This is a genomic window from Acinetobacter sp. YH12241, assembly GCF_013417535.1.
Classification (GTDB): domain Bacteria; phylum Pseudomonadota; class Gammaproteobacteria; order Pseudomonadales; family Moraxellaceae; genus Acinetobacter.
Genome location: NZ_VPDQ01000011.1, coordinates 1 through 57,671, shown reverse-complemented (window position 1 = coordinate 57,671; position 57,671 = coordinate 1). Strand labels below are relative to the sequence as shown.

Annotated in this window: 56 protein-coding genes, 4 tRNA genes and 2 pseudogenes (1 of these 62 running past the window's edge); 23 read left to right on the top strand and 39 right to left on the bottom strand. The window is 43.6% G+C overall.

What is annotated here, in order from left to right:
- The 10 genes from FTV18_RS08470 to FTV18_RS08425 form a co-directional block, all read right to left on the bottom strand.
- Window positions 1–86, bottom strand: partial view of a type II secretion system protein N gene (locus FTV18_RS08470; protein WP_180017496.1) — the 5' portion only. Its footprint begins 772 nt before the window's first position; 86 of the gene's 858 nt are visible here — the first part of the coding sequence; its start codon is at window positions 84–86; its stop codon lies off the left edge, out of view.
- Entirely contained in the window at window positions 86–829 is a 744-nt protein-coding gene (gspN, locus tag FTV18_RS08465) for a type II secretion system protein N (protein ID WP_004781653.1), read from the bottom strand. Before gspN ends, FTV18_RS08470 begins: the two co-directional genes overlap by 1 nt.
- A gap of 187 nt (window positions 830–1,016) precedes the next feature.
- A complete protein-coding gene (locus tag FTV18_RS08460) occupies window positions 1,017–1,343 on the bottom strand; it encodes an H-NS family nucleoid-associated regulatory protein (RefSeq protein WP_079281036.1) in 327 nt (108 codons plus the stop codon).
- A 154-nt stretch (window positions 1,344–1,497) separates the two neighbouring features.
- Window positions 1,498–1,923, bottom strand: a complete 426-nt coding sequence (locus tag FTV18_RS08455; RefSeq protein ID WP_004781650.1) for a thioesterase family protein — start codon at window positions 1,921–1,923, stop codon at window positions 1,498–1,500.
- A 7-nt stretch (window positions 1,924–1,930) separates the two neighbouring features.
- Complete coding sequence (locus tag FTV18_RS08450; protein WP_180017498.1) at window positions 1,931–3,124, bottom strand: heme biosynthesis protein HemY; 1,194 nt, start codon at window positions 3,122–3,124, stop codon at window positions 1,931–1,933.
- A 6-nt stretch (window positions 3,125–3,130) separates the two neighbouring features.
- Entirely contained in the window at window positions 3,131–3,970 is an 840-nt protein-coding gene (locus FTV18_RS08445) for a hypothetical protein (protein ID WP_180017499.1), read from the bottom strand.
- 7 nt (window positions 3,971–3,977) lie between these two features.
- A complete protein-coding gene (locus tag FTV18_RS08440) occupies window positions 3,978–4,745 on the bottom strand; it encodes a uroporphyrinogen-III synthase (protein ID WP_180017501.1) in 768 nt (255 codons plus the stop codon).
- On the bottom strand, window positions 4,745–5,668 hold the full coding sequence (hemC, locus tag FTV18_RS08435) for a hydroxymethylbilane synthase (RefSeq protein WP_159123732.1): 924 nt from the start codon (window positions 5,666–5,668) through the stop codon (window positions 4,745–4,747). The genes FTV18_RS08440 and hemC overlap by 1 nt, the downstream gene beginning before the upstream one ends.
- Window positions 5,669–5,782: 114 nt before the next feature.
- Window positions 5,783–6,523, bottom strand: a complete 741-nt coding sequence (locus tag FTV18_RS08430; RefSeq protein WP_005232557.1) for a LytTR family DNA-binding domain-containing protein — start codon at window positions 6,521–6,523, stop codon at window positions 5,783–5,785.
- Window positions 6,524–6,592: 69 nt separating this feature from the next.
- A complete protein-coding gene (locus FTV18_RS08425; RefSeq protein ID WP_180017504.1) occupies window positions 6,593–7,747 on the bottom strand; it encodes a sensor histidine kinase in 1,155 nt (384 codons plus the stop codon).
- On the opposite strand from FTV18_RS08425, the gene argH reads away from it, so the two are divergent.
- Both argH and FTV18_RS08415 read left to right on the top strand, forming a co-directional pair.
- Window positions 7,738–9,168, top strand: a complete 1,431-nt coding sequence (gene argH, locus FTV18_RS08420) for an argininosuccinate lyase (RefSeq protein WP_051065353.1) — start codon at window positions 7,738–7,740, stop codon at window positions 9,166–9,168. The two genes, FTV18_RS08425 and argH, sit on opposite strands and share 10 nt — an antisense overlap.
- 29 nt (window positions 9,169–9,197) lie before the next feature.
- Entirely contained in the window at window positions 9,198–9,473 is a 276-nt protein-coding gene (locus FTV18_RS08415; RefSeq protein WP_004781637.1) for an oxidative damage protection protein, read from the top strand.
- 946 nt (window positions 9,474–10,419) lie between these two features.
- Here FTV18_RS08415 and pgsA read toward each other — a convergent pair.
- The 3 genes from pgsA to uvrC form a co-directional block, all read right to left on the bottom strand.
- Window positions 10,420–11,007: a CDP-diacylglycerol--glycerol-3-phosphate 3-phosphatidyltransferase gene (gene pgsA / locus FTV18_RS08410; protein WP_004781631.1), complete on the bottom strand. Its 588-nt coding sequence runs from the start codon at window positions 11,005–11,007 to the stop codon at window positions 10,420–10,422.
- 107 nt (window positions 11,008–11,114) lie between these two features.
- On the bottom strand, window positions 11,115–11,909 hold the full coding sequence (locus FTV18_RS08405; protein ID WP_180017506.1) for a thioesterase family protein: 795 nt from the start codon (window positions 11,907–11,909) through the stop codon (window positions 11,115–11,117).
- 118 nt (window positions 11,910–12,027) lie between these two features.
- Entirely contained in the window at window positions 12,028–13,827 is a 1,800-nt protein-coding gene (gene uvrC / locus FTV18_RS08400; RefSeq protein ID WP_180017508.1) for an excinuclease ABC subunit UvrC, read from the bottom strand.
- Window positions 13,828–14,051: 224 nt separating this feature from the next.
- On the opposite strand from uvrC, the gene FTV18_RS08395 reads away from it, so the two are divergent.
- Window positions 14,052–15,116 carry an AAA family ATPase gene (locus FTV18_RS08395; protein ID WP_180017510.1) on the top strand — a complete coding sequence of 355 codons (1,065 nt, stop codon included), beginning with the start codon at window positions 14,052–14,054 and terminating at the stop codon, window positions 15,114–15,116.
- Here FTV18_RS08395 and FTV18_RS08390 read toward each other — a convergent pair.
- Both FTV18_RS08390 and lpxO read right to left on the bottom strand, forming a co-directional pair.
- On the bottom strand, window positions 15,113–15,529 hold the full coding sequence (locus FTV18_RS08390) for a PH domain-containing protein (protein ID WP_180017539.1): 417 nt from the start codon (window positions 15,527–15,529) through the stop codon (window positions 15,113–15,115). The two genes, FTV18_RS08395 and FTV18_RS08390, sit on opposite strands and share 4 nt — an antisense overlap.
- Before the next feature lie 108 nt (window positions 15,530–15,637).
- Window positions 15,638–16,555, bottom strand: coding sequence for a lipid A hydroxylase LpxO (gene lpxO, locus FTV18_RS08385; protein ID WP_166136817.1), 918 nt, complete (start codon window positions 16,553–16,555; stop codon window positions 15,638–15,640).
- Between the two features lie 489 nt (window positions 16,556–17,044).
- Here lpxO and fadB point away from each other — a divergent pair, with 489 nt between their 5' ends.
- The 4 genes from fadB (at window position 17,045) to FTV18_RS08365 (ending at window position 22,049) form a co-directional block, all read left to right on the top strand.
- Window positions 17,045–19,195: a fatty acid oxidation complex subunit alpha FadB gene (fadB, locus tag FTV18_RS08380; protein ID WP_159123725.1), complete on the top strand. Its 2,151-nt coding sequence runs from the start codon at window positions 17,045–17,047 to the stop codon at window positions 19,193–19,195.
- A 12-nt stretch (window positions 19,196–19,207) separates the two neighbouring features.
- On the top strand, window positions 19,208–20,380 hold the full coding sequence (gene fadA / locus FTV18_RS08375) for an acetyl-CoA C-acyltransferase FadA (RefSeq protein WP_180017513.1): 1,173 nt from the start codon (window positions 19,208–19,210) through the stop codon (window positions 20,378–20,380).
- Between the two features lie 137 nt (window positions 20,381–20,517).
- Complete coding sequence (locus tag FTV18_RS08370; protein ID WP_166136827.1) at window positions 20,518–21,342, top strand: hypothetical protein; 825 nt, start codon at window positions 20,518–20,520, stop codon at window positions 21,340–21,342.
- A gap of 173 nt (window positions 21,343–21,515) precedes the next feature.
- Complete coding sequence (locus FTV18_RS08365) at window positions 21,516–22,049, top strand: hypothetical protein (protein ID WP_180017515.1); 534 nt, start codon at window positions 21,516–21,518, stop codon at window positions 22,047–22,049.
- Between the two features lie 104 nt (window positions 22,050–22,153).
- On the opposite strand, the gene tehB is transcribed toward FTV18_RS08365, so the two are convergent.
- From tehB to FTV18_RS08330, 7 genes are all read right to left on the bottom strand, one after another.
- Complete coding sequence (tehB, locus tag FTV18_RS08360; RefSeq protein WP_180012027.1) at window positions 22,154–23,017, bottom strand: SAM-dependent methyltransferase TehB; 864 nt, start codon at window positions 23,015–23,017, stop codon at window positions 22,154–22,156.
- Between the two features lie 189 nt (window positions 23,018–23,206).
- Entirely contained in the window at window positions 23,207–23,956 is a 750-nt protein-coding gene (locus tag FTV18_RS08355; RefSeq protein WP_159123719.1) for a hypothetical protein, read from the bottom strand.
- A gap of 242 nt (window positions 23,957–24,198) precedes the next feature.
- A complete protein-coding gene (locus FTV18_RS08350; RefSeq protein WP_159123718.1) occupies window positions 24,199–24,699 on the bottom strand; it encodes a hypothetical protein in 501 nt (166 codons plus the stop codon).
- 228 nt (window positions 24,700–24,927) lie between these two features.
- Window positions 24,928–25,449, bottom strand: coding sequence for a hypothetical protein (locus FTV18_RS08345; RefSeq protein ID WP_179991949.1), 522 nt, complete (start codon window positions 25,447–25,449; stop codon window positions 24,928–24,930).
- A gap of 204 nt (window positions 25,450–25,653) precedes the next feature.
- Window positions 25,654–25,729, bottom strand: a tRNA-Phe gene (locus FTV18_RS08340).
- 136 nt (window positions 25,730–25,865) lie between these two features.
- Window positions 25,866–25,941: transfer RNA gene (locus FTV18_RS08335), tRNA-Phe, on the bottom strand.
- Window positions 25,942–26,142: 201 nt separating this feature from the next.
- Window positions 26,143–26,520, bottom strand: coding sequence for a GNAT family N-acetyltransferase (locus FTV18_RS08330; protein ID WP_004781604.1), 378 nt, complete (start codon window positions 26,518–26,520; stop codon window positions 26,143–26,145).
- Between the two features lie 96 nt (window positions 26,521–26,616).
- Here FTV18_RS08330 and hisB point away from each other — a divergent pair, with 96 nt between their 5' ends.
- The 5 genes from hisB (at window position 26,617) to FTV18_RS08305 (ending at window position 30,597) form a co-directional block, all read left to right on the top strand.
- The gene (hisB, locus tag FTV18_RS08325) at window positions 26,617–27,210 is read left to right on the top strand and encodes an imidazoleglycerol-phosphate dehydratase HisB (RefSeq protein ID WP_005232589.1); all 594 of its coding nucleotides are present in this window, start codon (window positions 26,617–26,619) and stop codon (window positions 27,208–27,210) included.
- Entirely contained in the window at window positions 27,210–27,827 is a 618-nt protein-coding gene (gene hisH / locus FTV18_RS08320) for an imidazole glycerol phosphate synthase subunit HisH (protein ID WP_004781601.1), read from the top strand. Before hisB ends, hisH begins: the two co-directional genes overlap by 1 nt.
- Window positions 27,828–27,960: 133 nt before the next feature.
- Window positions 27,961–28,641: a 3'-5' exonuclease gene (locus tag FTV18_RS08315; RefSeq protein ID WP_373686946.1), complete on the top strand. Its 681-nt coding sequence runs from the start codon at window positions 27,961–27,963 to the stop codon at window positions 28,639–28,641.
- A gap of 222 nt (window positions 28,642–28,863) precedes the next feature.
- Window positions 28,864–29,598 (top strand): 1-(5-phosphoribosyl)-5-[(5-phosphoribosylamino)methylideneamino]imidazole-4-carboxamide isomerase, encoded by a 735-nt coding sequence (gene hisA, locus FTV18_RS08310; RefSeq protein WP_005232592.1) that lies wholly within the window; start codon window positions 28,864–28,866, stop codon window positions 29,596–29,598.
- Window positions 29,599–29,667: 69 nt separating this feature from the next.
- Window positions 29,668–30,597, top strand: coding sequence for a DMT family transporter (locus tag FTV18_RS08305; RefSeq protein ID WP_180017517.1), 930 nt, complete (start codon window positions 29,668–29,670; stop codon window positions 30,595–30,597).
- A 65-nt stretch (window positions 30,598–30,662) separates the two neighbouring features.
- Here the strand turns inward: FTV18_RS08305 and FTV18_RS08300 are convergent, their stop codons facing one another.
- The 3 genes from FTV18_RS08300 to FTV18_RS08290 are packed head-to-tail and all read right to left on the bottom strand — an operon-like array spanning window position 30,663 to window position 32,679.
- Window positions 30,663–31,058, bottom strand: a complete 396-nt coding sequence (locus tag FTV18_RS08300; protein WP_004781593.1) for a hypothetical protein — start codon at window positions 31,056–31,058, stop codon at window positions 30,663–30,665.
- Between the two features lie 20 nt (window positions 31,059–31,078).
- Complete coding sequence (locus FTV18_RS08295; protein WP_180017519.1) at window positions 31,079–31,705, bottom strand: DUF1294 domain-containing protein; 627 nt, start codon at window positions 31,703–31,705, stop codon at window positions 31,079–31,081.
- A gap of 26 nt (window positions 31,706–31,731) precedes the next feature.
- Window positions 31,732–32,679, bottom strand: a complete 948-nt coding sequence (locus FTV18_RS08290) for a homoserine kinase (RefSeq protein ID WP_034170208.1) — start codon at window positions 32,677–32,679, stop codon at window positions 31,732–31,734.
- Between the two features lie 113 nt (window positions 32,680–32,792).
- On the opposite strand from FTV18_RS08290, the gene hisF reads away from it, so the two are divergent.
- Window positions 32,793–33,551: an imidazole glycerol phosphate synthase subunit HisF gene (gene hisF / locus FTV18_RS08285; protein WP_004781588.1), complete on the top strand. Its 759-nt coding sequence runs from the start codon at window positions 32,793–32,795 to the stop codon at window positions 33,549–33,551.
- Window positions 33,552–33,889: 338 nt separating this feature from the next.
- On the opposite strand, the gene FTV18_RS08280 is transcribed toward hisF, so the two are convergent.
- Window positions 33,890–34,483: a hypothetical protein gene (locus tag FTV18_RS08280; RefSeq protein ID WP_179991945.1), complete on the bottom strand. Its 594-nt coding sequence runs from the start codon at window positions 34,481–34,483 to the stop codon at window positions 33,890–33,892.
- 108 nt (window positions 34,484–34,591) lie between these two features.
- Here FTV18_RS08280 and FTV18_RS08275 point away from each other — a divergent pair, with 108 nt between their 5' ends.
- Complete coding sequence (locus FTV18_RS08275; protein WP_180017522.1) at window positions 34,592–35,662, top strand: AraC family transcriptional regulator; 1,071 nt, start codon at window positions 34,592–34,594, stop codon at window positions 35,660–35,662.
- A 72-nt stretch (window positions 35,663–35,734) separates the two neighbouring features.
- Here the strand turns inward: FTV18_RS08275 and FTV18_RS08270 are convergent, their stop codons facing one another.
- Window positions 35,735–35,980, bottom strand: coding sequence for a hypothetical protein (locus FTV18_RS08270; RefSeq protein WP_180002502.1), 246 nt, complete (start codon window positions 35,978–35,980; stop codon window positions 35,735–35,737).
- Window positions 35,981–36,065: 85 nt separating this feature from the next.
- A complete protein-coding gene (locus tag FTV18_RS08265; protein WP_180017525.1) occupies window positions 36,066–37,163 on the bottom strand; it encodes a DNA/RNA non-specific endonuclease in 1,098 nt (365 codons plus the stop codon).
- A gap of 266 nt (window positions 37,164–37,429) precedes the next feature.
- Between FTV18_RS08265 and FTV18_RS08260 the strand changes: the two genes are divergently transcribed.
- Entirely contained in the window at window positions 37,430–37,987 is a 558-nt protein-coding gene (locus FTV18_RS08260) for a hypothetical protein (protein WP_180017526.1), read from the top strand.
- Window positions 37,988–38,055: 68 nt separating this feature from the next.
- On the opposite strand, the gene FTV18_RS08255 is transcribed toward FTV18_RS08260, so the two are convergent.
- Window positions 38,056–39,936 carry a potassium transporter Kup gene (locus FTV18_RS08255; RefSeq protein WP_005232606.1) on the bottom strand — a complete coding sequence of 627 codons (1,881 nt, stop codon included), beginning with the start codon at window positions 39,934–39,936 and terminating at the stop codon, window positions 38,056–38,058.
- Between the two features lie 121 nt (window positions 39,937–40,057).
- Here FTV18_RS08255 and FTV18_RS08250 point away from each other — a divergent pair.
- From FTV18_RS08250 to FTV18_RS08230, 5 genes are all read left to right on the top strand, one after another.
- Window positions 40,058–40,148, top strand: a tRNA-Ser gene (locus FTV18_RS08250).
- 346 nt (window positions 40,149–40,494) lie between these two features.
- Window positions 40,495–41,631, top strand: a complete 1,137-nt coding sequence (locus tag FTV18_RS08245; protein ID WP_179991941.1) for a J domain-containing protein — start codon at window positions 40,495–40,497, stop codon at window positions 41,629–41,631.
- A 417-nt stretch (window positions 41,632–42,048) separates the two neighbouring features.
- Window positions 42,049–42,249, top strand: coding sequence for a hypothetical protein (locus tag FTV18_RS08240; RefSeq protein ID WP_004781578.1), 201 nt, complete (start codon window positions 42,049–42,051; stop codon window positions 42,247–42,249).
- 438 nt (window positions 42,250–42,687) lie between these two features.
- Window positions 42,688–42,915, top strand: a complete 228-nt coding sequence (locus tag FTV18_RS08235; protein WP_004781576.1) for a hypothetical protein — start codon at window positions 42,688–42,690, stop codon at window positions 42,913–42,915.
- A 205-nt stretch (window positions 42,916–43,120) separates the two neighbouring features.
- A tRNA-Thr gene (locus FTV18_RS08230) sits at window positions 43,121–43,196 on the top strand.
- Window positions 43,197–43,271: 75 nt separating this feature from the next.
- On the opposite strand, the gene FTV18_RS08225 is transcribed toward FTV18_RS08230, so the two are convergent.
- The 5 genes from FTV18_RS08225 to FTV18_RS08205 form a co-directional block, all read right to left on the bottom strand.
- Window positions 43,272–44,111: a cyclopropane-fatty-acyl-phospholipid synthase family protein gene (locus FTV18_RS08225; RefSeq protein ID WP_180017543.1), complete on the bottom strand. Its 840-nt coding sequence runs from the start codon at window positions 44,109–44,111 to the stop codon at window positions 43,272–43,274.
- A gap of 3 nt (window positions 44,112–44,114) precedes the next feature.
- Window positions 44,115–45,422, bottom strand: coding sequence for an FAD-dependent oxidoreductase (locus FTV18_RS08220; protein WP_125279600.1), 1,308 nt, complete (start codon window positions 45,420–45,422; stop codon window positions 44,115–44,117).
- Window positions 45,423–45,836: 414 nt separating this feature from the next.
- Window positions 45,837–46,715, bottom strand: coding sequence for a pirin family protein (locus tag FTV18_RS08215; RefSeq protein ID WP_180012427.1), 879 nt, complete (start codon window positions 46,713–46,715; stop codon window positions 45,837–45,839).
- 244 nt (window positions 46,716–46,959) lie between these two features.
- The gene (gene ahpC, locus FTV18_RS08210; protein WP_180017528.1) at window positions 46,960–47,523 is read right to left on the bottom strand and encodes an alkyl hydroperoxide reductase subunit C; all 564 of its coding nucleotides are present in this window, start codon (window positions 47,521–47,523) and stop codon (window positions 46,960–46,962) included.
- A 151-nt stretch (window positions 47,524–47,674) separates the two neighbouring features.
- Window positions 47,675–48,319: a TetR/AcrR family transcriptional regulator gene (locus FTV18_RS08205; RefSeq protein WP_180012429.1), complete on the bottom strand. Its 645-nt coding sequence runs from the start codon at window positions 48,317–48,319 to the stop codon at window positions 47,675–47,677.
- A 138-nt stretch (window positions 48,320–48,457) separates the two neighbouring features.
- Here FTV18_RS08205 and FTV18_RS08200 point away from each other — a divergent pair.
- A pseudogene (locus tag FTV18_RS08200) lies at window positions 48,458–48,911 on the top strand (hotdog fold domain-containing protein).
- 69 nt (window positions 48,912–48,980) lie between these two features.
- Here FTV18_RS08200 and ssb read toward each other — a convergent pair.
- The 4 genes from ssb to FTV18_RS08180 all read right to left on the bottom strand — a co-directional run bounded on the left by ssb (window position 48,981) and on the right by FTV18_RS08180 (window position 53,439).
- The gene (gene ssb / locus FTV18_RS08195; RefSeq protein ID WP_004781559.1) at window positions 48,981–49,565 is read right to left on the bottom strand and encodes a single-stranded DNA-binding protein; all 585 of its coding nucleotides are present in this window, start codon (window positions 49,563–49,565) and stop codon (window positions 48,981–48,983) included.
- 51 nt (window positions 49,566–49,616) lie between these two features.
- Window positions 49,617–50,981: an MFS transporter gene (locus FTV18_RS08190; RefSeq protein WP_034170221.1), complete on the bottom strand. Its 1,365-nt coding sequence runs from the start codon at window positions 50,979–50,981 to the stop codon at window positions 49,617–49,619.
- A 74-nt stretch (window positions 50,982–51,055) separates the two neighbouring features.
- Window positions 51,056–52,165 carry an RNA-guided endonuclease TnpB family protein gene (locus FTV18_RS08185; RefSeq protein WP_180017530.1) on the bottom strand — a complete coding sequence of 370 codons (1,110 nt, stop codon included), beginning with the start codon at window positions 52,163–52,165 and terminating at the stop codon, window positions 51,056–51,058.
- 182 nt (window positions 52,166–52,347) lie between these two features.
- Window positions 52,348–53,439: a DUF475 domain-containing protein gene (locus tag FTV18_RS08180; protein ID WP_004781554.1), complete on the bottom strand. Its 1,092-nt coding sequence runs from the start codon at window positions 53,437–53,439 to the stop codon at window positions 52,348–52,350.
- Window positions 53,440–53,661: 222 nt separating this feature from the next.
- Here FTV18_RS08180 and tenA point away from each other — a divergent pair, with 222 nt between their 5' ends.
- Both tenA and uvrA read left to right on the top strand, forming a co-directional pair.
- Window positions 53,662–54,333 (top strand): thiaminase II, encoded by a 672-nt coding sequence (gene tenA / locus FTV18_RS08175; protein WP_180017533.1) that lies wholly within the window; start codon window positions 53,662–53,664, stop codon window positions 54,331–54,333.
- Between the two features lie 293 nt (window positions 54,334–54,626).
- Window positions 54,627–57,458: an excinuclease ABC subunit UvrA gene (gene uvrA, locus FTV18_RS08170; protein WP_180017535.1), complete on the top strand. Its 2,832-nt coding sequence runs from the start codon at window positions 54,627–54,629 to the stop codon at window positions 57,456–57,458.
- A gap of 63 nt (window positions 57,459–57,521) precedes the next feature.
- On the opposite strand, the pseudogene FTV18_RS08165 reads toward uvrA, so the two are convergent.
- Window positions 57,522–57,671, bottom strand: a pseudogene (locus FTV18_RS08165) (IS4 family transposase); the annotation flags it as partial.

The window sequence follows — 57,671 nt, the reverse complement described above, 5'->3', positions numbered from 1 at the left end:
AGAATCAGCAGGAATAATAAAATTGGAGCAACACGCTCCGTCTGTTTCAGATCAATATTTTTAAAATAATCGAGTGGGCTTGCCATCAGTTGAAGCCCCCCATCAAAGGCTGACGGGTACTAATCACATAAGTATCCAGTCCAGCTTTACCGGTATAAGAAGGAGCATTGAGTAAAAAGCGCTGTGTCAGCTGAATATCCAGCATCAGGCTTGGATCCAGTTTAATATTCAACATACGTTGATCACGATTATCACGTACGTCCAGCAGCAGCTGTCCATTCTCATCAGATAACTGACCACTTAGAACCGGTACATTCATACGCTCCTGACGCTGGGCAAACGTGTAAATCAGTTCACCACCACTCCATTGCATCTGACCGTCTACATGACTAAAGCCTTGCTCTTTTTTATATTTAAAATCGAGTTCTTTAAACTGAATCGGGTTGGTAGGCCATTGCCAGTCAGCAATCTTCTTTAAAGTTTCAGGTGCAAGCTGTCCCTCAAGATTTTTAACGGTTAAAGTTTTATTCAAACCATAGCCCATCACACCCGAAAACTGGGTATTACCGCTATGCAGATCAATATTTGCCCCTAATCTCAGCAACAACAGGTCCAAAGGACGAACCTGCCAGTTCAGACTTCCCCGAAGATTACCTTTTTTCCAGTCCGCACTTCCCTGCCAGATATTCCCGCTTACATTATGTAAGACCTGATTATTTTTATAAAATTTTGAAATTAACCAAGCTGCAGGAACTTGCAGAATTACAAAGACAAAAAAGGCTAGAATTGCAAATATCAACCATTTTAATGTTTTCGGCTTATTGCTCATCCCGCCACGACCAACCTATTCAATCGAAACCCCTAAATTTATAGTTTTGTCATTTTATAATCACATTATGCACACTTTTTCTCTGACGCCAATTCATAGGCATAAAAAAACCAAGCAGGATGTGCTTGGCTGATCAATCACAGGCCGTATGCATAACAGCCTGATGATGAATAATGCGGCAGAAGGATTAGATCACGAAATCTTCCAGTTTTGCGCCTTTCTCTAATTCAGCAACTAACCAGCGTGGCTGTTTACCGCGACCAGTCCAGGTGTCTTCCGGATTGCTTTTACTGCGATAACGTGGCTCTACAGACTTACGTGCAGTTTTTTTACGTTTAGAAGCACCAAATTCAAGAAGCTGTTCAATCGTTAAGCCTACTTTGTCGGCAATATCCAATACCTGATGATAAGCATCTTCAATTTCCTGATCTTTTTTCAAAGCAATTAAAGACTCAGCTTCTGCTTGTAAACGTTTTAACTCTTCAACTGATAAATTTGTAATGTCTGGCATCATGTTCTCCAATAAATAGCATTATTTCTTTTAATAAATAACGAACCCATCATATTTATATTAAGTGTAATATTCAATATAAAATTTTAAATGTATAACAATAAACTTAAGGGCCATTACAAAATTAATCATTAAATTAGAGATAAAAACTCTAATATTAAATTTCATGTTGTACAGTTAATTCTAGCGATTTTATTTTTTCTCGAATATGTTCAGGTATTTCAGTTTTCTGCATATTTTTATTTAAACATACAATTACTGCTTCGGAAGTAGCTACGATACTTTGCTGCTGTTCACTCCATAATAAATAATGCATTCTGACTGCACTATTCCGAATTTCATCAATTCGTGCCGCCACTTTTAATTGATCTGGATAAACCACAGGTTTTAAATAACGGCATTGATTTGAAGCCACTACTGTTAAAATATCTTCATCAAAAATATTTAATTTACCCAAATAAGCCAAACGGGCACTTTCTATATAACGATAATACATGGCATTATTAACATGCCCAAACGCATCCATGTCTCCCCATGCAACAGTTTGCGAATAAATCACCGGATATTGTTGTAATTCTGACATTATTTCCTCAAATTCTGATTTCAATAAAATTAACATTCGATTCAAATACGGCATTTAACTGCTGTATTAAATCCTCTCTTCCCTGCAATACAGATTTAATTCTCAAATAGCTCATGCGGATGTCATCTGGATAGAGATCCAGCAATTGCTGAGCTTCTTCTACCCGGCCAGTCGCCTGTAGAATATGCCATTTGGCAAAACTTAATATTGGCAGTGCAGTATATTTTGCATCCCAAACTGAGATCTGTTGCTCAATATCTGCATAACCTGGAAACTGCTTTAATAACTGCTGCTGGAACCATAAATAAAATACATCCTGATTAAATTGGAGTTCCAGTAAATGTTTAGCAAGGCTTTCATGCTCAACGCTCATTTCCGGCATTCTAAATAATAGCTTCAACCATAATAGCTTGACTTCATAGTCACGATTAAATATGTCCTGTTTTAAATCCAGAAAACGTTGTTTTAAATATTCCAAATCATCTTCAGTAGCTTGATCATAAGCTATTAATAATTGCTGCAGCCATATTTTTTTTACTTCTTGGTCTAAATGCCCATATTTGGTTGAACGTAAATATAACCAGGGAAACTGTAAGGCAAATTGCCCCCATAAAGCATTTAAACGCTGCTCATAAGCGGTTTTGACTCGTCTTAACCAGGGAGATAACTCATGTTGATTTAAAAATTCTAGGTGAGTTAATGCCTGCTGACCATCCTGCTGCGATAAATAGATTTCAATCCGCTGTAATTCTGCCAGTTCAAATGCCATAGGATTGGACTGATTTAAACTACTCAATGCTTCGCTATATTGTTGCTGTCCCCAGGATAATCGAGCATCAATAATATACTTGAGCAATCCCGACTGATTAAAAGACTGCTGGATAAAATCCCGTTGATCTTGTGCAGCATTTAATAACCAAACCACAGCTAACTGCTCATAAGGATGCAAGCGGGCAAAGCTGAATACCGTTTCATGTTTACGCCGTTTAAAGCTGAGATAACGCTTGGTCGCATACCACAGCATATGCATCAGGAAGCTGATTGCGATGAGTAGGCCCACCAGGAACCAGAAAGTGGTCTGGATTTGTAGTCCGCGCCAATACAGATAGACATAGCCCGCACCATAACCATAGCTCAGTACGCTCAAGATCGCTAAGCCCAGCAAACCAACCAGTAAATAAGCAAGTAAAATCTGTTTCATAAGCAATTAACCGATCAGGGTACGCGTATTGAGCTGAGGAGTAGGCGTTTGAGGTGCTGCCTTAATTTGCTCCAGTCGTTGAATCCATTGTTTGCTTTGCGCATCCGGAAGTTGAGCCAATACCTCGATCACACTTTTCAGGGCTTGCTGGAAAGCTACCTGCTGTCCTTGTTGCGCACTATTTTCTGCAATCAGTAAACGCAGCTGAGCTTCTTTTAAGACCAGATTACGCTGCATTAAGACTGCACTCGGTTTCTCGACTGATTCAATCTGAATCCAGCGCTGCCAAAATGAGCTTTGGGCTGTAGCGCGATTCTGATGCTGCATCTGGATTTCCTTTTCCATCTCAATATCAATCTGTTGCAGTAATTCTTTTAATTTATTCTGTTGTACTAAACGATTGTTGATGAACTGCTTAAGGACTTCCCGATCCTTGTCAATCGCCTGATTCAGGCTACCCAGAAGAGCAGGTGCCAGTTCTAGATGTTCAAGCTGATTGGATAATTGATTCAACTTTTCCATCGCCATTGCATATTGTTGCTGCTGCAAGGCAAACTCAACCAGATCCAGATATTGCTCGACCAAAGGCAGATCATCCTGCAAATCAGCCCTAGGAGTATCCTGAACTGTCCCCTTGTTCGGTGTTTCAGGGCTTAACGCTTGGCCCGTAGCAACTTGACGTTTTAAGGCCACCATCTGATCATTCAGATTGGCATTCTGCTGTTGCAGTTGCTTCAAATTCTGGGTCAATTCAGTCTGTGCTGAATTTAAGCCAAACAGGTCATAGCTCAGCTTGGCAATCCACGCCAAGCTCAAGATGAAAAAAACAATAAATAATTTTTTCATGCGTTTCCTAGTACATCAGTAGCTGCTGCAAAATCGTCGATCCGCTTAAGTCCTCTAACTGAGCGAATTGAAAACCAGCCTGATGTTGCTGTTGATATTCCCCAAGCATGGCAGCCAAACGCGGCCCCAAAACCAAATACAATGCCCGATTAATGAGATGCGGATACGGCTGCATCAAGGCTAGCCAGTTAAGCCAGCTCGCTTCACTGCTGACCAAGACTGCATAACGGGGATTAGCTTCAAGGCTCGTCAAATGTTTAGCTAATATCTCGGAAGTCACTGGCGGACACTGACGATCATATAAAATGAAATTCAATATATGAATTTGCTGATCCTTTAAATGCTGCATCATAAATTGACGCCCACCTTCACCTCGCCAAAAGGCGACAGTTGATCCGGTAGCTAATTGCTGTAGCACAGGCAATTGCAGCATCCCTTCCGAAGTCTCCACATCAGGCACATAACTCTGGATACCGTAGCTTGCTAAAGCCCGCTCGGTAGCTTTACCCACAGCGACCCACTGGACACTTCCAAGATCATGCAATGATAGGCCTGCCTGCTGCAAATATTGCATGCCAATTTGGGCAGCGGTCGGACTCACTACGACAATCAGTTTTGCTTGGGGTAGCTGCCTAAATAAACTGGCCAGCTCATCCGTATAAGGCTGCTGTACCAGTTCTAGCAAGGGCAACTCTATCACCGGAATCTGCGCTGTCTGTAGGGCTTGCGTTAAATTTGCAGCACGATCACTCGGACGGGTATTAATGAACAACATTATTTTGAATAAAGGGCTTTCAGTAACTCGCCTGCGCCCTGATCTAGCAGATCTTTAGCCAGCTGCACGCCCAATTGTTCTGCATCTGCCATGGTTCCACTTTGCTGTGCGCGTAGCAAAGTTGCGCCATCTACGCTACCGACCCGGCCTTCAATCGAAATGACACCTTCATTTAAAGTGGCATAGCCTGCGATTGGCACCTGACAGCCACCTTCCAGATAGGCATTAAAGGCACGTTCGGCACGGACACAGGCATCAGTTTCTACATGTAACAGAGGCTGGATTAAATCTAATACCGCTTGATCTCCACTCCGGCATTCCAGGCCCAGTGCACCCTGTCCTACTGCGGGTAAACTTACTTCAGGCACAATACTATGACGAATACGATCTGCAAGGCCCAAGCGTTTTAAACCGGCACTGGCCAGGATGATTGCATCATACTGACCTGCATCCAGTTTGGATAAGCGTGTACCCACATTACCGCGTAAATCGATAATCTCAAGGTCCGGACGCTGTTTTAAAATCTGGGTTTTACGGCGCAAGCTGGAAGTTCCAACTTTGGCACCTTGAGGCAATTCGTCAAAACTGGCATAAGTATTTGAGACAAAAGCATCCAGTGGATCTTCACGTTCACAGATGACTGCCAAAGATAAGCCTTCAGGCAAAGCCATTGGCACATCTTTCATTGAATGGACTGCCAGATCAGCACGACCATCTAGTAAGGCTGCTTCTAATTCTTTTACAAATAAGCCCTTACCGCCAATTTTAGCCAATGGCGTATCAAGAATTTTATCACCCTGTGTAACAAAAGTGACTAACTCGACCTGAAGTCCAGCATGCAGGTCCTGTAAGCGTGCACGGATATGTTCCGCCTGCCAGAGCGCAAGTGGACTTTGTCGAGTAGCAATTTTTAGGGTCTTCATAAATTTCAATAAACAGTCAATGAGAACAATAGTCTAAACTTAACCTGCTCACTTGAAAATGCAAGCGAATTTATACAAGTTTCAATACTGGTCCAGACGAACTCATTGATCCGTTTAGAGTTTCTGAATCCGTTCCCGCAAGAATGGCAAATGACGCCGACTGACCGCCAGACGCTCTTCCAGTTCACGACAACGCACCTGATACTGGCCGGAACTCACCACTTCCAAGCCTTCCAGATAGTGAACCGAAACCAGTGCATTACGGTGAATCCTGATGAACTGATGTCCAAACTCCTGTTCCAACTCCTTCAGGGTTTCATCAATCAGGACACTGCCGTTTTTATGGCGTACGGTCACATATTTTTGATCCGCCAGAAAATAATAGATATTTTCAACTGGCACCAATTCGACCCCGCGATAGGTCTTTGCCGCAATTTGATGGCGGCTGATATTGATTTCTTCCATATTTTCTTTTTGTTTTAGTTGGCTCATTTGAGCTTGGGTAAGTTTAATTAGATGCTCTAAAACCTGTGCCAATTCCTGTTGCATCACCGGTTTAAGCAGGTAGCCGTCTGCATTAGACTTGAATGCATCCAGCGCGTGTTGGTCATAGGCCGTACAAAAGACAATAGCCGGCATCGGGTCGAGCTGACGCAAATGCTGCGCACAGGTCAAACCATCCATTTCAGGCATTTGAATATCTAATAAGATGACATCAGGTTCATGCTGGTGAGCCAGATCAATTGCTTGACGACCATGCGTAGCTGTTGCAACCACATCATGCCCCAGTTGAGAGACTAAACGTGATAGTCGCTCGACAGCCAAAGGCTCATCGTCACAAATCAGGACGTCCATTTCTCCTCCTTAATCCAGTCAACATTATTCATTTGATTATAAGTTAACTGTGATTTCCTTGATTTCTTTTTATTTATAGCGATATTGCACAACCGTGGTAAACACCCCTCCACCGGCGAAAGTTTGAAACGTCATCGTAGGTCCGTAATAAGCTTCCAGACGCTGTCTGACATTTTCAATTGCAATACCATGTCCCTTTTTTAATGTTTTATTATCCTGCGTATAGGGGTTTGTTATGATGATATTAATTTGATTTTGCAAGATTTCAATCAATATGCTTATGGTACTCTTTGTCAAAATTTTTTCAACTCCATGGAAAATACTATTTTCCACTAGGGGTTGTAAAGTCAATAATGGAATTTGGACTTGTGAGTATAAGTCTTTGTTTTCTAATTTCCATTCGACCTGTAAACGCTCTCCCAGACGAATCTGTTCAATCTCCAGATAGCGCTGGCAGAGTTCAATTTCTTCCTGCAACTTGACCAGTTTCAATTCCTGAAAACTGGCCCGAAATAAACGGGACAAATTCAGCAACATTTGTTCGGCTTTGTCCGGGTCAATACTGATCAGGCTAATCACGCTATTGAGACTATTAAACAGAAAATGCGGATGAATCCTGGCCTGCATGGCCTGAATCCGTGCATTTAATTCACTGTGCTGCTGCTGCGCCCATTGTTCACGCAAATACAGATAGCGAAAACAGAACATGCCTAACAGGATACCAAAACTCAGATGTAGGCCGACCTGATCCAGTGCGACTGCCAGACTCAGTCCCTGAAAATTCAAATTGCTGCCAAAATAAGTCAGCACATTCAGACTGGTCGTAGTCACCAAAACAACCGCCTGTAATAGCAAAAATCCGCAGATTAATGCCAGCTTAATCCCCATACGTTGAAAGTGCTGATGAAAAAGCTCGACTAGCGCTGCAAAACATAACAGTATCCAGTTGATATACAGCATATATTGAAGCAGATCTGCCAGATTGAGTGCCTGCCAGGACTGTGCTTTTGCCAAGGCTAAGACCATGGCCAGCACATTGCCGCCAATAAACATTTCCAGCAAATAGTGCAGCTTGCCGATCTGGCTAAAAAAATAAGAGCTTTGCACTGATCCGGTCGGAGATGTAAAAGATTGATCGACTTGGACTTCGGCAACGGGCTTTGAATTTGTTATACTCTTTTTCGTTCTACTGCTTTTAATCTGATTGAGCCGACATGACCACATCTTCTAATTCCTCAAATCCATCACAAGCCCAGACTTCGGGTATGTGGGGCGGTCGTTTCTCTGAAGCGACTGATGCTTTTGTTGCTGAATTTACAGCATCTGTTCAATTTGACCAACGTTTTTATAAACAAGACATTGCAGGCTCGATTGCACATGCAACCATGCTGGCAAAAGTTGGCGTACTGACCGAACAGGAACGTGATGACATTATCGAAGGTCTGACTGCCATTAAAGCAGATATTGAAGCAGGTAACTTCGAATGGCGCATTGACCTTGAAGATGTGCATATGAACATTGAGTCGCGCCTGACTCAGCGTATCGGCATCACCGGTAAAAAATTGCATACGGGCCGTAGCCGTAATGACCAGGTTGCCACAGATATCCGTCTGTATGTCCGTGATGAAATTGATGCCATCCTGGAATTACTGAAAAAATTGCAAAAAGGCATCCTGGGTCTGGCAGCTAAAAACACCAATACCATCATGCCAGGTTTTACCCATCTGCAAACTGCACAGCCAGTGACTTTTGGTCATCACTTAATGGCTTGGTTTGAAATGCTGGTACGTGACTCTGAGCGTCTGATTGATTGCCGTAAACGTGTTAACCGTATGCCACTCGGTTCTGCTGCTCTGGCAGGTACGACTTACCCGATTGACCGTGCTTATACCGCTGAGCTTCTAGGTTTTGAAGCTGTTGCTGAAAACTCACTTGATGCTGTTTCTGACCGTGATTTCGGTATTGAATTCAATGCTGCGGCATCTTTAATTATGATGCACCTGTCACGTATGTCTGAAGAAATGATCCTATGGACATCGGCTCAGTTCAAGTTCGTAAATATTCCAGACCGTTTCTGTACTGGTTCTTCGATCATGCCACAGAAGAAAAACCCGGATGTACCTGAACTGATCCGTGGTAAAACTGGCCGTGTATATGGTGATCTGATGAGCTTGTTGACCCTAATGAAAGGTCAACCGCTTGCTTACAACAAAGATAACCAGGAAGACAAAGAACCATTATTTGATGCGATCGATACCGTCCGTGGTTCATTAATGGCATTTGCGGATATGATTCCTGCGCTTGTACCAAACATCGAAATTATGCGTGAAGCAGCACTTCGTGGCTTCTCAACGGCCACTGACCTGGCAGATTATCTGGTAAAAAATGGCGTAGCATTCCGTGATGCACACGAAATTGTGGGTAAAGCGGTAGCTCTGGGTGTACAGGAAGGTAAAGACCTGTCTGAACTGACACTTGAGCAACTGCAACAGTTCTCTGATCTGATTCAGGCAGATGTATTCGAAAAAGCCCTGACCTTAGAAGCATCTGTGAATGCACGTAATCACATCGGTGGTACTGCACCTGCACAGGTTGAAGCTGCGATCGAACGTGCGCATGCTCGCCTAGAGAAACTTTACGCTTAATTGCTTTCGCTTTAAATTGGAGTATTGATATGTCTCGACAAGTTTTTTGCCGTAAGTATCAACAAGAAATGGAAGGTTTAGACTTTGCACCATTCCCGGGTGCAAAGGGTCAGGAACTGTTTGATACGATATCTAAACAGGCTTGGCAAGAATGGCTGAAACACCAGACCACGCTGATCAATGAAAAGCGTTTAAACGTGTTTGAACCGGATGCGAAAAAGTTCCTTGAAGAGCAACGCGAGAAGTTCTTTAACAATGATGAATCATTGGAAAAAGCTGAAGGTCTAAAGCCTGAAGAAAAATAAGGCGCTGCCTTATTTTTCTTCAAGACAAGCACCGAAGGTGCGCGTAGGTCAACATTTGAAAAGCTCCATAAACGGGGCTTTTCTTATATCAAAAGCACTGCTCCGCCACGCCGCAAGACAAGCAGCTATGCTGCGCGTAGGCTTTAAAAAGAATCTCCGTTATGGGAGATTCTTTTTTATGTACTGCTCTAAAAATTACTCAAGACAAGCGAAGCGCATAATTTTACTTGTCAAAAAGGAAATCTATGAAAGATTCCCCTTTTAGTTTAAAGCCCTACTCTTTTTGTTTTTTACACAAGACAAGCAGCTATAAGTTCATAGAATAAAAAAACTCCTTACATGGAATTTTTTTTATTTAAGCTCAAGCTTTTCTCTTACGTAAATTAAGCGAAAGGTATCACTTCGAATGCTATAAAAAAGTAACCTATAAAAAGAATTCCCTTTTTAATTTGAAAATTACTTCTTCATCAGATCATGAGTTAAATACCTGACAAGAGACTCCTCGGATATTCTTTTTCTATAGATACTCTATTTCTCTTAAAAGCACTCTAAAAACTATTTTAACTTTCATGAAATCGAAAATTATTGACCTAAAAAACAGGCTCAAAACCTGTCATTTTCCTACCGTGTTTTTTAAATTTAAGCAGCCATTATCTTACTGAAAAGCAATCAGATTTGTATCAAAATAATCAATTGTAAATTCTGTATACATTGCTCTCACAAAACACAACATTCAGCTACAAGAAACCACATGATTTTGTGGAAGGTGCTCCCTATAATGACCTGCAAGAAGATGAGATATCTTTGAATAACTATAATAATAACTGAGAAATACCCCCGATTTCATCCCAGTTCTTCCCCCAAAGGCTGGGTATTTTTTTGCCTGCTATTTTTATATTTCCTATTTCAGCTATAAAAAAAAGCCCCTTTAAGGAGCTTTTATTGATTAAGGCTGTTTCAGATATGGCCAGGCTGCTTTTAGATAAATAAACATTGACCATAAGGTCAGTACCACAGCTGTATATAGCAAAGCATAAGCCAGCATTTCTAGCGGTGGCCAGTTCAGCAGGAAAACCGTAATTGCGATCATCTGGAACGCGGTTTTGTATTTACCCACTGTCGACACCGCCACACTGGTACGCGCACCGAGTTCAGCCATCCATTCACGTAAAGCTGAAACTGTAATTTCCCGTGAAATAATCACAATCGCTGCAAAAGCCATCGAGATCGAAGGTTGCCATTGCACTAAGACAATAAGCGCAGCAGCGACCATCAACTTGTCTGCAACTGGATCCAAAAAACGACCAAAAGCAGACGTCTGATTCAGAGTACGCGCCAGATAACCATCAAACCAGTCAGTGACTGCAGCCACTACAAAAATTGTCGTTAAGATAATATGCCGCGTCACATCAGGACTGGTTTCATTAAATCCCATTGCCGGTGGCCAATATGCGACCAATAAAAAAACCGGAATCAGGATAATACGAGCCAAGGTCAAGATATTTGGAATATTCAGGATACGACCTGTAGTCATAGACACCGCCAATTGTTCCCCTCATGTACGATGAAAATGCACACTTTTTTCGAGGTTTAATCCATCATTAATACGCTTCACTTTATACGAATTGACTTGAAGTGTCACTAGGCAAACACCGTCACTGTCTGTCTGGCCATCGCAATCAGCCGATTTTCTACATCCCACAGATAGGCATGTTCTGTTGAATAACCGTCAGCCGCATGGTCGGTAATCACTTTATACTTAAACCAATCATGTAGCTGATGCTGCACTGGATGCACATAGGTTACAGTCCAGGTCAGGCTGCTCGCTGGGGCCAGTGTTTGAAACATCGGTAACACCCCAGGTGGCCAGATGTCAAAAATGGCAATCAGGTCAGCTAACTGAAATTCACGGTCAGAATGTTGATCTGGATGGAAGCGGCACCAGCCTTCAAAATCAGGACGTACACTTGAACTGCACGGCAGATTCAAATCCGCCCATCTGAGTTCAAAATGATCAAAACACTTTGGAAGCTTGAACTGTGCAGGAATCTGGAACAGGGTTTCAGGAGGAGCATAATCCGGAGCCTGGATTTCCTGATGTACCTGAATGCTAGAATCGCGCGCTACGCCGAAACTGGCAATCAGAATGCTCTGAACAGCCTCATCCTGCCATAGACGCACTTCGATGGTAGTGACCGATTTGCCTTCACGCAGAATTTCCGCAGTTAGGCGTGCTTTGCCTTCCTGTACCGGGCCAACAAAAGTCACACTGGTACTCAGCAAACGTTTAGTAGGATCATTGATTATTACCACGGCTTTTTGCATCATGACTGCAGCTGCAAGTCCACCGTAGATGGTTCTTCCTTGTCCCCAGCCTGGCGGCATTTCAATCCATTCTTGCTGCGCAATTTGTGCGTACAGTGTTTGCAAAGACATATCGATCCTTCAACTTTGTCTGATGAACCGATATATTGCTGGAAAAATCTATGAATAGAAATGACCTTTGACTCGAAGGTCAATGTGCATTTTTGCACTTGTAATTGATATAAAACGATTACTCATGCAGAACTTTATAAATCATCCGGGCCATGACCGAACCCAGACCCGGTACCAGTTGCAGATCTTTTTCTGAAGCTTTAAGCACACCCTGAATCCCACCAAAATGGGTCAATAAATCACGACGGCGCTTCGGCCCTAATCCTGGGATCACTTCCAATACGGATGAACCCCGTTTTTTATCGCGTTTGGCCCGATGGCGGGTAATGGCAAAACGGTGAGCTTCATCACGTACCTGCTGGATCAGATGCAGGGCCTTATGATCTTCTGGAAGCTGGATCTTGCTGCCATCGGTAAAATGCAGGGTTTCCAGACCCGGCTTACGCCCTTCGCCTTTAGACACACCGACCATAAAGGCATCCAGCCCAAGTTCCTGCATGACTTCCATCGCCATATGCAATTGCCCTTTACCACCGTCAATCAGCAGCAAATCTGGCAGCATGGCTTTTTTATAACGACGGGTTAAGGCCTGACGCATCGCGGCATAGTCATCACCCGCCTGAATATCATTGATAGAAAACTGGCGATAATCGCGTTTGCGCGCGCCTCCACTATCAAAGACTACGCAAGAAGCAACCGTATCTTCACCCATGGTATGCGAGATATCGAAACACTCAATCCGATCTACCGGCCGTCCTACGACCTCCTCTAACTGATGGAAACGTTCATTCAGCTCAAAGTGATTGGCCAGCTTGCCCTGAATGGCATGTTGCACATTCATCTGTGCAAGTTCCAGCCATTCGGCACGGGTTTCCCGAACTTTGGATTTGATCTGAATTTTCTTGTCAAAATGTTGAGAAAGTGCGGCTTCCAGCTCCTTCCGATCTGGCATTTCAATATTTACGATCAGTTCAGAAGGAATTTCATCGGCAACCTGGAAGTAGAAGTTGGCAATAAAATCCGAGAGCATTTGTCCCAGATCGTCACTCAGCATATCCGGAAAATAGCCTTTACCGCCGAGCATCTTGCCATTACGCACATGCATGATCTGCACACAAGTTACTCCTGCCTGGTAGGCAATCGCCAGAATATCTGCCTCACCTTTGACTTTATAAATCGCCTGCTGGGCCTGTACATCACGCAGTAATGCCATCCGGTCACGATAAAATACCGCCTTTTCAAATTCCAGATTTTCTGCGGCTGCTTCCATCTTGGCAATCAGTTCCTGATTCAACTCTTTGGTATCGCCTTGCAGGAAGCGAATCGAATTATTGACATCTTCCTGATAATCCTCAGGTGCAATCAGGCCGACACAAGGGCCGGAACAGCGCTTGATCTGATATTGCAAACAAGGTCGAGTACGATTGGCAAAGAAACCATTCTCACAAGAACGTACATTGAATAATTTTTGCAGAATAACCAAAGTATCGCGGGCATTGTAAGCACTCGGATAAGGTCCAAAGAACTTGCCGACCTGATGTTTGCCCTTGCCACGACCGCTGGCAATCCGCGGATAGGGCTTGTCTGCAGAGACAAAAATATAGACATAGGATTTGTCATCACGCAGCATGATGTTATACGGTGGACGATGCAGCTTGATCAGGTTTTGCTCTAGCAATAAAGCTTCAGTTTCTGAACGCACCACCAAGGTCTGAATGTCATAAATCCGTGCCACCAAAGCTTGAGTCTTGGGATGATCAAGGGTTTTGACAAAATAACTAGATACCCGATTTTTCAGGTTCTTGGCTTTTCCCACATATAAGAGTTCGCCATCTTTGCCATACATCCGGTAGACCCCGGGTAAGGTGGTCATATTGGCCAAGATTTTTTCAATATGAGGGCGTGCGTTCTCGTTCACCTAAAACCTATTTTTCACCTGCAATATGCAGATATATGTGATGTTTAATGTGTCATTTTCAAGCGATGACACAAAATTCACCCGAACTGTCATCGAAAGTGAAACAGGTTATGCCCAGACCGCCGTATTTATAAGCAACCCAATATGGTCTGATTGCTAAAAGCTATAAGTCGCCTGAACTAACTTTGCTATGCTCGACAGGTTCAATCTCGAGATGATCCAAGATGACAAGTTCCCAATCCGGTATTCATGTTGTGCAACCTGCCACTTCTAGCCATAGCCAGTCTGAGCGTGACCGTTTAATTGGGAAACCGCGTTTTCATTTTGAACCTCTGGCTGTGATGCAGTTGCTACGGGAACGGATCATCGGTCAGGATGCCGCCTTAAATGAAATTGAAAAAATGCTACATGTGGTCAAGGCTGACTTTTCCAGTCCTGAACGTCCGCTTTCGGTTACCTTAATGCTTGGCCCGACCGGTGTCGGCAAAACCGAGACCGTGCGTCTGATTGCCGAAGCAATTTATGGCCGTCCTGATGCTTTCTGCCGGATTGATATGAATACTTTGGCGCAGGAACATTATGCAGCTGCCCTGACTGGCGCGCCTCCGGGTTATGTGGGCTCTAAAGAAGGCCATAGCCTGTTTGATGAAACCGCTATTGCCGGAAGCCATACCCGTCCCGGCATCATGCTGTTTGATGAACTGGAAAAAGCCAGTACTGAAGTGATTCGTGGTCTGATGAATGTACTGGATACTGGTCGACTGACGTTGACTGCTGGTACCAAAACCATCGATTTTCGTAATTGCATGATTTTTATGACCAGTAATGTCGGTGCACAAGCCGCGCAACAATATCTGGAAAAGCTCAGCTATCTGCCGCAAAAAATGCAGCAACTATGTCTGAAAAAAGTACCGACCCAGCAGATTATTGAAAAAGTCATGCAGCGCAAGTTCGATCCTGAATTTTTAAACCGGATTGACCGTATCTTGCACTATCAGGCTGTCCAAAATGATGCCCTGCCACGACTGGTTGAGATTGAGCTGGATAAATTAAATCAACGTCTGCAACATCAGAAACGACAGATTCACCTCACTGATGCAGCCAAGGCCCATTTTTATCAGGGTCATGACATCCGTTATGGCGCCCGTCATCTGGGCCGAAAAATACGGACTGAACTGGAACCCATCTTAGCGATTTATTTCCTGAACCATCCAGAACAACTGCAACTCCATCTGGACTGCATTAATGGTCAATTGCTAGTTCAGCCTCAAGCCTCCGATTCCAATTAAACTGTTTGATGTGCTTGAATCGCCTGAATCAATGCATCCGGGTCTTTAGGTGAAATCAGGACATACTTTTGTTGATCTGCCAGCATATAGCTAACTTTTAAACGCTTGAAAGACAAAGCAGGTGCAATTTCTGAGTGATCTGTAGGCTGGATATTCTGAATCGAACCAAGCGGAATTTGCCAGGTCAGCCACAAGCTTTTGATAATCAACTGCCCATCCTGCACGATATAACGGGTACTCCAAACCGGCCACCAGACCAAGAGGATTGTGAGTATATAGACTGCGGTATGCACCGGATATTGAGCCATCGTCCCTTTGGCCTGCATGGTCAGTAATAATTGCAATAACAAACCGCTCATACAGATCAAAAATACCAGCAGCCACCAGTCTTTTTTGGAACGAAATACACGCATCATCTTCCCCCTATTTTGTTTTATCTTACACAAAATCAGAATGATGTGGTGAATCTCTGCAAGTAATAAAAAACGCCCATGTGGGCGCTTTATTTTTTATGTTGCAGCTTAGGCAAACAGATAAGGACGAATAAAGATCAGGAAGAAAATACCCAGCATCAGGAACCATTTCAGGAAATAGTACAGCTGGCGGTTCTGTGCTTTTAAAGCTTTGGCTTTTACCCGGAGTTGATAGACATAACCAAAGACTTTGTTTAAGCCACCAGTCTGATCCCCAACCTCATTCGGTGAACTGGCTGCTGTCATCACTTTTTTACCAAACCAGTGATTGAAGCGTTCCATCCAGCGGGTTTTTAAAGGTCGCTCGACATCAGCAAAGAAAATGATCCGGTTCTGGTCAGTCTTGTTTTCGGCATAATGAATATAGGTTTCATCAAATACCACGCTCTCGCCGTCGCGCCAGGAATAACGCTGACCATCGACATCGATAAAGCAGCGGTCATCATTCGGGGTCATTAAGCCCAAGTGATAACGCAATGAACCGGCATAAGGGTCACGATGACGGACCAAACGGCTATCGGGTGCCAGCTCGGTAAACATGGCCGCTTTAATGGTAGGCAAAGTTTTGAGCAAGGCGGTAGTTTTTGGGCAGAGTTCTGCTGCAGAGGGATGCGCCGAGTCATACCATTTTAAATAGAAGCGTTTCCAGCCAGTCTTAAAAAATGAGTTAAACCCCAGGTCATCATATTTGCTCGAAGCCTTGATCCCGCCTTTCTGATAGAGTGCCTGTGCTTCGTCACGAATCATTTCCCAGTTTTCATCCAGCACTTTTAGGTCTTTAAAATGCTGCGTATCGATATAAGGCTGATTCGGTACGCGTGAAAAGGCGTACATCAGAAAATTGATCGGTGCAAACAGAGTCGAATGGTCAAAAAACTGGCGATAAAAAGAATGCCGAACTGTGCCACGTCGCTGAATATATAACGCTGAGATGACAAAGATGGCCAAAATAATCCACTTAAGCATATCAATACCCAAAAAATCCTAGCCCTAAAAAAGAACGGGGAAAAATAAAAAAGTCACATCTGGGCCGCATTATAACAAAGCTGCTTTTGCTCTCCCTACCCGCTTGTAGAACACAGCGTTGCATACATTTTCTTACATCCGTATCGAATAATTTGAATCTCAATTGACTATTTTGACCAAAACACCACACAGCAAACATTCCCTATCTGGTCAATTTACGTTATAAAAACAGCGCGACAGCAATAAAAAAGTGAAATTGAAACAATAACTTCATTACACTGCGATAACGGTTCACTGTATTCCGGACATGACAACACCTTGATTGAGCGATGAAAATTGATGACCCTTGCGTCACGGCTTGATACAACTTGTGTTGTTCTTTTTGGATATAGTTATCGTAAGATTAGCGAAGTAAAAAAGTGCGCGGGAAATGCGCGCTTGCTTCACAACATCAACTTAGAAGTCCTCCAAAATAAAGGAGATCAGGGCATGATCCACGCTGGCAATGCCATTACCGTCCAAATGCTTGAGGACGGAATTGCAGAATTCCGCTTTGACTTACAAGGTGAGTCGGTTAACAAATTCAACCGTGCAACGATTGAAGATTTCAAGGCTGCGATTGACGCAGTTTCCGCTGCTGACATTCAGGGTTTAATCGTGACTTCAGGCAAGTCTACATTTATTGTAGGTGCTGACATTACTGAATTCGGCGATAACTTTGCTCAAGGCGAACAGGCAATTGTTGACTGGGCACTACCAGTTCATGAAATTTTTAACAGCTTCGAAGACCTGGACATTCCTAAAGTTGCCGCGATTAACGGTATGGCACTAGGTGGCGGTTTCGAGATGTGCTTAGTCTGTGACTACCGTGTGATGTCAGAACAGGCGCAAGTCGGCCTGCCTGAAATCAAACTTGGTATCTTCCCTGGTTTCGGTGGTACGGTTCGTTTAAGCCGTCTGATCGGTATCGACAATGCAGTTGAATGGATGGCCATGGCTACTCCGAAAAAACCGGCTGCTGCACTGAAAGATGGTGCTGTTGATGCGGTTGTGGCTGCAGACAAACTGAAAGATGCTGCGATTGACCTGTTGAAACAGGCAATTCACGGTCGTTTAGACTGGCAAACAAAACGCCAGGAAAAACTGGATCCAATCAAGCTGAACATGCTTGAGCAAATGATGGCGTTCAATACGGCGAAAGGTGCGGTTCTTGCAAAAGCAAACCCTGCTCAATACCCAGCGCCAAAACTATTGCTTGATTCTCTTCAGGCAGGTGCAAGCTTACACCGCGATGAAGCGTTAAAAGTTGAAGCTCAAGGCTTTGCGAAAGCTGCGGTAACTCCACAAGCAGGTGCGTTAATCGGTCTGTTCCTGAACGACCAGGTTGTGAAGAAAACTTCTAAGAAATATGAACAAGGTGCACATCCAGTGAACCAGGCTGCCGTTCTAGGCGCAGGGATCATGGGTGGTGGTATTGCTTACCAGGCGGCAAGCAAAGGCACTCCAATCATCATGAAAGACATCGGTAACCAGCAACTTGCACTGGGTATGTCTGAAGCAAACAAACTGCTGACCAAGCAGGTTGAACGCAAGAAGATGAAGCCAGCGCAAATGGGTGAAACCCTTGCTCGCATCCGTCCTACTTTAAGCTATGACGAGTTTAAAGAAGTCGACATCGTGATCGAAGCAGTAACTGAAAACCCGAAAGTGAAAGGCATCGTACTGAAAGAAACTGAATCTAAAGTACGTGAAAACACGATCATTGCGTCAAACACCTCTACGATTTCAATCACGCGTCTGGCTGAAAATCTGGAACGTCCAGAGAACTTCGTGGGTATGCACTTCTTTAACCCGGTACACATGATGCCACTGGTGGAAGTGATTCGTGGTGAGAAGACTTCTGCTGAAGCGATTGCAACGACTGTTGTTCTTGCTCAGAAAATGGGTAAAACACCAATCGTAGTGAATGACTGCCCGGGCTTCCTGGTAAACCGCGTACTGTTCCCTTACTTCGGTGCATTTGACCTGTTACTGAAAGATGGTGCTGACTTCCAGCAAATCGATAAAGTGATGGAAAAATTCGGCTGGCCTATGGGTCCTGCTTACCTGATGGACGTGGTTGGTATCGATACTGGCGTTCACGGTGCAGAAGTGATGGCTGAAGGCTTCCCGGATCGTATGAAACCTGATTTCAAAGGTTCGATCCAAGTGATGTACGAAAACAACCGTCTGGGTCAAAAGAATGACGTTGGTTTCTACAAATACGAACTTGACCGTAAAGGCAAAAAAGCCAAAGTGGTTGATCCAACTGCATACGAGCTTGTGGCATCTGTTGCAACTGCTGAAAAACGTGAATTTGATCCTCAAGAGATCATTGACCGTATGATGCTGGCTTTCTGTAACGAAACTGTTCGTTGCCTGGAAGACAACATTGTTGCAACTCCGGCTGAAGCAGATATGGCGATGATCATGGGTGTAGGCTTCCCTCCATTCCGTGGTGGTCCATGCCGTTATATCGACCAAACTGGTGTAGCTGAGTATGTTGCACTTTGCGACAAATACGCGCACTTAGGTAAGGCTTATGAAGCGCCGCAATCATTGCGCGACATGGCTGCTAACAACAAAAAATTCTACGGTTAAGGAGTGACGTGAATGGCTACTTTAAATCCACGTGACGTTGTGATTGTTGATGGCGTACGTACTGCCATGGGCAAATCGAAAAACGGTATGTTCCGCAATGTACGTGCCGACAGCATGTCAGCTGAACTTATCCGTGCGTTGATGGTTCGTAACGAATTCGACCCGAATGAAGTTGAAGATGTAATCTGGGGCTGTGTGAACCAGACTCTGGAACAAGGGATGAACATTGCGCGTAACATCGCATTGTTAGCTGATCTTCCTAAGACTGTTGCAGGTCAAACGGTTAACCGTCTGTGTGGTTCTTCTATGCAGGCAATCCACACTGCGGCTGCACAGATTGCGACTAACCAGGGTGATATCTTTATCATCGGTGGTGTAGAGCACATGGGCCACGTAGGCATGATGCACGGCATCGACCTGAACCCTGCTGCATCTAAGCACTACGCAAAAGCATCAAATATGATGGGCCTGACTGCTGAAATGCTAGGTCGCATGAACGGCATTACTCGTGAAGAACAGGATGCGTTTGGTGTTGAATCTCACCGTCGTGCCTGGGCTGCAACTGAAAATGGTCTGTTCCAGAACGAGATCGTAGGCATTGAAGGTCATAATGCAGATGGCTACAAAATCTTGTGTGATATCGATGAAGTGATCCGTCCAGATGCGAACCTTGAATCGTTCAAATCTTTGCGTCCAGTATTCGATCCGAAAGGCGGTACAGTGACTGCTGCTACATCTTCAGCATTGTCTGACGGTGCATCTGCAATGCTGTTAATGTCTGCTGAACGTGCTCAAGCACTTGGTTTGAAACCACGTGCTGTGATCCGCTCTATGGCGGTTGCAGGTTGTGATGCTGCAATCATGGGTTATGGTCCTGTACCTGCAACTCAAAAAGCGCTTAAACGTGCTGGCTTAAGCATGGCAGATATCCAAACCATCGAGTTAAATGAAGCGTTTGCTGCTCAAGGCTTATCAGTGATGAAAGGCTTAGGTGTTTATGAGAAGCAAGACATCATTAACTTAAATGGTGGCGCGATTGCGTTGGGTCACCCGCTTGGTTGTTCTGGCGCGCGTATCACGACGACATTGCTAAACGTAATGGAGCAACAAGATACGCAAATCGGTCTTGCGACGATGTGTATCGGCCTAGGTCAAGGTATTGCAACAGTGATCGAACGTGTTTAATTCTTAAATAATTCGAGACAGAAAACCCCGCTTATTGCGGGGTTTCTTTATTGCGAACTATTCATTCAAAGTTTTGTAAAATACACATAGCCTTATTTATGATAAAGTTGAATATTAAATATAAATTTAAAATAATTATGAAAAAATATTTAGCATTTACAGTTCTGAGTCTAAGCTTGGTAGGATGTGCCAGCACACCAAAAGCACCACAATCTGATTACTTTGCAAGAATTCAAAAAGAATTTAAAACCCAACCTGTGGCTATCTTGACAGATGCCTGCCTACTACGTAAAGAACTTGGTGACAGTCATATTTTACTGGATCAATCTAATCGTACTGCCGAAGCAATATCTCAATCATTGGTAAAACAGTTAAACCAGAATGCGGTTCAAGTGACCAAAACCTTCCAGCCAACACATTGCGGTTTCTTTGAAAAGCGTACCATTCAGACTTATAAAAAACGTAATACTTTAGAGTCGCAACCTGAATATTTAGGCACTTATCCTGTTTTGGCAGCCAACCAACCTGCAATTACTGATCTGGATGGTGCAAGTATCCAACTGCTGCTTCAAAAGAGTTTTAAAGCCAGCCATGGGCGTTATGCGTTAAGCAATAACTATCAACCTGTAGATATTGATATTACAGATCGCCTAACTGACCATCTCAAGCCTGTGTTAGGCACATCTAAGGTTCTGGTCATCCAGGTCTTAGGACAACAGCCTTCTTTAGGAAAACGGATTGGTAATATTGCCGGCACAGCTGCTTTCGCAGTTTTAACAATGGGTGTAGTTGTAGCAGATGATCCAGTACCTACGGAAGGCCAATACTATGTACTTTCTTATGTTGATTTGGATAAGAAACAAATTTTATGGTCTAAGCATCAAAAATTCGATGGAAAACTTTATCAGACCGGCCCAGTTAGCGTAACGACACCAAATATGCTAAAACCTTTGGGTCTTTAAAATAGAAATAAATAAAAAACCCTGTTTAATAACAGGGTTTTTTATTTAAAAGAATGTTATCCCTTTGTAAATTTAGTTGAATATTCAACCAATAAAAACTTATCCATCAGCCACTTATATTTGACAGGCGTATCATAACCCCACATTTCTCTCCTTTATTTATGGGGTTATGCATGAAAATGCTTAAAACACTTCTAGCAACTGCAATCGTTGCAACTTCAGCTTCTGCTATGGCTTCTGCAACAGTTTCTCCTGTTGCTGCAATGAAAGAACAAGCAAAAACTGTTGCCGCTCAAACTGCTCAACAAGCAACTGCGCCTGCACAAGCAAAAGTAGCGACTGTTAAAGCACAAGACTCTGCTGCCAAAGCTACTGCTGAGAAACAAGCGGCTGTCGCTAAAGTAGAAGCAACTCAACAACAAGCTGCTCAAACTAAAGAAGCAGCAAAAACTGAAGCGGCTCAAAAAGTAGAAGCTGCAAAAGCTGCACCTGCAGATATGAAAAAAGTAGCGGATTCTAAAGTAGAAGCTGTGAAAACTGATGCAGCTGTAAAAACTGCTGAAGTAAAAGAAGCAACTGTAGCCAAAGCTGAAGAAGTAAAAGCTGCAGCAGCTCAACCAGCAGAAGCAGTAAAAGCAGCACCTGCTGAAGCAGCTGTAAAAGCCGAGAAAAAAGGCTGGTTCTCTTGGTTTAAAAAAGCGGCTTAAGATATTTTAAATCCATAAAAAAAGATGTCCGAGTGACATCTTTTTTTTGTTTTTTGGCTCTTTCAGATTTAAAGTCAAAAATATAAAGACCTATAAATCTCTTATTAGACCTTTCGGGCTAGCATAGTCGCAAAATGCTGCTTGATCCGGTTGCCCTGCTCATCTACTCGGTGTAATTCACCGACATTTTCATTATATTTCACCAGATTCCAGCCTTCATAATAGGCACTAAGCTGTCCCGGCTTAAAACTAAACGGAAAGTCTGGCTGTACCGGAATATCATCGGTATCCATCGCACAGACAATCAGGTTATAACCGCCCGGCACTGTCGCCTGCTGCATCTGTGCAATAAGTGGTGGAATGGTATCGGCCTGCAGGAACATCATCACCACTGTACAGCAAATGAAGTCATATTGACCCTGAATACTGGGGTCAAGATTTAAATCCCGTTGCTGAACCTGAATATTCCCGATTTCTTCATTCTGAATGATCTGTCTTAAGGTCTGTAGACTATTTTCATTCACATCCCAGGCGTCGACTTCAAAACTGTTCTGACTCAAATACAACGAATTGCGGCCTGAACCACAACCGACATCCAGCACACGACCACCCTTTAAATACGGCATAGCTGCCAGAATTTCCGAATGGGTCGGGCTTAGCTGATATTTCTTGTTAAAGTAATCCTCAGGTTTGCAGTAAAAACGCAGCTGACATTCTGCATCTTCACTGGCAGAAATAATCTTATGCCATGCCTGTGGCTCAATGAACGGTGGTTGCTGCTCTGGCGTAAATACATGTTGAGACTGTATATGACCTGACGGATCCAGCATGGCAAAATGCAGCTCACCTTTGAGCACAGTCAGCTTTGCCCAAGTGCCCGCTTTGGTATTGTGTGGCTGCTTGAACCCTTGTGGGATAGCTTGCTGCATCCAGACCGGAAATTCTTTATAACATTTCAATTGTTGCATAAAAGATTGTGCTCCCTCTTCTCGCTTTCCGTCTGCAAACATGCTTCTGGATATTCATTTTTCTTAAGCATAGCTGGTTCTCTTACCAATGAGAACTGGCACATCTTTGATGTAAGCAATGCAACAAGACTAATTCTGACAGAAAAACATCATGTCATTTAGAGATAAGAAATCATAAGATCCTTATACTTAGAGTTTGTTCTCTGCCTCTTTAAGTGCCTGCTGATCCACTTGAGTCATTTGCTGATTGAGCTGCACTATTTCCTGATACAGCTTATTGAATTGCTTTAAGGGTGCATCTTCATAGAACATAAAGGTCTGGTTTTTCTTTTCCCATTTATTGTTTTTCAGCACCAGAAATAGCTGGTCTGCTTTGGCCAGACTCTGTTTTTCAATTTCAAAAATTGCATGGGCATTATCCTGCTGCTGATTGGCTTTCAGATTATCTGCCAGCTGCTGACGATAGCGGTTTTTAATGTCCAGCTGTTTCACCTGCTCTAACTGCTGGGTTGCCCGCTGTTGAATTGTCTGTTCATAACCATCGACAATTTCATGCACACGCTTCAGCATGGCTTCGGTTTCTTTATAGTCTTGGGCTTGATCTTTGGCTAAACGGTCAATGTCCAGAAAACGATCCCAGTCCGCTGCTTTGAGGTCACGTAAATACTGATTGCGAGCCTCGGCACGATCACGCATCTGACCCAGAATAAATTGGGCCATCACGGCATAATCCCCATCCAGACGATCATCTTCCAGATCAATCTGAATCGGTTTAGACCAATCCTGTGCCTGTTGCAAAATAGATCCAGTTTTTTCTTCCAGTACCGTTTCATATTCTTGCAAATCGGCCTGCTGTTTCTGCTCTACAGAATTTTGATAAAATAACCAGATCAAAATTGCCAGTACCACTCCAGCGATAATCATAAAAACACGGGGCATCTACACGCTCCAGGTCTGTCATCCAGATCTTGTTGATTTTTTACACTATGCTTATTTTTCCAGCATAATTCAAGACATAGAGCTTTTCACATTTGTGAACGTGCTTCCTCAATACTGAAAAAATGAATCCAGTAAAAAGCCTGAAGAAAGGAAATAAGTTTTTAACCCACCCTTTCTTCATGACGTGATCTGGCTATACCGAAACTGACTGACCTGATCAGCCTGGCCCATCGGATTGTGTGCTAGCGTGAACCAAAAGGCAGCCTGAGCTCAAGCCGATTCGGATCAAACTGTTCCCGGACGATCTGGACATTGGTTGCATTCCGGTCAATACCGAAAGGTTGCAAAATCACATAGATTCCGTTTCTTGGATCTGAGGACTGCAAGCCTTGCGCTACTGCCAGTACATATTCCCGGAACACAGTAGGCAGACTGTCCAGATCTGGATTAGGCGCTGCTGCCCCCATGTCAATATTTGCAACGACATCACCATCGACACTATAAGCCTGGATATCGCGTTCAATTTTCATCAGGCGCATCTGCAAAGCCTTACGCTGGCTGGCACCTTCCTGATAAGGCGTGATTTCAGTTACAGCCCGCATTTCAGGCTCTGCCATGACAGTTAAGGTGGGAAGTATGGTTGCTTCAGAATGAGCAGGAGCTGCATGACTCAGTACAGGGAGAGTAAAAGCAGTACAGGTCAGCATCAGGCCCAAGCTTTGAATGGATTTTAGGAGATTCATCTTATTACCCCTCGGTTGGAAAAGGGAAAGCGTCAGATTAAATCTTACAAGTAATACAGCTTCTTATTGTTAAGTTTGATAAACGGTCAATCGAATCCATTACACCCTCATAAAGCCAACCAGCAAATCAGGAGCAAAGCTCCTAAAAAATATGAATTATTCAGAAGTTAGATTTAAAAAAGCAAAAATCCCCAATATGGGGATTGATTTGCATTACTGGCTCATCCTTTAAGGAGATCTTGGAAATTGCGCTACAGGAGATGGATTGTTGTAGTTTTCTAATAAGCCCAGATTCACCTTGTCCAGATTAATCTGTAGTTGAAGACCGCGTCCTGGTTGCAAGCTGCTGCTACGATCGATCCCGACATTCTCCAGCAGTGTATATAGCCCCTGGGTTGGATCACCAGATTGTAAGCCCTGGGCAATGGTCATCACATACTGTTGCAGTGCAGGTGACAGTAAACTCAAATCTGGAGCTTGGGTCGGCTTAATATCGAGGTTTGCCAGCACATTTGGATTGACCATAAAATTTTCTGCATCCTTAGTTCCCCGGATTACCTGATGCTGCAAGGCAAGACGATTGGCTTCATTCTCAATAAACGGGACATAGCCAGTCTCATTACTCATTTCAGGTTCAGCCATAATGGTCATCGTCGGTAAGGTAAGTACCGGTTTCTGTTCTTCTGCATGTACTGCTATGCTCAATGTACCTAACAGAATCCCAAATAAAGATGTTTTTAGACTATTCATGGGCTTTCCCCCTACTTCAAATTTCACAACCTGAGTGCCTTTATCGGTTGCTAAAGTCTGTATTTAATTATCTATTAGATTACCTTGATTATTTTGAGAACTCATTCCTGCTCAGATGAATGGCAAAACAAGTTAATTCTTAGGCTGAATCAAAAATCACAGGCGAAAAAAAACCTCAAACATTGTTTGAGGTTTTTTCGAATATGGTGGCGAGACCCAGGATCGAACTGGGGACACACGGATTTTCAATCCGTTGCTCTACCAACTGAGCTATCACGCCGATGCGGTGTATTAAGCCGTATCTGGACACATTAGTCAATCGAAATTATGAAAAAAAAGATTGAGTGTCTGAATTTTGGCCTAAAAAAAATCCCTGATGGGATCAGGGATTGAAAACTTTAAAATCGTTTTGAATATGGTGGCGAGACCCAGGATCGAACTGGGGACACACGGATTTTCAATCCGTTGCTCTACCAACTGAGCTATCACGCCGATGTCGCGTATTAAACAGTTTCAGCTCTTAATCGTCAAGTACATAACGTATAAAAATCATCAAATGTTTACTTTTCCATCGATTTGCATGTTTATACAGCAATATTTTCATATTTTCAGCAAATACCTGACTAATAAAACAAATTGAATCCGGTATTTACAAAAAAAGCAGCCCGAAGGCTGCTTGGAATTTATCTGTATCTAAATTTTTTCAAGATTTGCCAGACAACGGTGAATGGCTCCGCATCCCGGTACGAATGCTTTTACTCCTTTTTCCTCTTCCATACGGCATGCCTCACTCACCAGCCTTTCTGCAACCCCGCGTCCACGGTTGGCCGGATGCACCACAATATTTTCCAGGGTTCGGCTTTCGCCTTGTCCCGTGCACCAGATGGCGCCGATGATTTTGGTGTTAAATTCTGCGGTATAAAGTAAGGTATACTGTGCAAGGTTTTGCTCTAGATGTTCAATGGCATCTGCCCCATCACTAAATTCAGGGCTAGTGTCATACAGTCGCTCAAGCTGGCTGCGCACTTCGTCGTTTTCTAGAGAAGTATAAGCATGTACGGTAATAGGCATTGATAAACCCTCCTGAGCAATCTAATATGCGGTGACGTCGTCACGGCGAAAATATTTTCTACATCAATCATTTTGACGTATTTGAGGAACGTGTCTATGACAGATCGTATCAGTGAAGTGGTAAGAAATACCAACGAAACCAAAATTCGAGTTCGTTTGAACCTCGATGGTACTGGTCAAGGCACTTTAAACACTGGTATTCCATTTTTAGATCATATGATTGATCAAATCAAGCGACATGGTCTGTTTGATATTGATATTCATTGTGATGGAGATCTGGAAATTGATGACCATCATACCGTAGAAGACTGTGGTATTACCTTAGGTCAAGCGTTCGCTCAGGCTTTGGGTGATAAAAAGGGCCTACGCCGTTATGGACACTTCTATGCGCCGCTTGATGAATCTTTAAGCCGTGTCGTGGTGGATCTGTCTGGCCGTCCGGGTCTGTTTATGGACATTCCATTTACCCGCGCCATGATTGGCCGTTTTGATGTAGACCTGTTTTCTGAGTTTTTCCAGGGCTTTGTCAACCACTCGCTGATGACTGTACACATTGACAACCTGAAAGGTAAAAACAGTCACCACCAGATCGAAAGTGTATTTAAGGCATTTGCCCGTGCACTGCGTATGGCATGTGAAGTTGATCCACGTGCTGCGAATACTGTTGCTTCAACCAAAGGTACCTTGTAATGACCCGTATTGCCCTTCTTGACTATGGCATGGGAAACCTACACTCAGCAGCCAAAGCACTTGAACACGTCGGTGCAACGGTAGATGTGACTAATGATCCAAAACTGATTGCCCAAGCCGACAAAATCGTTTTTCCGGGTGTGGGTGCAATGCGTGACTGCATGCAAGGCATGCATGAAGCCGGAATTGATGAAGTGGTACGTAATGCCGTGTTCAACAAACCGGTATTGGCCATCTGTGTCGGTATGCAGGCCCTGATGCAACGTTCCGAAGAAAATGGCGGTGCGGATGCACTGGGCATTTTTGCCGGTGAAGTCAAACACTTCCCGGAAATGGCAGGTTTAAAAGTACCGCATATGGGCTGGAACCAGGTACATCAGGCCGATCCAAGCCATCCAATGTGGAAAGACATTGCTCAGGATGCACGTTTCTATTTCGTGCACAGTTACTATGTGGAACCACAAGATCCAAGCATCGTGGCAGCGACCTGTAACTATGGTATTGATTTCTGTACTGCCCTGCATAAAGACAACCTGTTTGCGACCCAGTTCCATCCGGAAAAGAGCCATACTGCAGGCCTTCAATTGCTAAAAAACTTTGTGGATTGGAATATCTAATCCAATACATTCAAAAAGCTCGCATCATGCGGGCTTTTTTATGGGCTACAGCTTAAAATTTTATTTTTGAAAAATAATTCACATCCAAGCTTCCTTCTCTAAGGTATGCTCTATTCAACCTGAATATTCATCAATGGAAGATGCTTTAATCATGGATACCCAGCTTAACGATATTCTGCCGAGTAAAGAGGCAATAGCGACTTTTCCACCTTTTCAAAATATCGCGCCTGAAAATATTGTGGTGATTAACAGCATTCAGCAATGTGAAGCTCTACGCGAAGAACTTGGGCAGATCGCAGTCTTTGGTCTGGACACTGAGTCTAAACCGACCTTCAAGGTTGGTGAAGTGTCCACTGGTCCGCATCTGATTCAGCTGGCCACTCTGGAAAAGGCCTACCTGTTTCAGATGAATGCTGCCATTTGGGATTTTCTGAAACCGATTTTTGCCAATCGAGACCAGATTAAAGTTGGTTTTGGCCTGAAAAATGATGCGCATCTTTTCCGTAAAAGAGGCATTGAGCTGAACAGTGTGATTGAACTGTCAAAGTGCTTTGGTGCGTTCGGCATTAAAAATCCTCTTGGATTAAAAAATGCGATGGCTTTGCTATTTCAGGTGAATTTTCCTAAATCAAAACGGGTTACGACATCGAACTGGGCGAAAAAACATCTCAGTCAGGCACAAATTGAATATGCGGCTGCAGATGCCTATGCACCTTTACTGGTCTTTGAAGAATTGCTGCACCGTGGCTTGGGTCCTAAGGAAGTTCCCAATACTTCACTAAAATTGAAAATTCGCCCGCATTCAAAATTTTGAACAAACAGAAGATCAGTTTTCTAGCGAAATATCATTTTGATATCAGACTCCATCAGGAGTATTGCAAAGAATAAAAAAATTGAAGAATAAAATCCTGTCACTCCAGCATATCTTCAGACAGGTTTTCTTTTTTCATACCGTTTAAGAGTTAGAAATTTCGACTTTATTTGCTAAGATGAACTCACTGAAATTCATTCTAAAGATTAAGCAAGGAGCGAAAGCATGCTGATCATCCCTGCAATTGACCTGAAAGATGGCAAATGTGTCCGTTTAAAACAAGGTCGTATGGAAGACGATACCGTATTTTCTGACGATCCAGTGGCAACAGCACAGCATTGGGTAAATGAAGGCGCTCGCCGCTTGCATTTAGTAGATTTAAATGGTGCTTTCGCAGGTACACCGATTCATAAGCCAGTGGTAGAAGCCATTGCCAAATCACAGCCAGAATTGCCTATCCAGATTGGTGGCGGGATCCGCTCGCTGGAAACCATTGAGCATTATCTGGAAGCAGGTGTATCTTTTGTGATTATTGGTACAAAAGCAGTGCAAAATCCTGAATTTGTGGAAGAAGCATGCAAAAAATTTGCAGGCCATATTATTGTGGGTATCGATGCCATGAATGGCATGGTGGCAACCGATGGCTGGGCGAATGTGACTGATGTAAAAGCGACTGATCTGGCGAAACGTTTCGCGGATGCTGGCGTGTCTAGTATTGTTTATACCGATATTGCCCGTGATGGCATGATGCAGGGTGTCAACATCGAGCAAACCGTACATCTGGCACAATATTCAGGTCTGCCTGTGATTGCTTCAGGTGGCGTAACCAATATGGATGACGTGCGTAATCTGAAAGATCAGCCTGGCATTTTAGGTGCGATTACCGGTCGTGCGATCTATGAAGGCACTTTAAATCTGCGTGAAGCACAATTATTGCTGGATGAACAAGAAGCGCTATAATAGCATCTGCTGAAAAAGAGGTCTGTGGACCTCTTTTTTTATTGTTCAATTTTTTTGATCCTCTCTCCCATGTCAACATCCGTTTCCCAAACTCCCTCTATCTGGAGAACGAAAGTTCCTCAACTTGCTCTGATCCTCATTACCATCATCTGGGGTGGCAGCTTTATCACTGTACAATATGGCCTGAATTTCAGTAGTCCGGTGATCTTTGTCGGATTACGCTTTGCAGCGGCGGCAATTGCCGTAACTCTGCTGTCGCTGAAGCACTTGAAAGGCATGACGCTTAAAGAAGTGGCAGCGGGTGCCATCATTGGGGCTGTGATTGCGATCGGTTATGGAACACAAACGGTGGGCTTGCAAACGATTAGTAGCAGTGAATCGGCCTTTTTGACTGCGCTATATGTTCCCTTAGTGCCTCTAATGCTGTGGCTGCTATTTCGTAAGAAACCGCACTTCATGACCTGGGTCGGTGCCCTGTTTGCCTTTCTTGGTCTGGTCTTTTTAACCGGTAATGGCTTTGGTGCCATCCAGCTGAATTTTGGTCAGGTTTTGACTTTGCTCGGCTCGATTGCCATTGCGCTTGAGATTATTTTTATCAGTCATTTTGCTCCGAAGGTGAATACCCGGCGTGTCACCGTGCTACAACTCATTTTTGCCTCGCTATTTTGTTTTCTGATGGCACCGATACTGGGTGAATCTCAGTTACCTGACTTTCACTGGCATCTGGCAGGTATTTTGGTCGGTCTCGGTATTGCCAGTGCCTGTATTCAGCTGGTGATGAACTGGGCACAGGAAATGGTAGATCCTTCCCAAGCTGCAATTATTTATGCCGGTGAACCGATCTGGGCAAGTTTATTTGGACGTATGGCGGGAGAACGTTTGCCTGCGCTGGCACTTCTAGGCGGATTGATGGTGGTACTTGGGGTGATTGCCAGCGAATGGAAGCCAAAGTTTTTTAGAAAAGAAAAAATAGAAGAGTTGAAGGAAGATCTTTCCTAAGCTTATGAACTCCCCCTCTTAGAAAAGGGGGAGTTTTTTATCTAGAGAAATAAATATAGCTAATCTTATTTGGTATACATCGGTCGATTGTCATTCAGACGCATAATGCCGCGAATCGCGCGATAGACAATCCAGATCCAGGAAACAAAGACCACAACCAGACAGAAAGTAGATGCACCAAAAGCGACGCCTGCAAACAGGTCCGGATCTTCATGGGTAAAGAACAGGAATAGGAACGGCACAAAGGCTACAATATTCCAGAATAGATACCACCAGAAACTGCGGATTTGCCAGGTAAAGTGGCTTTCAAAAATCGAGCCTCGTACATCCGAGCGCTTCACATAGTTAATAATCAGTGCAATCACTGCCAGCAAGCCACCACTAAAAATGGCCACGATATATAAGATATAAAGAATCAGGGTTAGCGTGCGATTTGAGTCTTTATCAATTGAATAGTTCATCTACGCTCCTGTGATTGTTTCTAGATATTCAGGCTGTTAAAGGGAGAAATCAGCCATATAATCAAAATGATGTTAAAAGCTATAGTACAAAAATAAATTTGCCGGAAGGGTTGTTTTTGTGTTTTATGACGTAATTTTTGCTGTGCCAGCCAGGCTGCCGGCCATCCTCCTAGAAAAGCTACCAAATGCAGGGTGTTTTCAGGAATACGGCGATTGCCCAGTTGTGCCGCTTCCTTATCCTGGGCATATAGCCAGTAACTGAGAACATTCATCAGGCTCACCAGTAACAGGATCATTCCACTCAACAATCCGGCTAAACTGAGTCCCGCCAGTACCAAAATATAGGCCACAGAAGCAACCTGCATCGGCTGTAGTTTTTCTGGCTGGCTTCGGCCTGATGTTTTAGTTTTTGTTTTTGCCATTTTGGTTTGTGATGCTTTCAGGTACATAACCTGCTGGGCACGATAACGTCCCTGCTCATCTAGAATCACCAGATAATCTAGCGCACAACCAACAATTGGCCGTGGACCGGGACGGGCAAAATCTTTGATATGCAAAAACACGCGATCTTTGGCCGGATCATTGGGCTGAATAAAGCCATAGCCTTTGTCATCAAACCATTCTACCAAACGTCCCTGATCGCGCATTTTGCCTGTTCCTGTTTATTTTTAATTTAAGCTGTCACAAATTTTAAACGTTCAATCAGCATGTTACGCATCTCTTCCGGATTTTTTTGCAGAATATCTTCACCGGTGCGGCCTTCAGCCGCATTTTTCTGTGCCACCTGTAAACGCATCATCCAGAAACGGCCCGCAGCCATTGCCAGGTAAAGCTCCAGACATGATTTTTCATCCTCAGTCAATGGACGCACAGTTTCATAGGCTTTTAAAAAGGCATTGGCCTTTTCTTCATTTAAAGTAACTTCCGGATAATTGGTACAGAAGTCATTTAAAGTAATTGCAATATCAAACAGGAATTCATCTTTATTCAGCTCGTAAAAGTCCAGAATACCTTTCAGTTGGTCACCCTCAAACAGGGTATTGTCACGGAACAGATCCGAATGGATAAAGCCACGTGGACGATCCGGATATACTGCGGTTAAAGCTTCATACAGGCCCAGAAGTTTACCCAGTAAGACTTTATCTGCTGCGTTCAGACTCGGTTTAATTTCCTGTGCTACGTTATACCAGTAGGCATGGTCACGGACAAAGGCGCGCTCAAGTTTAAAATCTTTCAGTGCGACATGCATTTTGGCCTGAGCAATGGCAATCGCTTCCGCCTGCGCAACGGTAGATGGCATCGGATGCTCGCCCATCATGCGTGGTGCAATTTGTGCCGGCTTATTTTTTAGCGTATGAATGGCTTTGCCTGAGTGGGATAAAGGCACAGGTACGGCCAGACCTGCCTGACCCAGATGCTGCAAGACCGGCACCAGTTCTCCAGCGGCCTGTTCATCCATATCTTCAAAAACGGTCAGCACATATTGCTGGTTTTCGCAGACCAGAAAATAGTTCGTATTCTGGATACCTCCTTGAATGGGAATCAGATCAATCACCTCAAGTCCATAAGGTGCTGCGAAATCCTGAACTTCCTTTAAAGTCAAAGTGGTATAAACCGACATAGAAAACCTGCGAAAAAACTTACATATTTTTGCTAGAATACCGTTTCCATCTACCAAGGTGTAGCGCTTGCGTGGGTGAGTTTCATAATCGGCTGTAATAATTGGAAAAATTTATGCTAGCTAAACGTATTATTCCTTGTCTGGACGTCGACAACGGTCGCGTAGTCAAGGGTGTTCAGTTCCTTGATATTCGTGATGCGGGTGACCCGGTAGAAGTGGCACGCCGTTATAATGAACAAGGTGCCGATGAAATTACTTTCCTTGATATTACCGCTACACATCATGGACGCGACACCACTTACCGTACCGTTGAGCGTATGGCTGAATCTGTATTCGTACCGCTTACCGTAGGCGGTGGCGTGCGTAAAGTCGAAGATATTCGTCTACTATTAAATGCAGGTGCGGATAAAGTCAGCATCAACTCGGCAGCCGTCTTCAACCCTGAGTTTGTACAGGAAGCCTCACAGCGTTTTGGCGCGCAATGTATCGTGGTAGCGATTGATGCCAAAAAAACTGGCGAGAATAAATGGGAAATCTTTACCCACGGCGGACGCAAACCGACCGGCATTGATGCCCTGGAATGGGCAGAAAAAATGGCCAGCTACGGCGCAGGCGAACTGTTAATTACCTCTATGGATGCCGATGGCACCAAAGCAGGTTATGACATTCCACTCATGCGTGCTATCAATGACCGCGTCACTGTACCAACGATTGCCTCTGGTGGCGTAGGCAACTTGCAGCATCTGGCTGACGGGATTATCCATGGTGGTGCCGATGCAGTACTTGCCGCCTCTATTTTCCACTTTGGCCAGCATACCATTCCTGAGGCCAAGGCTTATCTAGCTGCTCAAGGTATTGAAATGCGTCTTTAAACGACAGCCTTCAAATGAAAAAGAGCGTGAATATCACGCTCTTTTTTTATGCATTATTCTTAGAAATCATTTAAATTCTGGACAAAAAAAAGGAGTCTTGCGACTCCCTATAAAAACCAAGAAGAACTACAGCACTTGGTATCTTTGACATTTACAATATAACTCAATCTGTATGCAGGTTGATAAGACTTTCAATCATCAACAGACGCAAATATAGGTGAAATCCTGAGCGCAATATTGACAATATATGCAGAATTTATTGACAAATCACGACAGGGTTAACCAAAGTGAGAAATGGTTAACATTTTATGTGGCAGATTACTCGAATTTTAAGTTATTTAATCACGATCTTTAGCCCATTTAGCCGGGAAATAACGCTGGGTTAAGTGGGTTAAGCGCATAGAGATCTGTTCCGGCAAGACAATACCAAGGGGATTTTTCTCCTGTAAATCTGCTGAGGAAATCACCCGGGTTCCCATTAAATAATCAAACCAGGGCTTGGTTACACACCAGTTGGCGTCTTGGTTACTATTCATATGGTGATCATAATGCCAGGGAATTTTTTTTCTGGCCCATTCTGGCTCCAGATGTGCCCGCCGATGCATATAAAAATAATTGCCTGCACTATACAGCGTGGCCAAAAACATACCTTTGGACAAGGGATAAAAAGCCAGCCCGAATACGCTTGCTGCGACGGCCAGTGAACCGATTTCATTGCGGATTCGCCAGTTTTTCAAACCTTCCACATAGGCATAATCAGAAAATCTGGTCTTGCGAACTTCACGATGATGTTCCCAATGTGAACGCATGCTGTCCGGCACTGGGCTATAACGCGTCTGCCCTGCTCGATGCGTACCATGCAGCACATATTTATGCGCAAACCATTCAAAGCCATTGGCTACGACCAGTCCTGCTAGAAAGCCTTTCCACATGATCTTTTCCTCCCTGTTTGTTTACACTATAGGTCAAACAAAGGGCTAGATATTGACCGATAATTTCAATATCATTGACAAAAAACGACAGAACAAAAGAATTAAAAAATGCACGTTCCCCAAGATTATGTCGGTTCGGTATATGGTGGTTTAGGACATTTGCTTTTGGACTATTACCAGCTCAAACAACTGGACATCCCCAAGAAATTATTTGCGATCCAGAACCTGGAGCGTTTTGATTATATTCTCTGGCGCGATCTGCTCAGCCAGCTGGACCAGGAGTTGCAGCGGCCGGCACTCGGCCTGGAAATCGCGCAACTGGTGCAGGCCAAACATCTGGGTATTATTGGCTATCTGGCATTATCCAGTGAAACGCTGGGCGAAGCCTTTATGCGTTATCATGACTATCATCGCCTGATCTATGATGGCAGTCCTTTACAGGTCAGTCTGGATCGAGATTACCTGTCCATTTCCTGGAGCGAGATTCCGTTTAAAGTGAGTACGCAACTCACAGATGAGATTGCTATCGCGCTCATGACTGAATTTATTCGCTCAAGCATTCTTGACCAGCATCAACTGCATCTGCATGAAGTCCATTTTCAGCATCCGGTCAATAAAAATATTGCGGTCTATGAACAGTATTTCCGCTGCAAGGTCCGTTTTGGACAGGCCAAAAATCAGGTATTGATTCCTGTGAGTGAAATGTCTACGCCTTTAAAGAAAGGTGATCAGACCTTACAGAAATTACTGATGCAACAGGCAGAAGCGGTGCTGGAAAAACTTCCGAACTCCACCCAGATTGATCAGCGCTTGCAACAGGCGATTCTGGTGGGTCTGCAGAAAAATATGTTCCAGATTGAACATATCGCCAAACAGATGAATTTTTCTGTACGTCAGCTACAACGTTACCTGCAAAAACAGGGTCAGACCTATCAGCAGCGTATGCAGGAAATCCGCTGCATGATGGCCATGCAATATCTGAAAGACCCTCATCTGAGTCTGCAGGAAATCAGCATGCTGCTTGGCTATTCTGAGCAGAGCGCATTTCAGCGTGCCTTCAAGCAGTGGACGGCTCAAACACCACAACAATGGCGCTCAGAATATCTAAAAACCCAGGTGCAGGAAAAATTTCTGGACTATCCTGCTACCGCAGAGATTAATGTCCCATATCAGATTTAAAAGTTTGAATAAAATAAAAAAGCTCCTCATTAAAGAAGCTTTTTTCTAGCCAGAATAGTGATTAAGAAATTTCTATAAAAATGGATTTTCAATTTCATCTGCATCATTGCGTTCAATTTTTTCTGGCAGATCCGGTGTTTCTTCGAGTTGCTGCACAATATCATTTAACAGTGCCTGCAAAACTTTGGCCGCCTTGAGACCAGCCTGGTCTTTAGTAATTTGCAGATTGCCATACAGACTGACACGGTCCAGATCATTCTCAACTGTCAGATCATGAATCGCATGCGATTCGGTTCCATTTTCAAATGCTTTAAACATTAATTTCTACTCTGTTTTATTATTTTTACTCACCTGTCTTCAGCATGCTACCTGAAGCCTGCTTTTTACAGCAAGCTCCTTTTCACTATTTCAGCAGCTGCAGGATGTATTGCAACAAGGCCTCAATCAGCTGTTTAACAATCGTGTCCTGGGTATCATGATCGATCCCGTTCTTATTAACTGATGAGCTGGTATTGCTTGTACTGGCCGAACTTGAAGCCGACGGTTTGAACTCACGCTGCAGTTTTTCCAGATCTTCTTTTGGCACGTCTTCAGCACACTGGCTTTCTGCGTCCCAGTTGGAATAGGCAATTTTCTGGTTGGCCTTCACGGCATTTGCAGTCAACGGCAGATGATAGGTATTACGTTTCTGTTCTTCAGTTAACTGAGGAAACAGGTTAATGCCGAGCTGCTCTTCCAGATAGCAGACACTGACAATGCGAACCTTGAGCGAATTATCATTAGGTGCATAGTAGGCACCAATGGCACCAGTTTTCGGCATGTAGATCGCTTTATACACGGCAGTTGGTACAATTACACCCTTGCCAATAGTTTTCAGCTTTTTGGCAGCAAAGACCGGCCCGGTCACTACATATACGTCCTGCTTCTGCTTGGTCACAATGGCACGGGTTGCTTCTTCCAGCTCACGCCAAACCTGCTGATTGTTCTTTGGTGCCTGCGGGACCATATTGGCCAGCGAGAAACTGTCAGACTGTGAAGCTTTATTTGGCATATCTGCATTTGGCGCCATATGGCCTCGGTCATAGCCTGAACCCCGGTAGTCAGCCAAAGTCGCGCGATGAGCAGCACTCAGTCGTGTTTCTTCATGGAAATTGTCTTCACGTGGAATTTTCTGGCTCAGACGCTTCGGTGTTAAGGCCTCCGCCACCCATAGTGGCGTTTTGGATACCCCAGAATAACCCACATTAAAGCCATTAAAACACAGTGAATAACTGTCTTTTTTCAGGCTGTCTTTCATTAAGTATGGCGGGATGTCCCGGTAAAACTGTTCCAGACAGCTCGAATTCGATGTAGAAGGCAGAGAAATCCACTGACTGATTTTTTCCTGGCCAAACGCAATCGCAAAACTCCCGGAAGCGACCATTGCCAAGATCACTTTCACGCTATTTTCATTAAAAAACTGAAAAACTGAATTCTTCGACTTACGCTGCTTCTTTGCCATGCTACACGTGCTTTTAAGATCAAAATCGGGGGTTTTGCGAGCTTAACAAGCCATGTATATGAAGTATATCTTACCCTCTTTATTTGCCTAATAATTACACAATCTACCCCTATATTCTTAAATCTTGTAACAAAGTGTCGTTTTTTTAGTGAGCTTTCAGCGCGGTTTTTTAACCTTTAAGTAGCTTTGATTGTGACCTCGTCTTGAGTGTGCAAAGCTATTTGACTACTCAAATTACGTACAATTATTAGCAATGGAGTTAATTTATGAATTCCAAACTATCTAAGTTATTAGGTCTCGGAATATTTACAAGTGTGATCAGTGCCGGCGCATTCGCTGAGCCTCCTGTACAAGCGGGTGAAACACTTGAAAGCTTATCTAAAGCTAAAATTAGTACCACTGTAAATGGTCAGCAAGCCTCACTGGAAAGCCTGGTGAACTCTGGACAGATCCGTCTGGTAAACCAGCCAATGTCTGCACCTGCTCAGCCAGGCCAGCAGCCACAACAATCAATGCCAAATCAGCCAATGCCAACACCAGGCATGCCTGATGCACCTGTTGCACAACCAGAAATGCCGGATACCAATCCAGCTCCAGCCAATCTTGAGTCTGAACCAGCAGCCCCTGCTACAGAACAGGAAATGACTATGGGTGAAGCTGTAGAGCAACCAGCTCTTGAAGAACAGCAAGCTGCTGCACCTGAAGCGGCTGCGATGACTGAGCAAACTGAAATTGCAGTAGAAGCTGAAGCTGATCCTGCGGTAGATGCACCTTTAAACGCCGCCCCTGAAATGCCGATTGAGACAGAAGCAACAGAACAATAATTTGTTATAAAGCTTTCTAAATTTCTCTCCCCTAAAAAAACCAGAGCCTAGCTCTGGTTTTTCTATTTTTACATCTCGATCTGGCTACCCAGTTCAACCACCCGGTTGGTCGGGATCTGGTAGAAGTCGCTGACCGGACTGGTATTACGCTGCATGGAAACAAACAGTTTTTCCCGCCAGGGTGCCATTCCCTCTCCCACCGTATGCATAATCCGTTCCCGGGAGATAAAGAAACTGATCTGCATCAGGTCATATTCAAAGCCCCATTCTGCATACGCATGTTGCAATGCTTCCGGGATATTTGGCTGATCCTTAAACCCGTAATACATCGTGACTCGATAAAAATGTTCACTGAGTTTTTCCAGTTTGATGCGTTCTTCATCGCCTACAAAAGGAATATCCCGGGTAATAACCGTCACTAGAATATTGCGCTCATGTAGCACCTTGTTGTGCTTGATATTGTGCAACATCGCATGCGGCACAATGGTCGGAGTTCCGGTCAGGAAAATCGCTTCACCCGGCACAAACTTGGTGCCTCCCCCAATTGAGATACTCTTAATAAACAGGTCAATTGGTAGCGCATCTTTTTCCAGACGGTTCAAGACCAGTGCACGACCATCTTTCCAGGTCATCAGAATCGTAAATAATGCCGCCCCGAGCAGGATCGGCACCCAGCCACCTGATGCAATTTTTAAAGAAGTTGAGGCTACAAAAACCAGATCCAGCATCAGGAATGGTGTGGCAAATAACACTACTTTCCAGATTGGCCAGCGCCAGAAACCATAAGCCAGAATGCTGATTAAAATGGTACCACACAGCATAGTCATGGTGACTGCGACCCCATAAGCACTCGCTAAGCGGGCGCTATTTTCAAAGAGTAAAATCAGAATCACTACGGAAATAAACAGCATCCAGTTAATGAAGGGCAGATAAATCTGGCCACGCTCTTCGGCTGAGGTATGTTTTACGCTCAGACGCGGTAAATAGCGCAGTTGAATGGCCTGATTCACCATGGAGAATACCCCGGTAATGACCGCCTGTGAAGCAATCACAGCAGCTGCTGTTGCCAGACCAATCATTGGATATAAGCCCCATTCCGGAAGCAGCATATAGAAAGGATTTTCCAGTGCTTCAGGACGGCGCAGCAACAACGCGCCCTGCCCAGCATAATTCAGTAACAAACAGGGTAACACAATAATAAACCAGGCCAGACGAATCGGCAGACGACCAAAATGCCCCATATCGGCATAAATGGCTTCACCTCCGGTCATGGTCAGAATTACGGCCCCCATGGTCAAGAAGGCTACAAAAGGCTGATCGACCACAAAATGATAGGCCCAGTATGGATTCACCATGGCCAGTACTGTCGGGGTCTGGATAATACTCCACAAACCGAAACCACCAATTGACAGGAACCACAGTAAAGTCAACGGACCAAAAAATTTGCCCATGGTTCCAGTGCCATGACGTTGTACCAGAAAGAGTCCCGCAATAATCCCGATCGATAAAGGCTCTAACCATTGATTAAACACAGGTGTGGCAATACTCAGCCCTTCAATTGCAGATAATACGGAAATCGCCGGGGTAATGATCCCGTCACCAAAAAACAGCGATGCCCCAATAAAGCCGAGCGCAATCAGGTAAATTTTCTTGTCATCAGAAATACGTGTGGTTCGCAAGTTGAGAGCCAGCAAGGACATGATCCCGCCCTCACCGTTGTTATCGGCACGCATGATAATGGTGACGTATTTGAAGCTCACCGTCAGCATGATGCACCAGAAGATCAAGGACAAAATGCCCAACACCGAAGCTTCACTAATGGCAAGGTGCGACGTCAGAAAACATTGGCGTAGTGCATACAATGGACTGGTTCCAATATCTCCAAAAACAACCCCAAGCGCAGCCAGCGTAATTACCGGGAGAGCTGCTTTCTGTGCAGTGCTTTGCATATATCGTCTTCGTTTTTAACAAGCATTTTTGCGAATCATAACACTGCGCTCAAAGTTTTTCCGCAAATCAATTGTTTCAAGCTTGGCAGAGTGGCTTTTTTTCTATATCATCCACGGCCATGGTGAGGTGTCCGAGTGGCTGAAGGAGCACGCCTGGAAAGTGTGTATACGTTTATAGCGTATCGAGGGTTCGAATCCCTCTCTCACCGCCAAATTTTATACTCATGCAATCGTATGCAGTCCTAAAAGGTTTAAATCTAAAAGGTTTAGGCCTTTTTTATTATCTAATACACTCCATAGCATAACAGTAGAATACCCGCACTTTTGCGGGTATATTTGCGGGTATCAGCCTTCATTCTCTAAGGAATGGACGACAAAAATGTCATAGTCATTCAAATTTATACCCGCTTGAACTGTTCTTGCGTGTGATTATGATCAGTTTTGAAACGAGGGAGATAGTGAAGGCTTTACCGAAGCTGGATATTTGAATATTAAGTTTTAAGGCATTAGAGGGGGTCTAATGCCTTAATTAAAATTAATTTATGAAAGAAATAATTTATGAATTTATATGAAATATTGCATATTTCTCAAGATGCACCAGAAGAAATTATTAAGCTTGCATATAAAGGGTTGGCTCAAAAATATCATCCAGATCGATATAAAGGTAATGATGCAAATGAAATAATGATTAAAATTAGAGAAGCATATGAAACTTTAATCGATCCAATTAAACGTAAAAATTATGATCAATTTCTTACAGAACAAGCCCGACGTAAGCAGCAACAAGAAGAATATATTAAGAAGAAGGAACAAGAAGAGTTTATGCGAGCTCAAAGAGCAGCTTTTGAACAGCAAAATAAAACCAACTCCACTAACGGCTCAAAAGACAACAGCCAAGAAGCTGATTCTAAAAGTTTCAAAATGAATATCTCCATTGATGTCCCAAATAGCTTTTCTATTTTCTCCCCTTTTATAAAATTTAAAAATTGGATAATTTCAAAGAAAAAAGTTTTCATACAAATAGGTAGTACTTGTATTGCATTAGCTTTGATTTTCATAATTGTAATTGTAGCAAACTCATATATGCAGAGTTTATCGGATAAATCCGATGTAGAAGCAATTCTAGCTGCTGAAGAGGCAAGAGAGGCTGCTGAAGAAGCTGAAGCAGCAGCAGATGCCGCTGCGGTAGAGGCGACAGGAATTGAAGAAGATTACAGCCTAGCTGATTCAGAGTTAATGAATGATAGTGAAGAAGTTTATGCAGAAAGTGATGAAGCCAATACAGTTACTGATGAAAGAGCGATGTCCACATACGAAACTGGACTATTATATTACTTACAACCTAATCCTGCAGAAATTAAGACATCGTCCAAACAAGTGTATGATACTTTTAAAGAAAGTGGAATTATAGGAATTAAAGATCTTATCTCGAATTGCTATATTACATTTCAAAAATCAAAAAAATGTTTGTATTTAGACTTGGCTGGAAAATATATTAATGATTCAGGAGCAGATGCTGGACTTCCAGCAGATGAATTCTTTGAGAATGAAGCTATTATAGAAAGAATGAATAATAATTTTTATATTCCTAATAAAGTTGGAGCAGATTTAGCTACGCCTCATGCTGAACAAATAGCTCATCAAACCTATGAAACAATAGAAAAAATTATATCTGATGAAATGGCAGAAATGTAGTGTAATATGATCAGCGTTGATCAATTAAGCTTTTGGGACTAAAGAGTAATCATGTATCTAATTATAATTTCCCCAACCTAATTGATCAAAAAACTCAATTATTATTTTGTTTGAGGGTATTTTTGTGGGAAAATAGTCAATAATATTTATAACATTCAAATACTTAATTATAAAACCTAGCTTCCTCACTCTCACCGCCAAAATTCATTATCATGTAGCCACATGATGTCTTAGAAGGTGCATTAGAAGGCTTAATCCTAAAGGATTTAAGCCTTTTTTTTTGCCGAAATTATTAGGGAATGGATTAAAAATAAAAGAATAACTATACAAGTTACATAAATGATGCCGGATGGCTGTTGAATGACACTGAGGAATATTCGAGCATGATCCTATCTTGGTAAAAAATGATGGATCGCTATGAAAGATGATGAAAAACCCCTAAATTTTGATGATGATAACGAGCCTCTGGATTTCGAAGATGAAGAGTTCACTGACGATAAAAAAGAGGATGAAATGTACAACCCGATCACCAAAGATGGATCAAGTGTAGATCCTGCGGATGATGGCACACGTCATCTTCGTCCTGAAGATGGTGATCCGCTAGAAGTCGAGCCTTAAGCCCTAGCCCAATTTTATATTGGGCTTTTTTTATAGTCTAAAACCTTAAAAGTGAGCATCTTGGACAGATGAATTGAAAAAGGATAATTCATTTTACTGGTTATTTTTGAGATGAGTATTGCTTGCCTTTTCTTTTGATAGATTTAAAGATGTAAGGATATAGGCTGGGATATATTGAAATAAATTCTCTGGATAAAACCATGATATATCCATTTTTATTACTTTCTTAACTTTATGTTCTTCTTTTAGTTTATTTATATGATGGAGACAAAAACTGGCATAAAAATAGCTTAATTTCATTGTCATCATCGCTATGTTATGGTGGAATCAAAACAGGATAAAAGGAGAATAAAAACCTAAAGATAGAAAACGTTATTGCTTGAGTCTTCCTTATTTGGGTTAGAAAAAAGTGGAAACACTGCTATTCGGAGAGTGGACATGAATAACAGCGCAAACTACATGAAACAGATAAAAAATGCCAAACGCGGTGGTTATACCCCGACCATTGCCAAAGACGTCAACAAACATAAGATTCAAAAAGCCCTAAAATTAATTGAACAGTGGAGAAGTCTTGCTCAAGAACTCAAACCTCAAATGCAGTTTGATATGGCCTTTACTTTAGAGGAATGCGCACAAGACCTGGATCGGATACTCAAAAGCAGATAATTCCCTTTTAACTCACTCATAATAGATTTTAAATATCAACCCCTTATCCTTGCCCATATCACTGATATGGGCAATTTCATGATTTAAATGTAGATGCCTGAGTGAAGATGATTCAATGATCAGCAATAAAAAATTGGTTATAAGATTGAACGGTTATTTTTTGGCTTGCGCCCTTAAGAAAAATCTGTAAAATGCACTCCACAACGCCGGCATAGCTCAGTTGGTAGAGCAACTGACTTGTAATCAGTAGGTCCACAGTTCGAATCCGTGTGCCGGCACCATTTTCTTAGCCTCGCTTTTTAGTGAGGCTTTGATGTTTCTGGACTTGGTATTTTTATCTAGCTTGTCTCTAGTCTTCAGATCGCCTGCGCTGTCACCTGTACATATCGCACGATCCCATCCTGATATAACTTCCGACAAAGCTTTGCCGTCATCTGAAGTTTAAACTGATCCAGTCTTTTGCCTTTCTGTTTCAAGTCCTTTGAATTTAAATTCTGCGTTACATAATCAGCAAAACCTGAAAATACCGCTTCGGACAGATCTTCAATCTGAATATTCTTAAATTCAAAATTTTCCAAACAATGATAAAGCTCATTTTTCAACATCAGGTTTTTTAAATTGACATCGGCGGATGTCAGCAGAAACTGATATTTACGCTTTTGCAGCGCATTCAAGCTGTTCCATTTTTCAGACAAGATCAGATGATGAAAGCCAATCCGTGCATTGGTGTTCAAAACACTGCGTACCTGATCTAGAAGTTCGGGAACGGAACTATGATAGGCAGCATCCAGACATAGCACCACATCAAAGCGCTGGGAAAAATGCATGTCTTTTAAACGCAGGAAAGAAGCCGGATAGATGGCATTGAGATTAGGTAAATGTTGCTGAATATTCGCCACACAAGCAGGCTGAAGTTCTACACCGGCCAGATATTGCACCTGATAGTGTTGCTGCCAGTGCAACAGGCTGGCACCCTGGCCACAGCCCAGATCCAGCAATTTATCCTTTGAATTTAAACCGACCATTTCTGCCAAATGGTCGGCCAAAGTTCGACAGGCAGCTACATAATCCTGCTGCCCTTCCCGCCAATAACCCAGATTGCTCCAGGGCAACTGCGACTGGTCTCCCAGCAACGAAGCATCAATTGCATATTTATGTTGAGGAAGACGCTGACGAAGTGCCTGAAACCATTGCATCAATCAATAACCGAGTTGGGGTGCTACCTCGATCTTAGGTTTAAGTCCTTCAAATGGCAACGGTGCTCCCATAATTGCAGCAATTTTCATGGCAGAAGTCACTGCAGATTCCAAGATTGGTAAACCGTCCGATGACCATGAGCCGCAGTAGAACACTTTACGGTTCATTTCCAGATGACGATGCTGTAATTCTTTATTGAGGGCGATGGTATTGGCATCTACTACCGCACGGGTCAAGGTCACTGATGAAATCACTTTTTTCGGATCAATCTCAGTCACAGGACGCCAGGTCTGGAATACTGGTGATTTACCCACTAGACTCGGTTCAACCGCATTCAGCCAAACCGTAAATTGCTGACGGGTAAACTTGCGATCCATCATATAGCTGAGTACAGCCCAATCCTTACGTTTCGGTGGCATCACGCTGCTATCGCGGTGAATGACCAATTCACCCTGTTCAAATTTGAATTTCTTTAACAGCTCGATATCACGGCCAAACTGTTCATGATCCAGGAATTCATCAATATGATTGGTTGGTGTCGCAACCACCACGCGATCGAAGGTTTTCGACAGACCCGCTGCATTTTCTACCAGTACTTTGTCGCCCTGCTCTTTTACCGAAACGATCGGCGCACCACTTTCAATGTGAATGCCTTCAATCAGCTTGTCTACCAAAGCCGGAGTACCGCCCTGCATACGTAATAAGGCATCACCATCCGTTAGCTGACGCAGGAAAATCAATAAAGGTTTGGCTGGCCATTCACCAATGGTTTTTGGATTACAGGTACAGATGGTATACAGCACCGGCATCACCGCACCATGCCAGAACACTTCTTCAATCTCATTGCGATTGATAAATTCTGCCAGGCTGATGTCCTGATTTTTGGATTTAAAGAATTTTGCCAAGGCTGTTTTGAGTTGCAGCAAACCTTTAACCAGACGCCAGCCATATTGCTGGATGCCTTTGCGGTTATTGATAATCGGAATATTGCCAATCCGGCTACGTGACGTGGTTAGCCAGGTTTCTACCCGGTCTTCAAACAGCCAGCTACAGGCCATATAGGTACGTACCGGGTAAGTTTTAATGCCCAGATGAGTCGCCAGACTTAAGGTATTTTTCCACAGATAAGGATTCATCACACGTAAAGGTGCGTCAATGAGGCCTCCTTCAAATTCGAGACTATGACTGTCCATGCCGCGACCTTGAAGCGCTTCAAAAATAGTAATGCGATGTCCTGCGTCCTGAAGAATTCTGGCAGTAGCCAGTCCAGCCATGCCACTACCAATTACTGCGATATCCAATCTGATCATCCGTCATTGAAAAACTAAAAGAAATTATGAACCATGCTTTCGGCAAATAGGTTATTAAAATCTTCCAGAATACTTTTTTTTCGTAAGTCTGAGTTAACGTAACTTTACAAATAAATTACATTTTTTGAATAGCAAAAAACGTCTTTATATAGAGTAACTTAAACCGCCATTATATTTAAATATTTAAAAATAAATCTTTAAAAAACAAATGATTTAATTAACCGATTTTTTAATCATCGGTTTACAAAGACCGCAAAACACTCTATAATATGCAGCACAAGAAAGAGATAAATTCATAGAGATAAACAAAATGAATTTATCCAAGAAACTCGTAAAAACGACAAGAAATTCCAGCGCATTAGAAAAAAAAGCCTCTGCTTGTGCAGAGGCTTCTTTGTTTTAAGACTGACTGTATTATTCGGCCTGTACCGCGATTTCACCAAATTTACCCTGATTAAAATCTTGAAATGCCTGAATAATTTCTTCCTTGGTATTCATTACAAATGGGCCATAGCCTTGAATAGGTTCATTCAGCGGCTCACCGGTCAAAAGCAAAAATTTAGTGTCCTGATCGGCCTGTAGCTGAATTTCAGGATCATCATCGCGCGCAAACATCACAATAGAGCTATCCAGGACTTTTTGACTGCCATTTACCACCAGCTCACCCGCCAGTACAACCAGCAAAGCATTATGTCCGGTAGGTACATGCAACGTAGTTTCATACTCCGCTTTTAGCTCGCCATCCCAGACATTCACCGGACTAAAGGTATGCGCAGGGCCATGATGACCTCCGAATTCTCCGGCAATCACCCGGATATGTCCTGCACCTTCATCCATTTCAATCCGTGGAATCTCAGCTGCAGTAATGGCCTGATAACGTGGCGCGGTCATTTTGTCTTTGGCTGGCAAGTTGACCCAGAGTTGAACCATTTCAAACAGGCCGCCCTTTTGCGCAAAATCTGGAGAATGAAATTCTTCATGCACCACCCCTGCACCCGCTGTCATCCACTGCACATCGCTGGTCTGAATCGTACCGCCACCGCCACTGGAGTCCTGGTGGGTCACTGCACCCTGATAAGCCAAGGTTACAGTTTCAAAACCACGATGCGGATGTGAACCTACACCATGCTGCTCAGTGGTTGGCGCAAAGTGATACGGCGCTGCATAATCCAGCAATAAAAATGGACTAATGGCCTGCCCCAAACGGTCATAAGAAAACAGGTTTTTCACCGGGAAGCCGTCACCAACCCAGTGCATGTTTTGATTACGGTAAACACCAATAATTTTTTTCATCTTTTACTCCTATACACAATAGGATGAACATGCAGCCATTTTAAGCTTTATCAGCAGTCATCAATACCGTACTTCTAGAATGCAGTATTTCAAATATAAGACGGTTCGACTCTTAGATTTCTGTGTAGCTACTTATAACTTTAGCTTTGCTATAAGACGTTAATTTAGGTAGTCATGAGCAGTAGATAATAAAAAACCCAGCGCTGAGGGCTGGGTTTTTTAATTTCGATAAAGTGTTATCGAATTAGATTTTACCGACCAGGTCGATTGAAGGAGCAAGAGTCGCTTCACCTTCTTTCCATTTTGCAGGACATACTTCACCTGGGTGAGCGTGTACATATTGAGCCGCTTTTACTTTACGAAGCAGTTCTTGCGCGTCACGACCGATACCGCCCGCGTTGATTTCAACGATCTGGATTTTACCGTCTGGATCGATCACGAAAGTACCACGATCCGCCAGACCATCAGCTTCAATCAGCACTTCAAAGTTTTTCGCCAAAGTCCAGGTTGGATCGCCGATCATTGGATACTGGATTTTACCAATCACGTCAGAAGTATCGTGCCAAGCTTTGTGCGTGAAGTGCGTGTCGGTAGATACTGAGTAGATTTCTACGCCCAGTTTCTGGAATTCAGCATACTGATCAACAAGATCGCCTAATTCTGTTGGACAAACAAATGTGAAGTCAGCAGGATAGAAAAATACTACAGACCATTTGCCTTTCATGTCTTGCTCAGACACTTCAATAAATTGGCCATTGTGGTAAGCAGTTGCGTTGAATGGCTTAACTTCAGTATTGATTAAACTCATAAGTCTATTCCTATCTATTCGTGAAAGTGTGTGTTCATTTGATGTAGTTAAGAATACGCAAAAATCACCAATAGGTAAAACCGTAACTTTTTATTAAAACTATCGGTTTTTTAGATTTATAGTTCCTTTTATTTTTATCTTTCTGATTTGTTTAATCGATTTTGACGGTTTTACTTTCTTGAAAATGCTGTATAGATTTCCAGGCCGATTTTGCCAAGGCTGCTGCATAGTGTTTAGGAGAGGCGTGGACTCGACTAGATAACCAGCTCCGACAATAACTTTCAGTGGGTCCAATGATCAGTGACATAAGCAGTTCTAAGGGAATAGCTTGTAATTGACTGATATCTGCCTGCTGAGCCAGCCATTGTTTTAATTCCTGATTGCGCTGCTGATTCGACTGCTGCAATTCCTCTTTGAAGTCACTATTTTGAACTGTATGATGCGCGGCATAAAGAAAGCGGGCAAAATCAGGATATGCTACAACCCAATCGATATAACTCTGAATCACTGCCTGTATACCTCGTTCAATACCCTGAACTTGTGACAAAGCCTGCAAACGCTGCTCCGACTGATCTGTAAGTGCTGAAATATACAGTGCTGCAATGATCCCTTCCTTGTTTTTAAAATGATGGTAGATCGCCCCGATACTGGTATCGGCCTGATCACGGATCATTTCAATCGTAGTCGCAGCAATGCCTGTACGCAGAAACTCTGTCAATGCACATTCCAGAATCTGACGTTTGAGTAAAGCCCGTCTTCCCTTAAAAATCCTTTCCAGCAATTCCATGTTTTGCATTTTTAATATTTAAATCCTCTCTATTTTTGAAAGCAGGCTGGCAGCCTGATGTCTGGTTTTTGTCAGATGTGCTAATACAGAATAATATTCTGTATGAGAATATTATTCTGATTAAAAATAATATACAGGAAGTTATATATGAGCCAAGCCCTAAAAATCTGGAAAAGCCTAGAAAATAAGCCAGCCGGTAAATATCTTTTTTCTAAATTACTTTGTCTAAAAGCACCCTATTTCGGCAGTATTTCTCCACTGTTTGAAGATTTAAAGCCTGAATATTGTGCAGAAACATCGTGCCGTGCTGAACCATTTAGGCACTGTACACGCGATTGCCATGTGTAACATGGCTGAACTGGCAGGCGGCACCATGACCGATGCAACCGTTCCGAAAACTCATCGCTGGATTCCCAAGGGTATGCAGGTCGAATATGTCAAAAAAGCCACTACTGATCTGATCGCGATTGCGACACCCGCCGAGCCTAACTTTATATGGAACGAAGGCAGCGATTATCTGGTCAATGTAGAAATTAAAGATACTGCAGAAGAAGTCATATTTCGGGCAGTGATCACCATGTGGGTGTCCGTGAAAAAATAGAAGAACCTAGATATGAAAAACCCGCCAAATGGCGGGTTTTCATGATGATTTACCTTTCTAATATCGGGATCAAAATGGAAGATCATCATCCAGATCAGCTGCAGGCGCTGCTACTGGAGCAGGTGCAGACTTCGGCGCATAACCACCCTGGTTATTTTGGTTATTGTTGCCATAACCACCGCCCTGATTATTGTTAAAACCACCTTGCTGAGGAGCTGAGCCATAACCACCTTGAGGATTATTGCCATAACCGCCACCCTGGTTATTGTTATTAAAACGTGGCTGGTTAAAACCGTTATCGCCTTGCTCGCCTTGTGGACGACCAGAATCCAGCATTTGCATTTGCTCACCACGGATTTCCGTTGTGTAGCGTTCTTGACCGCTTTGATCTGTCCATTGACGGGTACGTAATGAACCTTCGATATAAACTTTAGAACCTTTGCGCAGATATTGCTGTGCAATTTCACCTAAACGGTTATGCAGCACAATACGATGCCATTCGGTTTGCTCTTTACGTTCGCCCGTATTTTTATCAGTCCATGAATCGCTGGTTGCGATAGAGAATTGAGTGAGAGAACCACCATTTGGGAAAGTTTTGGTCTCAGGATCTCGACCTAAAGTACCAACTAAAATGACCTTATTAACACCACGCATCAGACGTACACTTCCTATTTATTTCTATATTTTACTTTATAAGAGTTATGTTTAAATGGCTACCTCTTTACCTAACAAGTGCGTTAATTGTTGTCGCGAAACATCATCAACCTGCTGTTTATCGACCTTGACAAAGGCGACTTGCTGTTCAGACATGACCACAACCTCTTCAATACCACGAATCGCCAAAAGTTGAGAAGTCCATTCATCTGTTTGTTTACTCTCTGGCAGACGAAGCACGAGCGATGAAAGATAGCGTGGTTGAGCCAACCCAAAACTCATGAGCAGCCAAATTATAGCAATTGCCGATAAAATACTCCAACCGAGCGAAGTGTTGTTGAGTAACAACAATTGTCCACCGATAATCCCGCCAAAAAACGCGCCCAGAAACTGACTACTGGCATTCACGCCCATCGCAGTGGCTTTAGATTGAATCGGGGCTGCTTTGGACAACCATGAGGGCAATAAGGCTTCCATGACGTTAAAGGCAATAAAGAATAAACCTAATCCACCGATCAGCACATATTTGGATTCAAAGCCAAAAATCATGATCAACAGACCCAGAATAATCCCGCCAATTGCTGTCAGGAAAATACTGCGCATCTTGCGATATTTCTCTGCCAGTACAATGCTCGGGAAGGCAAAAAACAGACTGACGACCAGCAGCGGCAGATAGACCCAACCATGGCTCGATAATGGCAGTTCAGCAACTTCAATCAGTTGCGATGGCACATAAATAAACATGGCTGTGAGCAGCAAATGCAGGGTAAATACTGAAATATGCAGACGGTTCAGATCCCCCATTTTCAGGACCTGTTTTAGCTGCTCCAGATAGCCCTGCTGAAAATTTTTATGATGACGGGTAACTTTAGGGACCATCAACAACATCGCAATCGCAGCCAAGCCCATTACGGTGGTCACCCAGAACAGACCGGAAATGCCGACCAGTCCTGTCACCCACGGCCCCATGGTAAAGGCCACCACAAAGGACAGGCCGATACTCATGCCCATCACCGCCATGGCTTTCATGCGGTTTTCTTCGCGGGTCACATCGGCCAGTAAGGCCATTACCACTGCTGAAACTGCTCCACCACCCGCAATCGCACGACCGATGATCACGCCATAAATGGTGTCAGACATTGCAGCAATCGCACCACCTAGAGCGAATAGCAACAAGCCCAAAACCACCAGTGGCTTACGGCTATAGCGGTCTGCAATCAGGCTAAACGGAATCTGTAAAATGGCCTGTGTCAGGCCATAAATACCCACCGCCAGACCAATCAGTGCCGGCGTAGCATATTCATATGACTGCCCTGCTACCGAGAATACAGGGATGATCATAAACAACCCCAGCATGCGCAGTGCGAAAATACTGCTCAGGGCAAAGGTCGAGCGACGTTCTAAGGCATTCATCATAAAGTCTGGCGATCGAGTTAGTTAATCTTGATGCGTAGATTATAGGCCATTCCGCTCAAAGGAATGCATGAATTTTATTTGAAATAAAGATGAGGACTATCTGAAAATTGACATCCTCCCCCAACCTTTAGCAAGGGGATTCCTACTGCTAGACGCTCATGCCCGAGCGCAAGAATATTCAGTGCGGAATTTACATCCCGATCCCATGAGCTACCACACTCACCACACTGCCACTCTCTTATTCCTAAACCTGCTCTACCTTTCGGACTACTGGAGCGTGAGCCACAGCACGAACAAGTTTGGGTGGTATAGGCTTCATTGACTTCTTCATACCATACCCCTGCGTTCTCGCATTTATACTTGAGCATGGTTCTTAGTGTTGTCCAACTGGCATCTAACACAGACTTGGCTAGTTTGGTTTGCGCTAATGCTTTGCCATTCACATTGCCAACGAAGATTGCTGCATGTTCTTTTACTAGTTTATGGCTGAATTGATGCAGCATGTTTTGTCTTACATTTTTAATCTTGGCGTGAATTGCTTTCACTCGTTTTTTATTTTTTGCACGTTGAGCAATACCAAGTTTTTGTTCATATTTCCGATAGATTTGAGGGGCTTTAAGTTTTACACCATCTGAACAAGTGGCTAAATCTTTTAAACCTAAATCTATGCCAATTGAGGTTTTAGCGGTGGTTTTCTCTGTTTTAGCATTGTCAACTACAAGACATACATACCAACGGCCTCGGCTATCTTCAACGAATGAGCCTGTTTTAACCCTGTATTGACTTAAACCGTAACTATCCCATAACTTGAATTGGTGTTTACCATATTGAACACAGCCATCAGCATATTTGATTGCAACCTTTTTAAACGGTATCCAACCTAGTGAACGTCTAGCTGATTTTTTATTACTGACACGCCATTTTAGTTTTGCTTTTTTGAACTGCTTGCGTCTTGTGACCAATTCTTCTGTCACTGCCTGAATAGTTTGACTGTGCAAGTTGCATTCTTTCGATGTGCCTTTCGTGTATTTTGCAATATCGTATGCTGAAAAGAATTGTTGTTTTTTTTGAAGATGTTTAAAACACAAATCATTGACATAATTCCAAACAAAATTTACTTCGGATGCTAACTGATTTAGCACCTTGCAATGTTTGTCTTTTATGCGTAATTTGAGTGTCTTCATCCAATTATTTTAACAGTATTTTTCTTAATAGTGACTATAGTACAAGTATTTAAAACGACATTTCGTGTCGTTCATGTGGTTTACTCCAGTCGCTTATATCCTCGTGCTGAACCACGAGGTTTTACGCTCCAATGGATAAAAAAGCGTAGCCGGAGCTACGCTTCTGTTCAGCGATCACGGGGCTATTTGCCTGCTTTTAATAACTGACGCTTGGTATATTGGATCGAAGCAATGACTGCCCAGATAATGAAAGCCACACCGATCAGACCAGTCACCACTTCAGGGATATGTACACCGGTACTGCTTGCCAGCATGATAAATGCCAGAGCACCAATCGCATAGTGCGCGCCATGTTCCAAATAGATATAGGCATCCAGCGTGCCTTTATCGACCAGGTAAATAGTCATCGAACGCACGAACATCGCACCGATGGCCAGGCCTAGCATGATGATTACCACGTCAGATGTAATCGCAAAGGCCCCGATTACCCCGTCGAAACTGAAAGATGCATCGAGTACTTCTAGGTAAAGGAAACCACCAAAGCCGGCTTTCACCACGCCAGTCGGTACGCCTTCAGCATCATGACGAACGGCGTTGCCCTCTTCGTCTACTTCCGGTTCCCCACCTAACATATGGCTTAGGACCTGTACCCCGATATAAATCACGATTCCCCAGATCCCTGCCAGAATAACATCCAGACGTTTTGCTTCTTCGACCTGAAAATCCATGATTAATAAGGCAATCAGGGTAATAAAGACTGACATCGCCGGAACGTTTGCCAGATGCGCCAGACGGCGTTCCAGCATGCGGAACCAGTGGGTGTCTTTTTCTTCATCCAGGAAGAAGTTCAGAAATACCAGCATCAGGAAGGCACCACCAAAGGCAGAAATCTCGGCATGATGTGCCATCAGTTTAGCCGAATATTCTTTTGGTGCATTTAAGGCGAGCTGCACCACTTCCATAAAGCCCATATCCGCAGTCACGGCCACAATGACCACCGGGAAAATCAGGCGCATCCCGAAAACTGCAACCAGAATCCCGACCGTCAGGAAAATCATTTTCCAGAAATGATCCCAACCGCGCAGGACGGATGCATTGACAACCGCGTTATCAAACGACAACGACACTTCCATAATCGCCAGAATAGCGGTGATGGTCAGTGCTGTGAACATGGTTTGCAGGCCCGCTTCCGGACCATGGGTGAATCCCCAGTAAGCAGACAAACCAAGGCACACGATCGAAAATACGATTGAGAAACCAAAGTGTTTCAACATATATATCGACCTTAGATAAATTTCATTAAATGCATTTCTTTAAACGTAGAGAAATACTAAGACTCAAAGTTGTCCCAATTATGAAACTTTTGCCGCCTAAACCAAAGCACTTCCTGAACCATTTTTAGGTATTTTCTGCTTTTCAGATTTGCTGATCTTTTAAACAGATTCATCTTTGCTATAGTGCTGGATATTTTGACTTCAACTGCTAAGGATTTCAGTATGAGTTTCTCTCAAGACGTATGGCAACGTAATCTCGGACTTTATCAAAAGACATTGGCGCTGCCTTTTAACCAGCAGCTGGCGCAGGGAACATTAAGCCGTGAAGCTTTTAGTCATTATGTGATTCAGGATGCGCATTATTTACTGGCCTATGGCCGTGCGCTGGCGGTCTGTGCAGCCAAAGCTTTTGAAGCAGATGATGTAATTCAGTTCAGTGAAGCCGCTAAAACTGCCATTGTGGTCGAACGCAGCCTGCATGATGGCTTTATGCAGGATTTTGGCATCAGCAAAACCCAATTTGAAAATACACCTTTGACTCTGGCCTGCCATCATTACACTTCTTATTTACAGGCAACGGCCTGGGCAGAAAGTTATCCGGTGGTTCTAGCTGCCCTTTTGCCATGTTTCTGGATCTATGCAGAAGTGGGTAAGGATATTGTCGATAAGGCAGCGCCGAATAATCCGTATCAGGCCTGGATTGATACCTATGCCGGTGAGGATTTTCATACAGCGGTACGCAATGTAATTGCTACTGTGGATCGGGTGGCAGCGCGGGTCGATGCTGATACTCTGGAAAAAATGCATCAGGCCTATACCCATGCAGCACGTCTGGAATGGCTGTTCTGGGATAGTGCTTATGAACAACGCCAATGGCTAGGTCTGGATGATTAATTTTAGTTTCTATTGACTGAGTCCTGTTTAATACAGGGCTTTTTTATTTTTAGGCCAAACCCTAAATGATGGAAAGTGAAGCTAATTTCGATGGAGTTATGCATCATGAAATTTCATCCATTAGATGTTTGGAAAAGAGCAAATCTAATCTACATTTTCCCCCAGTTGCTTTAGTACTGATCTTTTGACCAATATCCGACACAACTTGACGTTTAAAATACTTTTATTTGCACTTGAACATTTTTCATTCGGTATCATATAAAGGTTTTTGATGAATTTTCTAGGATCATTGCATGAGCCAAAGTCACATCCGTATTCGAGGTGCACGTACCCATAACCTGAAAAATGTGAACCTTGATATTCCACGCGACAAGTTTGTGGTGATTACGGGACTGTCTGGTTCAGGTAAGTCCTCACTGGCATTCGATACGTTATATGCGGAAGGTCAACGCCGTTATGTAGAATCTCTGTCTGCCTACGCGCGTCAATTCCTTTCGCAAATGGAAAAGCCGGAAGTTGATTCGATTGAGGGTTTAAGCCCAGCCATTGCTATCGAACAGAAATCGACTAGCCATAACCCGCGTTCGACTGTAGGTACCATTACCGAAATCTATGACTATTTACGTCTGCTCTATGCACGCGTAGGTACACCTTACTGTCCGGAACACGATCTGCCCATGGTGGCACAGACCGTAACTGAAATGGTCGATGCGGTTAAAGAACTGGAAGAAGGCACTGCGCTGTTATTGTTAGCGCCTGTCGTGCGAGAACGTAAGGGTGAGTACACAGCGTTATTTGAGCAACTGCAAAGCCAAGGCTTTGTGCGTGCGCGTGTTGATGGCGAGATCATGGAAATTGATCCACCACCCGAGTTGGACAAAAAGAAAAAACATACTATTGAAGTCGTGGTTGACCGCTTTAAGGTACGTGATGATCTCGGTAACCGGATTGCAGAAAGTTTTGAAACTGCACTGCGTCTCGGTGGAGATATTGCGATCCTGTCCTGGATGAAAGGTGAAAATGATGATCGCGTATTTTCTGCCAAACACTCCTGTCCGGAATGTGACCGCGCTGTGGCTGAACTGGAGCCACGCCTGTTTTCATTTAACAATCCCTTTGGTGCCTGCCCGGTCTGTGATGGTCTGGGTACCCGCAGCCATTTCAGTGCGGACAAACTGATTCCCAATCAGGAAGTCAGCATCAGCCAAGGTGCGATTCGTGGCTGGGATCGTCAGCGTCCATATTATTATGGCATGCTGCAAAAAGTAGCTGAGCATTTTGGTTTTTCTCTGGAAACGCCTTGGAATGAACTGGATGCCAACACCAAGAAGAAATTCCTTTACGGTACCGGCAAAGAAAAAATTGACCTGAGCTATATTGATGAACGTGGTCGTCGTCATAACCGGGTGATGCCATTTGAAGGTATCTTGCCGCATCTGGAACGCCGTTACCGCGAAACTGAAAGCAATTATGTGCGTGATGATCTGGCGCAGTATCTATCCAATGCCGCTTGTGATGCTTGTGATGGTTCACGTTTGAATGAAATCTCACGTAATGTGAAAATTCTGGACAAGACCATTGCCGACGTTACTCGCATGTCGATTGGCGATGCCGAGAGCTATTATCAGGGTATTAATCTGGAAGGTGCGCGTGGTGAAATTGCGGACAAGATTTTTAAGGAAATCCGTGAGCGTCTGCACTTCCTGGTATCTGTCGGTCTGAACTATTTGAGCCTGTCCCGTTCTGCTGAAACCCTGTCTGGTGGTGAAGCACAGCGTATCCGTCTGGCCTCACAAATTGGTGCTGGCCTCATGGGCGTGATGTATGTGCTGGATGAACCTTCGATTGGTCTGCATCAGCGTGATAATGATCGCCTGTTACAAACCCTGATTCGTCTGCGTGATCTCGGTAATACCGTTTTAGTGGTCGAACATGATGAAGATGCAATTCGTGCTGCAGACCATATTATTGATATTGGTCCGGGTGCCGGTGTGCATGGCGGTCATGTGATTGCAGAAGGAACCTATCAGGAACTCGCTAAAAATAAAGATTCCCTGACCGGTAAATATCTGTCTGGCAAACTGAAAATTGAAGTGCCGAAAAAACGGGTTCAGCCACCAAAACCGGAAGAACAGATCAAATTGATGGGTGCTGCCGGGCATAACCTGAAGAAAGTCGATCTGACCATTCCATTGGGAATCATGACTTGTGTCACCGGTGTTTCAGGTTCTGGTAAATCTACGTTGATTAACCGGACTCTGTTGCCACTGGCAGCGACTCAGCTGAATGGTGCAACCACGCTGACTGCTGAGAAGTTTGACTCAATTGATGGTCTGCAATTTCTGGATAAAGTGGTTGATATTGACCAGAGCCCGATTGGGCGTACACCACGTTCGAATCCAGCGACTTATACCGGTTTGTTTACTCCAATTCGTGAACTGTTTTCACAGACTCAGGAAGCCAAAGCACGTGGTTATACCGCTGGCCGTTTCTCGTTTAACGTGAAAGGTGGGCGCTGTGAGGCCTGTGAAGGTGATGGCATGATCAAGGTAGCGATGCACTTTCTGCCGGATATGTATGTGCCGTGTGACGCCTGTCATGGCAAGCGTTATAACCGTGAAACGCTGGAAGTGAACTACAAAGGCAAGAATATTTCTGATGTATTGCAGATGACCGTTGAAGATGCCATGCATTTCTTTGATGCGATTCCAGTGATTCATCGTCGTCTGGAAACCTTGCATCAGGTCGGTCTGGGTTATATCCGTTTGGGTCAGTCAGCAACGACGCTTTCTGGTGGCGAAGCACAGCGTGTCAAACTGGCACGTGAACTGGCCAAACGGGATACCGGCAAAACCCTGTATGTCCTGGATGAACCAACCACTGGTCTGCATTTCCATGATATTGCCAAGCTGCTGGACATCCTGCATGAGCTACGCAATAAAGGGAATACCATTGTTGTGATTGAACATAACTTGGATGTGATCAAGACTGCAGACTGGGTGGTAGACCTTGGCCCTGAAGGTGGTGCTGGTGGCGGTATGATTATCGCGGAAGGTACTCCGGAAGATGTTGTGAAAGTTAAGGCTTCACATACAGGGAAATTCTTAAAGCCGTTATTGAAGTAATTTTATTCTCTCCAATCCTCCTTTGAAAAAGGAGAGAGTGCCCCATTGCTGTCCCACAATTTTTCACAAGAGGAAGCTCAAATGAACTTCCTCTTGTTTTATGGGTATTTTATCGGGTGAAAATAAAGCTTTTAAAGTTCTTCTTTCAAACAAATTCACTTGAATTATTCTGAGTAAACGTTGAACTGTCCAACCTGTTTTTCCTAAATGTTG

Bases quoted from the DNA above. Each gene is read 5' to 3' on its own strand.
- FTV18_RS08225 (WP_180017543.1), bottom strand. From the start codon at position 44,111: ATGCAATGGTTTCAGGCACTTCGTCAGCGTCTTCCTCAACATAAATAT.
- FTV18_RS08315 (WP_373686946.1), top strand. From the start codon at position 27,961: ATGGAAGATGCTTTAATCATGGATACCCAGCTTAACGATATTCTGCCG.
- tehB (WP_180012027.1), bottom strand. From the start codon at position 23,017: ATGCAACAATTGAAATGTTATAAAGAATTTCCGGTCTGGATGCAGCAA.
- FTV18_RS08350 (WP_159123718.1), bottom strand. From the start codon at position 24,699: ATGAATCTCCTAAAATCCATTCAAAGCTTGGGCCTGATGCTGACCTGT.
- FTV18_RS08300 (WP_004781593.1), bottom strand. From the start codon at position 31,058: ATGAACTATTCAATTGATAAAGACTCAAATCGCACGCTAACCCTGATT.
- FTV18_RS08255 (WP_005232606.1), bottom strand. From the start codon at position 39,936: ATGCAAAGCACTGCACAGAAAGCAGCTCTCCCGGTAATTACGCTGGCT.
- FTV18_RS08305 (WP_180017517.1), top strand. From the start codon at position 29,668: ATGTCAACATCCGTTTCCCAAACTCCCTCTATCTGGAGAACGAAAGTT.
- fadA (WP_180017513.1), top strand. From the start codon at position 19,208: ATGGCTACTTTAAATCCACGTGACGTTGTGATTGTTGATGGCGTACGT.
- FTV18_RS08190 (WP_034170221.1), bottom strand. From the start codon at position 50,981: ATGATGAATGCCTTAGAACGTCGCTCGACCTTTGCCCTGAGCAGTATT.
- FTV18_RS08290 (WP_034170208.1), bottom strand. From the start codon at position 32,679: ATGTCGGTTTATACCACTTTGACTTTAAAGGAAGTTCAGGATTTCGCA.
- uvrA (WP_180017535.1), top strand. From the start codon at position 54,627: ATGAGCCAAAGTCACATCCGTATTCGAGGTGCACGTACCCATAACCTG.
- pgsA (WP_004781631.1), bottom strand. From the start codon at position 11,007: ATGACTACAGGTCGTATCCTGAATATTCCAAATATCTTGACCTTGGCT.
- hemC (WP_159123732.1), bottom strand. From the start codon at position 5,668: ATGAAGACCCTAAAAATTGCTACTCGACAAAGTCCACTTGCGCTCTGG.
- FTV18_RS08460 (WP_079281036.1), bottom strand. From the start codon at position 1,343: ATGATGCCAGACATTACAAATTTATCAGTTGAAGAGTTAAAACGTTTA.
- ahpC (WP_180017528.1), bottom strand. From the start codon at position 47,523: ATGAGTTTAATCAATACTGAAGTTAAGCCATTCAACGCAACTGCTTAC.
- FTV18_RS08370 (WP_166136827.1), top strand. From the start codon at position 20,518: ATGAAAAAATATTTAGCATTTACAGTTCTGAGTCTAAGCTTGGTAGGA.
- FTV18_RS08330 (WP_004781604.1), bottom strand. From the start codon at position 26,520: ATGCCTATTACCGTACATGCTTATACTTCTCTAGAAAACGACGAAGTG.
- FTV18_RS08390 (WP_180017539.1), bottom strand. From the start codon at position 15,529: ATGCGTGTATTTCGTTCCAAAAAAGACTGGTGGCTGCTGGTATTTTTG.
- FTV18_RS08260 (WP_180017526.1), top strand. From the start codon at position 37,430: ATGAATTCCAAACTATCTAAGTTATTAGGTCTCGGAATATTTACAAGT.
- FTV18_RS08450 (WP_180017498.1), bottom strand. From the start codon at position 3,124: ATGAAACAGATTTTACTTGCTTATTTACTGGTTGGTTTGCTGGGCTTA.
- ssb (WP_004781559.1), bottom strand. From the start codon at position 49,565: ATGCGTGGTGTTAATAAGGTCATTTTAGTTGGTACTTTAGGTCGAGAT.
- FTV18_RS08415 (WP_004781637.1), top strand. From the start codon at position 9,198: ATGTCTCGACAAGTTTTTTGCCGTAAGTATCAACAAGAAATGGAAGGT.
- FTV18_RS08240 (WP_004781578.1), top strand. From the start codon at position 42,049: ATGAAAGATGATGAAAAACCCCTAAATTTTGATGATGATAACGAGCCT.
- lpxO (WP_166136817.1), bottom strand. From the start codon at position 16,555: ATGCTTAAGTGGATTATTTTGGCCATCTTTGTCATCTCAGCGTTATAT.
- FTV18_RS08405 (WP_180017506.1), bottom strand. From the start codon at position 11,909: ATGTCTTTGCAAACACTGTACGCACAAATTGCGCAGCAAGAATGGATT.
- FTV18_RS08275 (WP_180017522.1), top strand. From the start codon at position 34,592: ATGCACGTTCCCCAAGATTATGTCGGTTCGGTATATGGTGGTTTAGGA.
- hisH (WP_004781601.1), top strand. From the start codon at position 27,210: ATGACCCGTATTGCCCTTCTTGACTATGGCATGGGAAACCTACACTCA.
- FTV18_RS08440 (WP_180017501.1), bottom strand. From the start codon at position 4,745: ATGTTGTTCATTAATACCCGTCCGAGTGATCGTGCTGCAAATTTAACG.
- FTV18_RS08445 (WP_180017499.1), bottom strand. From the start codon at position 3,970: ATGAAAAAATTATTTATTGTTTTTTTCATCTTGAGCTTGGCGTGGATT.
- argH (WP_051065353.1), top strand. From the start codon at position 7,738: ATGACCACATCTTCTAATTCCTCAAATCCATCACAAGCCCAGACTTCG.
- FTV18_RS08270 (WP_180002502.1), bottom strand. From the start codon at position 35,980: ATGTTTAAAGCATTTGAAAATGGAACCGAATCGCATGCGATTCATGAT.
- FTV18_RS08280 (WP_179991945.1), bottom strand. From the start codon at position 34,483: ATGTGGAAAGGCTTTCTAGCAGGACTGGTCGTAGCCAATGGCTTTGAA.
- FTV18_RS08245 (WP_179991941.1), top strand. From the start codon at position 40,495: ATGAATTTATATGAAATATTGCATATTTCTCAAGATGCACCAGAAGAA.
- FTV18_RS08265 (WP_180017525.1), bottom strand. From the start codon at position 37,163: ATGGCAAAGAAGCAGCGTAAGTCGAAGAATTCAGTTTTTCAGTTTTTT.
- hisA (WP_005232592.1), top strand. From the start codon at position 28,864: ATGCTGATCATCCCTGCAATTGACCTGAAAGATGGCAAATGTGTCCGT.
- FTV18_RS08425 (WP_180017504.1), bottom strand. From the start codon at position 7,747: ATGTGGTCATGTCGGCTCAATCAGATTAAAAGCAGTAGAACGAAAAAG.
- FTV18_RS08345 (WP_179991949.1), bottom strand. From the start codon at position 25,449: ATGAATAGTCTAAAAACATCTTTATTTGGGATTCTGTTAGGTACATTG.
- hisF (WP_004781588.1), top strand. From the start codon at position 32,793: ATGCTAGCTAAACGTATTATTCCTTGTCTGGACGTCGACAACGGTCGC.
- fadB (WP_159123725.1), top strand. From the start codon at position 17,045: ATGATCCACGCTGGCAATGCCATTACCGTCCAAATGCTTGAGGACGGA.
- FTV18_RS08235 (WP_004781576.1), top strand. From the start codon at position 42,688: ATGAATAACAGCGCAAACTACATGAAACAGATAAAAAATGCCAAACGC.
- FTV18_RS08205 (WP_180012429.1), bottom strand. From the start codon at position 48,319: ATGCAAAACATGGAATTGCTGGAAAGGATTTTTAAGGGAAGACGGGCT.
- FTV18_RS08185 (WP_180017530.1), bottom strand. From the start codon at position 52,165: ATGAAGACACTCAAATTACGCATAAAAGACAAACATTGCAAGGTGCTA.
- gspN (WP_004781653.1), bottom strand. From the start codon at position 829: ATGAGCAATAAGCCGAAAACATTAAAATGGTTGATATTTGCAATTCTA.
- FTV18_RS08430 (WP_005232557.1), bottom strand. From the start codon at position 6,523: ATGGACGTCCTGATTTGTGACGATGAGCCTTTGGCTGTCGAGCGACTA.
- FTV18_RS08215 (WP_180012427.1), bottom strand. From the start codon at position 46,715: ATGAAAAAAATTATTGGTGTTTACCGTAATCAAAACATGCACTGGGTT.
- hisB (WP_005232589.1), top strand. From the start codon at position 26,617: ATGACAGATCGTATCAGTGAAGTGGTAAGAAATACCAACGAAACCAAA.
- FTV18_RS08220 (WP_125279600.1), bottom strand. From the start codon at position 45,422: ATGATCAGATTGGATATCGCAGTAATTGGTAGTGGCATGGCTGGACTG.
- FTV18_RS08295 (WP_180017519.1), bottom strand. From the start codon at position 31,705: ATGCGCGATCAGGGACGTTTGGTAGAATGGTTTGATGACAAAGGCTAT.
- FTV18_RS08180 (WP_004781554.1), bottom strand. From the start codon at position 53,439: ATGTTGAAACACTTTGGTTTCTCAATCGTATTTTCGATCGTGTGCCTT.
- FTV18_RS08395 (WP_180017510.1), top strand. From the start codon at position 14,052: ATGACAAGTTCCCAATCCGGTATTCATGTTGTGCAACCTGCCACTTCT.
- tenA (WP_180017533.1), top strand. From the start codon at position 53,662: ATGAGTTTCTCTCAAGACGTATGGCAACGTAATCTCGGACTTTATCAA.
- FTV18_RS08365 (WP_180017515.1), top strand. From the start codon at position 21,516: ATGAAAATGCTTAAAACACTTCTAGCAACTGCAATCGTTGCAACTTCA.
- FTV18_RS08455 (WP_004781650.1), bottom strand. From the start codon at position 1,923: ATGTCAGAATTACAACAATATCCGGTGATTTATTCGCAAACTGTTGCA.
- FTV18_RS08355 (WP_159123719.1), bottom strand. From the start codon at position 23,956: ATGCCCCGTGTTTTTATGATTATCGCTGGAGTGGTACTGGCAATTTTG.